This is a genomic window from Stenotrophomonas sp. STEN029, assembly GCF_056760015.1.
Genome location: NZ_JBRREC010000029.1, coordinates 1 through 45,208, shown reverse-complemented (window position 1 = coordinate 45,208; position 45,208 = coordinate 1). Strand labels below are relative to the sequence as shown.

The window sequence follows — 45,208 nt, the reverse complement described above, 5'->3', positions numbered from 1 at the left end:
GGGCAAAAACGGCGTGCACGGGGGGCTGACAGGTCACGTGCTTCGCTCCCTCCCTTGCGCAACGCGCAGGGGAGGGTTGGGGAGGGGTGCCCTTTGCTGGTAGCGAACCTTTGAAGCAAAGCCCACTTCCAGCTTTCACCATGCGCAAGGCGGCCCCTGCGCTTGCCTGCGCTGCGCAGTGGGTGCTAGAAGAGTTCACACAGGTTCGGCCCGTAGCAGCGTGGCAGACGAACACGGCGATCGCAGTGGCCCGCGGCGCTACGATTCATTTCGAGGGCATGCCACACCATGCTGGGACGCGAACACGACATAGCAGTGAACCCCGACGCCTGCCCTGTACAGGCCAAGCGAGGCCTGCTGCAGGCACTGGACCTGCATTCGCTGTGGCGCGCCTGCGTGGACCTGATCAACCAACACCTGCCCTGCCACTCGTGCACCTTGATGTACGACATCAACGGCAGCTACCAACCACAGCGCAGCCTGCATTTCCTCGGTGCCAGTGCGGCTGGCAGCGCACGCCCGCTGCGCAGCCTCGAGGTTGCCGCGCCTTATCTGCAGCGCAACCCGCGCGTCGACTGGTACACGCTGTCACAGATCGCTTCCACCGACGCGCAGGCCCGGCTGCGGCTACGCGCGCAGAATCCCGCGCCCGGCTGGAACGAATTCATCCACATGGCGTTCTGGCGCGGTGAAGGCCTGGAGGCGGTGTTGAGCATCCGCATGCAGGCCGGCCAGGAGCAGATCACCGACGCCCACCAGCAGTTCCTCGGCGAACTGCATCAGCTGATGGCCGCTGGCCTGCAGCGCGTGCGTTTGATGCGGCATGAACGTCGCAGCATCTACCAGGCGCTGCTCGACCGACAGAGCCAGGCCGACATCATCCTCGACCATGAGCTGCACCTGATCAGCCTGTCGCCTGCGGCCCAGCTGTTGTGCGCGGGCTGGCTGGACGAAGCCGGCAAGCGCCTGCGCTTCCCCGACAGCGTGGCTTCGGCATTGCGCGGCTGGCTGCGCCAGGCGAGCCAGGTCGGCGATGCTGAGCTTCCACGGGAAGCGTTGGACCTGCCGGCGGCACAGTTGCGGATCGGCCTGCAGGGTCGCTTGCAGGCGGACGGCCTCTATCCGATGTATCTGCTGCGGCTGACGCCATTGCAATCGTTGGCAACGGCGACGCCCGTGGTGACCCGGCCGATGTGGTCCAGGCTCTCGCCCACCGAAACCCGCGTCGCCGAGCTGGTCCTGGATGGCATGCGCAATGACGAGATCGCCAATCACCTGCGGCGCTCGCGCAAGACCATCGAAAGCCAGATCAGCGCCATCTACCGCAAGCTCGACGTTGGGCATCGTGCGCAGCTGGTACGCCTGCTCAGCGTCACCGGCTGAGCAGGCGCAACAACTCAAGGCACGAACAGGAAGTAGTCATGCGCGGCACGCGCCAGCTGCGCAATGGCTGCGTCGCGGTCCGCGCTGCTGGCGCGTGATTGCACGAATACGGTGACGATGGCGTGTCCGCCCCCACCCGGCAGCGTGATCACGCCAACATCGTTGATCACATCCCCAACCGTGCCAGTCTTGTGCGCCACCGGGGTTTCCTTCGGCAACATGCCTCGCAGGCGGGCGCTGCCGGTGCGGGTGTCGAGCATGATGTCCTGCAGCAGCTTGGTCGAACCTGGCTGCAGCACCTCGCCACGCCAGACCTTCTGCAACAGGGTGGCCATCGCGCGGGCAGTACTGGTGTCGCGCGGATCTTCGTTCCAGGCGTTGGTGTGGCCGCGACGCAGCTCCTCGCTGCGTTCACTGCGCGACAGCTCGGCATAGGCCGTCGGACCCAGCGGCTTCGCTTGCGAGGCAGCGTTGCCGCGATAGTTGGCCAGCAATTCCCAGATGTAGCGATCCACCCGCATGCCACTGATGCCCAGTGCCTGCATGCGTGCATTCACCGCCGTGGTGCCACCGCCAAGACGGATCAGGATGTCGGTGGCGTTGTTGTCGCTTACCGTGATCATCATATGCAGCAGATCACGCACGGTGATAGCCGAACCGGCGCTCAGGTGCAGGTCCATGGGCCCGCCCATTTCCGGATAGACATCATCTTCGTCCAGCGTCACCTGCTGCTGCAGCGTGAGCTTGCCTTCGTCCACCAGCTTGAGGATGTGCACGGCCACCGGCACCTTCATGGTGCTGGCCATGGGGAAGGCCCGGTCGGCATCGAGATAGACGCTGCGACCGCTTTCCAGATGGACGATGGCCGCGCCGAGCTGGCCGGGTAGTTGTGCGGCAAGCCGTTGCGCTTCGACCTGCAGGCCCTGGCTGGATGGAGGTTTGGTGGCGGCCATTGCCGGCAGCAGCATGCATGCCAACAGCGGCGCGACGAACAACGCACGCAGGCGTGGACGCGATGGGGAGCAACGACGGTGGTGCTGGTACATGTTCAAATCCTCTGCAAAAGAAGCAGCCGAAGCGTTACGGCGACCGTCACTATTCCTGTTGACCCGGATGGTGCGTCATCCAGTAGTTCCGGGGCCAAGCGCAATCAGCGTTCCGAGCGTAGCCCGGGTAAGCGCAGCGCACCCGGGGTCAGGGTTCTACGGTTGTTTCAGGCTGTCCATGAACGGCCCCGGGTGCGCTGCGCTCACCCGGGCTACGGTTGTCCCGAACCTTCCTGCCTGTCGGTTCATTCCTAGAAACGCATGCGCGCGCCAAGCGTGAAGTAACGGCCGACCACATCGTAATAGGGCGAGCCGACCGCGCCCAAGGGGGACTTCTTGTCGAACAGGTTGCTGATGTCGGCGTAGACCTCGACCTCGTTGTCGCCGGCCAGCGCGAAGCGCGCCTTGCCACCCAGGTCCCAGTACACATAGGACGCGATGTTGCCATTGGTCAGCACCAGCTGGTTGTTGTAGACGCCACTGGAAATGTAGCGTGCGCGCGCCTGCGCACCGTAGCGGTCGCCGCGCCAGCCGAAGGTCGCGTTCGCACGCCAGCGTGGCACACCGGAGCCGCCGGTCAGACCCTGCGAAGTCACGTACTCGAAGGTGTTCTTGCCGTCGTAGGTGGTGAGGTTGTCGGTCCAGGTCGCCAGTACGCGGGTGTGAAAATTGCCCGACATCGCCGGGAACAACTTCGCCGCCGGCAGGGTGTAGAGCAGGTCCAGGTCAACACCATTGGTACGGTACTCGGCCAGGTTGACGTAGTTGGAGTTGATACGCTCGATCTCGCCGTTGCCATCGCGCTGGATGCGCCCACACATGGCCTGGTTGCCGGCGATACAGCGCAGCACCGTTTCCTGCGCCGACACCTGGGTGATCACGTCCTTGATCTCGATGTCGAAGTAGTCCACCGACATGATCAGCCCCGGTACGCTGGCCGGTGCCCAGGTGAAGCCGGCGGTCAGGGTGTCGGCCTTCTCCGGGTCCAGCAGCGGATTGCCGCCGCCAATCACCAGCGCGCTGATCGAGGTGCCGGTCAGTGGATCGCTGATGGTCGACCAGCCGGTGGTGCTGGTGGTGTACATCTCCGACAGGTTGGCCGAGCGGATATCGCGCGAACGGGTGAAGCGACCACGGAAACCATCAAAGAATTCGTTGGTCATGCCGTACTTCCACGACCAGATCGCGCCGGAGCTGTTGTAGTCGCTGAAGCGCGCCGCCGCATTGACCTGCAGGTCCCGCAGCACCGTCATGTCCCGCAGCAGCGGTGCGGCCACTTCGGCGAAGGCCTCGCGGACCTGGAAGCTGCCGGCCATCGGCGAGGAGCTCCAGGTACTGAACGATTTGGTCAGGTCCTGCGCGCCCACCTTCTGGTCGATCTGTTCCTTGCGCGCTTCCAGCCCCATCGCCACCGAGACTTCGCCGGCCGGCAACGAGAACGGCTCGCCACGCAGGTCCAGGCCGGCTGCATCGAGCTTGGTATTGGTCATGCGCCTGGGCGTGCCGGTGACATAGGCCGCCGCTTCCGCCGATGGAGCGCCATGACCGATCAGGTTGATTGGTACACAACCGGAGTTGGGGTTGCTCAGGGTCACCCGGCACACCGGCTTTCCGCTGACCGGATCGATCACCGCATCCACCGCGTCGCGATAGTTGCTGGTCAGCAAGAAGCCGGGGGCGGCCAGGTCGGACTGGTTGTCGCCGTGGCTGTAGTAGCCGCTCCAGCGCCAGTTGTCGCCGACCACGCCATCCAGCGCCGCGGTGAACTGGGTGGTGCGGCGGTCGTAATCGATATCGGGAAAGGCAAAGTCACTGTTGAAGCGACCAAGCCCAAAGCTGGTTTCGCCTGCGGCCAGCAATGCATCACGCACGGCTGTGGGCAGGAAGGCGTTGTCCACACTGATCTTCAGGCCGGTGCCACGGTTGTGGTCGCCGAACCATGGGAAGCGGTTCCAGCTGCGCGAGTGGCGGACGTCCATGGTCAGGCTGGTGTTGTCGGTGAGGTTCCACGACAACCTGCCCAACACGTTGTAGCGGCGCTGCGGCGTCATCAGCGAACTGATGTCGTCATTGCTCGGGCTCTCGCCGCCTTGGATCAGCGACGCACCGGTATAGCCCGGGAACGGCCGCAGGCTGCCATCCGGATTGAAGGCCTGCCCGGCCAGCACACCGGTGGTGATCAAGCCTCCGATCGCGGCATTGCCGTAACCCACGTTGTCTTTCATCGTGAACGTGCCGTCGCCATTGGACAGCTGCGCGGTGCGGCCCAGCCATGACCGTGATGATTTGGGCAGAATGCCGTCGTTGTTCAAGGCCTCGCCGCCGATGACGATGTGACCGCGCCCCTGTGCGATCTCGAAGCCGGTAGCGGCCGAGATGTACTGCTTCTGGTTGTCCGAGCGCGAGGACACGCCGCCCTGCACATCGATCTTTGTGCCGACCAGCTGGCTGTCCAGCTGCACGTTGACAACGCCTGCAACCGCGCCCGAGCCCCAGGCGGCGGAGGCACCGCCGGTAACCACGTCCACGCCGCTGATCAGGATCGAGGGAATGCTGGCCAGGTCGTTGTCGCTGGAGAAGCGCCGCCCGTCCAGCAGCACCAGGGTGCGGCTGACGCCGAGGCCACGCAGGTCGACCGGCGCCCGTGCCGCGTCCACGCCGGTGGTATGGGTCTGCGGCGACACCGTGCCACGGAACTGCGGCAGGTCGTTGAGCGCGGCAGCGATATTGGTGTGGGTGGAGAGCTGCAGGTCCTCCGGCGTCACCTTCACCGTCGGCGTCGGCGCGTTGAAGCCCGGCCGATCGATGCGCGAGCCGGATGCGGTGACGTTGACGCTACCGATATCCACCACCTTGTCGGTGGTCTGCTCAGGTTTGGCATCGGTCGATTGGGCGAAGGCGCTGGGCAGGCTGCCGGCGATGATCAGGGCGATGCCCGTGGACAACGTGGTTCTGGCGATACGGCACGGCATACGGTTCCTCGCAGAAGGCTGGAAGTGGAACTGCTGACCTGGCAATGCGGACTCTCCCCTCTCCGCATCTTAGGAAGCCACCTTCCCGCCCCGCATCAGGGAAAACCCCGATACCAACCGCTCAAACGACAACGGCCAGCACAGGGCTGGCCGTTGTTTCAAACGTTACCAATGCTTAGTGCGACGAAGCCTTGCTCGCACCAATGCCGGTCTCGGCACGGACTTCCTGTGCCGGGTAGGCGGCACGCTCGGCCTGTGCGTTCTTGCTCTTGTCGGTGATCGAGAAGAACCAGATGCTGACGAAGGCAATCGTCATCGAGAACAGCGCCGGGCTGGTGTACGGGAACGGCGCACTGCCAGCCGCGTTGCCCAGCGTGTCCACCCATACCGACGGCGACAGCAGGGTCAGGATCAGCGACGAGGCTAGGCCCAGCGAACCACCAATCACCGCGCCGCGGGTGGTGCAGTCCTTCCACAGCAGCGACAGGATCAGCACCGGGAAGTTGGCCGAGGCGGCGATGGCGAAGGCCAGCGACACCATGAAGGCCACGTTCTGCTTCTCGAACACGATGCCCAGCAGCACCGCGATAACGCCCAATGCCAGGGTGGTGACGCGCGACACACGCAGCTCCGAGCCCGGTGCCGGGTTGCCCTTCTTGAACACGGTGGCATACAGGTCATGCGACACCGCCGATGCACCGGACAGCGTCAGGCCTGCGACCACGGCCAGGATGGTGGCGAACGCCACGGCCGAGATGAAGCCCATGAACATATTGCCGCCGACGGCCTTGCCGACCAGCACGGCTGCCATGTTCGGGCCGCCCTGGATGGTACCGGTGACCGGATCCGCATACTCCGGATTGGTCAGCACCAGCGCGATCGCACCGAAGCCGATGATGAAGATCAGGATGTAGAAGTAGCCGATCCAGGTGGTTGCCCACAGCACCGACTTGCGTGCCTGCTTTGCATCGGGAACGGTGAAGAAGCGCATCAGGATGTGCGGCAGGCCGGCGGTACCGAACATCAGTGCCATGCCGAACGAGATTGCCGAGATCGGATCCTTGACGAAGCCACCAGGCCCCATTATCGCCAAGCCGGTACTGGCCGCTTCCTCCGCACTCTTGCCGCCGTTGGCTGCGATCTGGGTCTTGACCCGCACCGCCTCGGTGAACAGCGCCTCGAAGCTGAAGTTGAAGTGCCACATCACCATCACGGCCATGAAGGTCACGCCCGACAGCAACAGGCAGGCCTTGATGATCTGCACCCAGGTGGTGGCAGTCATGCCGCCGAACAGCACGTAGACCATCATCAGCACGCCGACCAGCGCCACTGCGATCCAGTAGTCCAGGCCGAACAGCAGCTTGATCAGCGCACCGGCACCAACCATCTGTGCGATCAGGTAGAACAGCACCACGACCAGCGTGCCGGAGGCCGCGAACATGCGGATTGGCTTGGCCTGGAAGCGGTAGCCAGCGACGTCGGCAAAGGTGAAGCGGCCTAGGTTACGCAGGCGTTCTGCCATCAGGAAGGTCAGGATCGGCCAACCGACGAGGAAGCCCAGCGCGTAGATCAAACCGTCATAGCCGTTGGTCATCACCGCGGCGGTGATGCCGAGGAACGAGGCCGCCGACATGTAGTCACCGGCGATTGCCAGGCCGTTCTGGAAACCGGTGATGCCGCCACCGGCGGTGTAGAAGTCGGACGCCGACTTGGTGCGGCCTGCGGCCCACTTGGTGATGCCAAGCGTGAACACCACGAAGGTCGCGAACATGATGATCGCGGTCCAGTTGGTCGGCTGGCGCACGGTCTGGCCGATGTCGCCACCGGCGGCCATGGCCGCACCGCTGGCGATCAGCAGACCGAGCAGCGCGCCCGATCGGAGGACGGAGTGGTTCATTGTGCTTCCTCCACGATCTCTTCGGTCAACTTGTCGAATTCCTTGTTGGCACGACGCACGTAGAAGCCAGTGATGACGATGGTGAACACCATCAAACCCAAGGCGATCGGAATGCCGACCGTGGTGATCTTGCCGGCACCAATCGGCGTGGCCAGGAAGGCCTTGTCGAAGGCGATCAGGCCGATATAGCCGTAGTAGCCCAGCAACATCAGGATGGTCAGGAACCAACCCAGCTTGTTGCGCGAGCTGCGCAACCGTTGGTATTTCGGGTTGGAGGCGATCCGCTCTACACGGGGATCGACGGAAGCATTCATCGGAATTCTCCAGGCGTTGGGAATACGAACGCCATGGCATGCGGAGATGCCGTGACGGTCACATGAGTGCTCCCCGTGGGGGTAGGGAGATGGGGCGTACTACATTTTCAGACGCGGTACCGGCGGCACTGCACCGCCGGCACCGGATGGGTCAGAAGCTGTACTTGGTGGTGAACTGCAGGCGGCTGATATCGCCCTTCTTGCCGTTCTCGATCTCGCGCACGCCGTACATCAACTCGGCACCGACATCGACCTTGGGCATCGGCGTGTAGAAGATGTTGCCGCGGATCGACTGCACGCTCTTGGTGACCAGGTCACCGGTGATCGACGCGTTGTTGTCGTAGTCGCTGCGTGCGTAGATCAGGTTGGTGCGCAGCTTCGGGCTGAAGGCATGGCGCCAGCCGACATAGCCGGCAACCACGCCGGTCGGATCGATCTCGTCGCGGATCGCGTCATAGCCGCTGTCGGCGGTGATGCCCAGGCCGATGTAGCGCGAAATGCCTTCGCCACCGGTCAGCTGGTAATGCAGGGTATCGGCATCACCCATCAGCCACTTGCCGCCGAGGGTTATACCGCCGGCCACCTTGCTGGCATCGGCACCGGTGGTCTGGTTGTCGAGCTTGAGCTGACGCACCAGGCCGGCGACGCCGAAGGTGCCCCAGTCGCCCTTCCAACCGTAACGTACGGTCAGGTCAGGCATCGAGCCACGGTCGGAGTTGGCAACCGCCGGCACGTTCCACTTGTTGGTGACCGGGTTGAAGGTGCCGGTAAGCGTCGTGGTTTCCGGGTTTTCCAGGGCAACACTCAGGCCGCCGTTGGTGTAACGGATCTGCGCCTGGCGCACGAACACCACGCCATCGGTGGGACCAACGAAGTCAGCTGCTTCCGGAATCGAGGCCGCGTCCATGAAGTTGGACCAGGTCTGGCCGGCCAACCACTTGTTCCAGTACATGTAGGCGTGGCGCAGGGTGACGCCATAGGTGTTGGTCGCGGTCTGGTTGCCCAGCGAGTTGCCGAAGAAATCCATCTCCACCATCGCGCCGGCCTTGTCGCCGTTCTCGGCGACATGGTCCACGCCCAGGTTGAAACGCGAGAACTTGGCATGGGCGTTGTAGTCCACGTCCGAGGCCTTGCCCGAACCACCGGCGCCATGCACCGGCGTCTGGCCCGGCAGATACAGCGCGCGGCCGGTGGCATCGTCGGCCAGCTGGCCGTCGCCGGTACGGGTGGCGAGGAAATCGGCCTTGATGAAGCCACCGACCTTGAAGGTGGTGCCCGGCGCGGCGCCCGGGGTGATGCTGGTCAGCTGAATTGGCTGCTTGCCTGCCGGCACCGCCGGTGCAGCAGCACGCTCGGCCTGTGCAGTGCGCACCTGCACCACTTCACTCTGGGTCTGGGCAATCGCGCCCTGCTGTTGCTGCTGGGTGGACAACAGCAGCTGCACCTGCCGCTCAAGATCAGCAACGCGTGCTTCCAGCGCCTTCTCTTTTGCGGTCTCGGCGAAGGCCATGCCCGGCGCGACCAGCGCGACGAACAGGGCAGCGGCAAGTGGCCGGCGGGCCGTTTTCAGGATGTTTCGATTCATTGGGGCTGCCTCTCTCCAGGCTGGCGAACGGTCCGCGCCGGTTGCACGGTCGCAGCCAGCGTGCGCGGCGATGGCAGCGGCCGGCTATTCGCCATTAGTCGTAAGCAGACGTCTGTTCGACCATCGTCTAACAGAAGATGCAGCGCGAGGTGGGGTGGATGCGGCACACTTGGGGTGTCCCGGCCCTGTCCCACGACAGGGCTCATTCATTGGTTACAAGTGCAAAGGTGAGGGTTGCCATGACTGATGTATATCCCGTTGATTCCGCGTTTGCCGAGAAGGCACGGATCGACAAGAACACGTACCAGCAGCTGTACCGCGAATCGGTCGAAAACCCCGATGCGTTCTGGGCCAAGGCCGCCGAACGCCTGGACTGGTACAAGAAGCCGACCAAGATCAAGAACGTCAGCTACCAGCTCGACGATTTCCGCATCAAGTGGTTCGAGGACGGCGAACTCAACGTCAGCGTCAACTGCCTTGACCGGCAGCTGGCCACGCGCGGTGACAAGACCGCCATCCTGTTCGAGGCCGATGGCCCGGACAGCCCGGCGCAGAAGGTCACCTACCGCGAACTGCACCAGCGCGTCTGCCGCCTGGGCAATGCACTGCGCAACCTCGGCATCAAGAAGGGTGACCGAGTCACCATCTACCTGCCGATGATCGTCGATGCCGCGGTGGCGATGCTGGCCTGCGCCCGCGTCGGTGCGATCCACTCGGTGGTGTTCGGTGGCTTTGCCGCCAACTCCATCGCCGACCGCGTCGGCGACTGCGCCAGCAAGCTGATCATCACCGCCGACGAAGGCCTGCGTGGTGGCAAGAAGGTGCCGTTGAAGGCCAATGTCGATGCCGCGCTGAAGCTGCCCGGCACCAATACCGTGGAAACCGTGCTGGTCGTACGCCACACCGGTGGTGCGGTCGACATGCAGGCGCCGCGTGACCGCTGGTTCCACGATGTGGTGGACACCCAGCCGGCCGAGTGCGAACCCGAGCGCATGAACGCCGAAGATCCGCTGTTCATCCTCTACACCTCCGGCTCCACCGGCAAGCCCAAGGGCGTGCTGCACACCACCGGCGGTTATCTGCTGTACGCGGCCTACACCCATGAAGCGGTGTTCGACCTGCGCGAGGACGACATCTACTGGTGCACCGCCGACGTCGGCTGGGTCACCGGCCACAGCTACATCGTCTACGGCCCGCTGGCCAACGGCGCCACCTCGGTGATGTTCGAAGGCGTACCGAACTACCCGAACACTTCGCGTTTCTGGGAAGTGATCGACAAGCACCAGGTCACCATCTTCTACACCGCGCCCACCGCCATCCGTGCACTGATGCGCGACGGCGAGGAGCCGGTCAAGCGCACCTCGCGCAAGAGCCTGCGCCTGCTCGGCAGCGTCGGTGAGCCGATCAATCCGGAAGCCTGGCGCTGGTATTACGACGTGGTCGGCGATGCACGCTGCCCGATCGTGGATACCTGGTGGCAGACCGAAACCGGCGGCATCCTGATTTCGCCGCTGCCGGGTGCAACCGACCTCAAGCCTGGCTCGGCAACGCTGCCGTTCTTCGGCGTGCAGCCGGCGCTGGTCAGTGCCGACGGCGAGCCGCTGGAAGGCGCCACCGAGGGCAACCTGATCATCCGCGATTCCTGGCCGGGCCAGATGCGTACCGTCTACGGTGACCACCAGCGCTTCATCGACACCTATTTCCGCACCTACCCGGGCAGCTACTTCACCGGTGACGGCTGCCGGCGCGACGAAGACGGCTATTACTGGATCACCGGTCGCGTCGATGACGTGATGAATGTGTCCGGTCACCGCATCGGCACGGCCGAGGTGGAAAGCGCGCTGGTCTCGCACCCGAAGGTGGCCGAAGCGGCCGTGGTCGGCTTCCCGCACGACATCAAGGGCCAGGGCATCTATGCCTATGTCACCCTGATTGCCGGCGAAGCGCAGACCGACGAGCTGCTCAAGGAACTGGTGGCATGGGTGCGCAAGGAAATCGGCCCGATCGCGGCGCCGGATCACCTGCAGTGGGCACCGGGCCTGCCCAAGACCCGCTCGGGCAAGATCATGCGCCGCATCCTGCGCAAGATCGCCGAGAACGCCCCGGACCAGCTCGGCGATACCTCCACGCTGGCCGATCCGTCGGTGGTGGCGTCGCTGGTGGAAGAGCGCAAGGTTCGCTAAGCGGTAACTGCCCGGGGCACCGTGGTGCCCCGGCTGTCGGTCCATGTGGAGGGCGTGGATCAGCGTCGCAGCCGGTATCCTGTTTCACCGGAAGGGCGTCACGCCCCTTACTTCAGCATTGGATCGCATATGCCTACCCTCCTCATTGCCGATGACCATCCGCTGTTCCGCGAAGCCCTCAAGGGCGCGGTGCAACGCGTCATCCCCGGCGTGCAGCTGATGGAGGCCGACAGCGTCGAAGCACTGTACGCACTGGCCGAACAACACCCCGATGCCGACCTTGTGCTGATGGACCTCAACATGCCCGGCGCACAAGGCTTCAATGCGCTTGTGCACCTGCGTTCACTGCATCCGCAGCTGCCCATCGTGGTGGTGTCCGCACGCGAAGAAGCCACTGTGATGCGACGCGCACTGGACCATGGCGCATTCGGCTTCATTCCAAAATCCGCCGATTCGGACACCATCGGCCATGCGCTGGGCACCATCCTCGATGGCGAGCGCTGGGCACCGGCCGAGGCGCACAACGTGCCGCCGACCCCGAATGAAGAACGCGAAGTCGGCCAGCGCCTGCGCGAACTGACCCCGCAACAGTTCCGCGTGCTGCAGATGCTCGGCGTAGGCCGGCTGAACAAGCAGATCGCCTATGACCTGGGCGTTTCCGAGGCCACCATCAAGGCCCACGTCACCGCCATCCTGCGCAAGCTCGGCGTCACCAACCGCACCCAGGCGGTGCTGATGGCCGGCAAGCTGGCGATCGACGACGACGCCATCGTGCTGCCGCCGGAAGAAGATTGAGTTGCTGCCGGCGCTTGCCTGCGGCTGAGCGCTAAGAACTACCCCTCCCCGACCCTCCCCTGCGCGTTGCGCAAGGCAGGGAGCTCCAGCCCCTCCCCTTTGGCGCAGCCAAGGGGGAGGTTGGGAGGGGTAGCTTTGGTTGTTGCTTTTACGCGTTGTCTGGCTTGCCCGCGAACAGCAGCCCTCCCCTGCGCGTTGCGCAAGGGAGGGAGTCTGGCCCCTCCCCTTTGGTGCAGCCAAGGGGGAGGTTGGGAGGGGGTAGCTTTGGTTGTTGCTTCTGCGCGTTGTCTGGCTTGCCCGCGAACAGCCCCCCTCCCCAGCCCTCCCCTGCGCGTTGCGCAAGGGAGGGAGCTCTGGCCCCTCCCCTTTGGCGCAGCCAAGGGGGAGGCTGGGAGGGGGTAGCTTCGGTTGTTGCTTCTACGCGTTGTCTGGCTTGCCCGCGAACAGCACCCCTCCCCAACCCTCCCCTGCGCGTTGCGCAAGGGAGGGAGCTGGAGCTCATGCCGAACGCTGCAGCTCCGGATCCGCTGCCGCCGTCGCATCGACCACGAACACTTCCGCCGCTGCGGCCAGCTCCTGCGTCTGCTCGCGCATCGCCTGCGCGGCATGCGATGAGGCGCGTGCGACCTCGCCACTCTGGCGGGTGCCTTCACCGATGCGTCGCAGCAGGCGCTCCACATCATCCACCGCACTGACCTGCCGCGCCGAGCCTGCATCGATCCGCTCCAGCGCGCTGGCCACCTGCGCCACCCGACCACCAATGTCCTGCATCGCCGCTCCGCTGCTGTCAGCCAGCCGCGCGCCTTCCTCCACCTGCCGCAGCGATACGTCGATCAGGCCGCGGATCTGCTTGGACGCCTCCGCCGAGCGCTGCGCCAGCTGCCGCACCTCGTTGGCCACCACCGCGAAGCCACGCCCGTGGCTGCCGGCCCGCGCGGCCTCGACCGCAGCGTTCAGTGCCAGCAGATTGGTCTGGAACGACAGGCTGTCGACGGTGGCGACGATCTCGCGGATGTGTCGTGAAGACGCCCGCAGCTGGTCCATGCCAGTGATCGCGGCCGCCGTGGCCTGGCGCCCGCGCTCGGCCGCATCGCTGGCCTGCGCCGACACCAGCGCACTCTCGCGCGCACTGCCGGCATTCTCGCGCGCCTCACCGGCCACCGAGCGCACCCGCTGCAACGCCTCCTGCACGTCACCCACCTGCTGTTCCACGCGCCCGGACAGGTCGGCGGTACCACTGGCCATGTCGCCCACCGCTGCCTGCACGCTGCCCGCCGACTGCTGGATGCGGGCGACGATGCCGCCGACCTGCTGCATGGCCTCCTCCAGCCCTTGCCGCAGGCGTGCGTAGATGCCCTGGCCGTCGCCGCGCATGCGCGCACTCAGGTCACCATGGGCGAAGTGGCCGATCACCCGCGTCGCATCCCCCACCTGCGCCTGCACGCTGTCCAGCAGGGCATTGATGCGCTCGCCCAACTGCAACACGAAGCCCTGCTTGTCGGCCAGCACGATGCGTCCCTGCAGGTCGCCGGCGGTCGCCGCCGCGACCACCGCGGCCACTTCGTTGACGATCACCCGCTCAAGCCGTCGGTCCTGCCATTCCATCACCAGGCCAAGTACCCGATCAGCTTCCAGCACCGGGCTGGCCCGCAGCAGGAAGCCGCTGTTGCCCAGCTCCACCTCCGCATCCATCGCCACGCTCTGCTCGAAGGCGGCCCGCATGAGTGCGGCAACTGCCGGCCCGAGTTCGGCCGCCTCGCTGTCGACCTCGGCCGCGCCTTCGATCCCGGCCTGGGCGAAGGCCTGTTGCAATGCCGGATTGGCATAGACCACGCGGCCTGCGGCATCCGTCACCAGCACCGCGGCGCTGGCCACGTCCAATGCCTGCCGTACCCGCTGGTTGGCACCCGCCGCCAGGCGCTCGCCGGCAATGCGCTCGCGCAGGCTGGACTGCATCTGCATCAGCGCCGCCGCCAACCGACCAATCTCGTCATGCGCGTTGCGCACCACCAACCGGCCGTCCAGATCATCGTCGGCAATGGCGCGGGCGAACGCCGCCGCGTCAGCCAGCGGCCGTTCCACCGCTCGCAACAGCAACAACAGCAGACTGACCAGCAACAAGCCCACCACCAGCACGGTGGCAGCGAAGGCGGCATCCATCCAACGCCGCGCTGCGGCCTGTTCTTCGCGTTGCTTGGCCAGGCTGGCGCGCTGTGCCTGCTGCAAGCGGGTCAGCACCGGCAAGGCCTTGGCGGCAAGGTCGTCCATCGCCTGGGTCTCGCTGTCGGCCCCGTAGCGCGCCGCTGCATAGGACAGGAATGCCTCCTGGTAGCGCTGCATCGCATCGCGCACCTGCTGCTTGCTGCCGTCCGGCATGCGCGCTGCCTGCAGCAGCAGCTCGAAGGGCATCACCTGCGCACTCAGTTCATCCGCGTACTTCTGCTCACGGCGCAGGATGAAGTCCTTCTCGTAGCGGCGCATGGTCAGCATCGACACCTGCAAGGCCGCATCGGGATGTTCGCCGATCAGGTTCTCCACTTCGTGCACGGCGTTGCGCAGCTGGCCCTGCATGCCGCTGTCGGCATCGTGGCCAAGTTCGGTGATGCGCTGATCCAGTGCCTGACCGGACTGAACATAGTCAAGCAGGGGCGCGCGCAATGCCTGCTCCCAACCCACGCCCTTCCTGTCCGTGGACAGCAGCGCCTGCAGACGGCCATTGGCGGCCACAAACGCCTGCCCGGCGACGGCCGAGAACGACATGGCATACTCGGCCTGGGCGCGGCGCGCCTCGGCAAACGCAGCCACCAGCGCCTCCAGCTGCGCCGCATCCTGCTGGTAACTCTGCAGCCGCTGGTCGGCACCGCGCATGCCAACACTGAGCCAGGCATAGGCCGAGCCGATGACGAGCAGGCCGACCACCAGCGCCAGCAGGCTCAGACGCAGTTTCTGGGCTATACCAAGGGGGAACTTCATGCCGCACTCCGGGCGTAGAGATGCCTCGAAATCGGCCGCATATCAGGTTTCTTGAGTGCTGATTTGCAGGAAATTACCGCGCTGCGCCAGCCGTGCGCGCGTATCAGGCCATGCATCCATGACAGTGATATTTCAGTTCCGCCACCAAGCTGGCATCCCGGGGCTGTCCGTTCAGATTGGGGGGCCATGCTAGAATCCGCGCTCCCTTGGGGAGTAGCCTGCTTCCAGCATTGGAAGCGCCCACATCAACACACTCGGCCAGTGCGCCGTGGTGTGGGCAGCCAGACCCGGTTGGCGAGACCAGCGGCATGCGTGCGCAACTACGGTTGGGCGCGACGCATGCCGTTTGTGTCCGCCCGACCCGGTAATCCTGATGTCCCCCATCTCCATTCTTCTGATTGGCTTCGCCATGTCCACCGACGCCTTCGCCGCAGCGGTTGGCAAGGGTGCAGCGATGCGCAAGCCACGCCTGCTTGATGCACTACGCGCAGGCCTGATCTTCGGCGTCATCGAGGCAATCACGCCGATCATCGGCTGGCTGCTGGGCCGCGCCGCGTCGCAGTACGTGCAGGCCTTCGATCACTGGATCGCGTTCGGCCTGCTCGGGGTACTCGGAGCACACATGATCATCGCCGGCCTGAACCCTGATGATGAAAGTGAAGCCGACAACGACGACGAAGCAGGCGAGCAGCACAAGAGTTTCTGGACGCTTGCCGTAACCGGCTTCGCCACCAGCATCGATGCGATGGCGATCGGCGTCGGCCTGGCCTTCCTTGACGTGCATATCGGCGTGGTGGCGCTGGTGATCGGCCTGTGCACGATGATCATGGTGACCATCGGCATCATGCTCGGCCGCGCCCTGGGTGCGGTGGTTGGCAAGCGTGCGGAAATCGTTGGCGGCGTGATCCTGATCATCATCGGCTGCGCGATCCTGTACGAGCATCTGACGGCTGCGGCCGCAGCTGTGGGAGCGGCATGAGCAGCGAAGCCAGCGCACCACCTGTAGAGCGCAGCCATGCTGCGGCGGGGCATTGCCGGTAGAGCTTCTGCCGAGCATGGCTCGGCACTACAGAAATCTAGCCCCTCTCCCGATCACCGGAGAGGGGTTGGCGTGAGGGCAGCTTTTTCTGGTAAAGCCCCTTGCCGAGCATGGCTCGGCACTACAGTGCTGGTTGCTAGCGTCGGCGCGGGTCGTTCAATGCGGTCAGGAACGCGCGCAGCGAGGCCGGCTTCACCGGCTTGGTCAACACGCGGTAGCCGCGTTCGCGGGCCATGCGCTTCAACTCATCGCGGCCATCGGCGGTCAGCAATGCGCCGGGCAAAGGACGGCGCGCGGCTTCGCGCAGGGCGAGCAGGGTGTCCAGGCCATCGAGCCGATCGTGCAGGTGGTAGTCCACCAGCATCACATCGGGCTGTTCGCTCAATTTCTCCAGCGCCATGTCCACCGTGCTGGCGGCGATGACCTCCACCTTCCAGCGGCCGAGCAAGGCGCGCATGCCGTCAAGGATTTCCTGGTCGTTGTCCACGCACAGCACGCGCAGGCCGGCCAGCGAATCATCACCACCAAAAGCGGTCGGCTGACGTGGCGCCGGCAGCGGTACTGCCGGTGTTTCCACCCGCGGCAGGGTGATCGAGAACATGCTGCCGTGGCCGGGTTGGCTGCGCGCGTTCAAACCGTGATCAAGCAGGCGCGAGATGCGTTGGCAGATCGACAAGCCCAGGCCCAGGCCCTGCTCGCCCCAGTCGAACGGCTGCTGGTAGCGATGGAATTCATTGAAGATCTGCTGCATGTGATGCTCGGGAATGCCCGGGCCGGTATCCCATACCTGCAGTTCAACCTGGTCACCACGCACGCGCAGTGCCAGCACGATGCGGCCACTGCGGGTATAGCGCAGGGCGTTGGCCATGAAATTCTGCAGCACGCGACGCAGCAGGCGTCGATCACTGCGCACCCAGGCAGTGCGTGCAAAGACATGCAGGCGCAGTCCTCGCCCCGCCGCTACCGGCGTGTACTGTGCAGCGAGCTCGCGTACCAGCACGCTGGCATCGAACTCGCTGATGGTCGGGCGCAGCCCGCCCGCATCCAGTCGCGACACGTCCAACAGGCCATCCAGCAACTCTTCGGCCGCGCGCAGGGAAGCATCCACACGCTCGGCCAGATGCCGCTGCTCGTCGGTCTCGTGCAGGCTGTCGCGGAGGGCGGATGCAAAAAGCCGCGCTGCATTCAGTGGCTGCAACACGTCATGGCTGATCGCGGCGAGGAAGCGCGTCTTGGATTGCTGCGCTGTCTCGGCTGCCTGCGAACGCTCTGCTACGCGCTGCTCCAGGGTTTCGTTCGCTTCCAGCAGCGCCTGCTCGGCATTCTTGAAATCCGTGATGTCGTTGTAGCTGGTGACATAGCCGCCACCGGGCAAGGCCTGGCCACGCAGCTCGATCACTTTGCCATCGGCGCCGGTGCGTTCGAACACATGCGGTGAACCAGCACGCATATAGCCGATACGGCGATTGATCTGCACTTCGGTGTCACCCGAACCCAGCTCGCCGCGCTCGGCGTTGTAGCGGATCAGGTCGGCGACCGGGCGGCCGACGTAAAGCATGCCGTCCGGGTAACCAAACATCTGCTGGTAGCGCCGGTTCCATGCGGTCAAGCGCATTTCCGGATCGACCACACTGACGCCTGCGCTGATGTTCTCCAGCGTGGTGGAGAGAATTTCGCGGTTGAAGCGCAGCTCCTGCCCCGCCTCGTCCAGCACCGCCACCACTTCACCAAGATCCATGCCCGAGCCGCGCAGCAGGCTGGTCAGCAGCAGGCGCGCCGACGCCGCACCGATGGATGCGGCGAGCAGGCGCTCGGTGAACTGCACCCAGACACGGTCGGCGGCAGCGGCAGGTTGGAATTCGCGCTCCAGCAACTGCGCCTGTTCGCCGAACGAGCGCCGCGCACGGTTGTCACCGATGACGCGGGTGGCCAAGGCCAGCAGATCGCGGACCTTGACGTGCGCCGGCCAGTCGCCGGCCACCACCGGCCGCTTGGCATAAGGATCGAGGAACGGTGCCGCGCGCAGGCGCTCGGCGACATCCGGGCGCCAGCGCATCGACACCAGCAACATGGTCACGGTGTTGATCAGCAGCGACCAGAAGGTGCCATGGGTCAGTGGGTCCCAACCGGTCAGGCCGAACAACTGCTGTGGCCGCAACCAGTCGATGCCGAACGGTCCGTGCGTGAGCAGGCTCGCATCCAGCCAGCCGCCGTGGCTCAGCGCAGGCACCAGCAAGGTGTAGGCCCAGACCACAAAACCGGCCAGCATGCCGGTTTCTACGCCGCGGCGGCTGGCGCCACGCCAGTACAGGCCACCGAGCAGGCCCGGTGCGAACTGCGCGACCGCGGCGAAGGCCATCAATCCGTAGGCGGCCAGCATGGTGTCGTCGTTGCTGCCGCGGTAGTAGCCATACGCGACCAGCGCCAGCAGCACGATCGCCATGCGCCGGATCCACAGCACGCGCGAGGCGACATTGGCAGCCTCGCGGTGGTCGCCACTGCGCCGCAGCAGCAGCGGCATGACGAGATCGTTGCTGATCATCGTCGCCAGCGCGATCGAGGACACGATGACCATGCCGGTGGCCGCGGAGAAGCCACCGATGTAAGCAATCAAAGCGAGCGTTGTATTGCCGGCAAGCATCGGCAAGGCCAGTACCAGGGTGTCGTCCGAGGCCAGGCCGGTACCGAACATCGCCGCGCCAGCGGTGGCAATGGGCACAATCATCAAGGAAATCAGCACCAGATAAGCGCCGAACATCCAGCGTGCGCTGCGCACATCACCGGCATTGCCGCACTCCACCACCGCGACGTGGAACTGCCGAGGCAGGCAAATCAGGGCCAGGAAACTGAGCAGCGTCTGCGAGACGAAGCCCACCGGCGGCATGCCTTCAAACAAGGTGCGTGCCGACTGCACCACCGACTCACCGCGGTCGGTCAGCCACACATAGGCGAAGACGCCGATCGCGACCATGGCCAGCAGCTTGATCAGCGATTCGACGGCGATGGCCAGCATCATGCCGTAATGGTGCTCGGTGGCATCGACCTGGCGGGTGCCGAACAGGATGGCGAACAAAGCCATCAGCAGCGAGACATACAGCGCCGGATCGGTCAGGAAACCCTTGCCGGCGGCATCCCCGGTCAGCACCTGCAGGCTCATCGCCACGGCCTTGTACTGCAGTGCCAGGTACGGCACCACGCCGATCAGGGCGATCAATGCGACCAACGCCGCCAACCGCCGCGAGCGGCCAAAGCGCGAGGAAATGAAGTCGGCGATGGAGACCACGTTTTCGCTGCGGGCGATCAGCGCCAGTCGTTCGATGATCCGCCAGCCGAACATCAGCATCAGCAGCGGACCAAGATAAATAGGCAGGTAGCCGATGCCATAACGCACCGCCGAGCCGACCGCACCGTAGAAGGTCCAGGACGAGCAATAGACCGCCAGCGCAAGGCTGTAGACCACCGGCCGCAGCCACGGGCGGTCCGGATACAGCGGGCGACGATCACCCCACCACGCCACCCCGAACAGCAGCGCGGCATAGCAGAGTGAGACCAGGAGCAGGATCCAGCTGGAGACCAAGGGTAGTTCCCGTGCGACTTAGCCGGGCCAGTGTAGCCATTCCGCCCGGTTGGGGCTTTTGCCCCTCCCTTGTGCGAAGCACAGGGGAGGCTTGGGGAGGGGTGCTTTTGGCGGTGGCAATAGGATGCGCTTTCCACTTGGCGCGTTCGTACGTTCTGAAGCGCAGAGCGTCGAGCTGCGCTCGCCTACCCCTCCCCAGCCCTCCCCTGCGCCTGCGGCGCAAGGGAGGGGGTAGATCGCCAGGGCATGGAAAATCCGTCGACTGCTGCTTGCCCCCCTCCCTTGTGCGAAGCACAGGGGAGGCTTGGGGAGGGGTGCTTTTGGCGGTGGCAATCGGATGCGCTTTCCGCTTGGCGCGTTCGTACGTTCTGAAGCGCAGAGCGTCGCGCTGCGCTCGCCTACCCCTCCCCAGCCCTCCCCTGCGCCTGTGGCGCAAGGGAGGGAGCAGATCGCCAGCACGCAGAGAATGCCTCGGCTGCTGCTTTCCCCCCTCCCTTGTGCGCAGCACAGGGGAGGGTTGGGGAGGGGTGCTTTTGGCGGTGGCAATCGGATGCGCTTTCCACTTGGCGCGTTCGTACGTTCTGAAGCGCAGAGTGTCGAGCTGCGCTCGCCTACCCCTCCCCAGCCCTCCCCTGCGCCTGCGGCGCAAGGGAGGGAGCAGATCGCCTGCGCACGGAGAATGCGCCGGCTGCTGCTTGGCCCCCTCCCTTGTGCGAAGCACAGGGGAGGCTTGGGGAGGGGTGCTTTTGGCGATGGCAATCGGATGCGCTTTCCGCTTGGCGCGTTCGTACGTTCTGAAGCGCAGAGCGTCGAGCTGCGCTCGCCTACCCCTCCCCAGCCCTCCCCTGTGCCTGCGGCGCAAGGGAGGGCTGGGGAGGGGTGCTTTTGGCGATGGCAGTCGGATGCGCTTTCCACTTGGCGCGCTCGTACGTTCTGAAGCTCAGAGCGTCGAGCTGCGCTCGCCTATCCCTCCCCAGCCCTCCCCTGCGCCTGCGGCGCAAGGGAGGGAGCAGATCGCCAGCACACGGAGAATGCGTCGACTACTGCTTGGCCCCCTCCCTTGTGCGAAGCACAGGGGAGGGTTGGGGAGGGGTGCTTTTGGCGGCGGCAATCGGATGCGCTTTCCACTAGGCGCGTTCGTACGTTCTGAAGCGCAGAGCGTCGAGCTGCGCTCGCCTACCCCTCCCCAGCCCTCCCCTGCGCCTGCGGCGCAAGGGAGGGGGCAGATTGCCTGCGCACGGAGACTACGTGGAACCAGACTTGGCTCCCAAAACGAACAACGCCCCGGCATTACCGGGGCGTTGTCGATCAACTCATCGCGCTGAACTTACTGCGCCAGCTCGAACCGCACTTCCACGCGGCGGTTCGGCAACAGGCATTCAAGCAACGCGGCACGCGGCTTGACGCCGTCGCACTGCTGCACCTGCTGGGTATCGCCGCGGTACTCGTAGCGGATCTTGTCCGCCGGCACACCACGGCCGACCAGCAGCTCACGCACGGTCTTGGCACGACGCTCGGACAGGGCCTGGTTGTAGTCGAAGCCGTTGCCCTGCATGCGGTCGGCATGGCCAACCAGGGTCACGCCAGCCAGCTCGCGCTTCTCGCTGCCGATGGTGGCCAGGGCACGGTCCACGCTCTCCAGCGAGTAGGTACGGATGTCCTTGTAGCCGTCGCGGTCGAACTCGAACAGCACGTTGGCGATCAGCGGGCCAGCCGCCACCGGAACAACCACCGGGCCAGCCGGATCGACGCCGCACAGGCGCGCTGCGGTTTCGGCTTCGTTGACCAGGTCTTCGGCGATCTGGATGTAGGGCTTGGAGTGGCGCCACTGCTGCTGGTTGAACTCATTGCCGGCGTGCACCAGCTCCACTTCACCGCAGGCCACCTTCTGCGAGGCGCAGGCGAAGCCCGGCGTGCCGTGGATGACCTTCAGGCGCTGCCACAGATCGGCACGCAGGTACTTGGCGTCGTTGACCAGGGCGGTGTCGGTGGGGATCGGCGAGACGCCGTTCTCCATGTCCACGATCAGCTTCTCCGACTCGGTCAGTGCTTCCTGCGGGAAGGCGCTGCGGTCGTTGCGGGTGTACTCGTGGAACGACACGTCCAGCCAGCACTGTGCCTTGGACAGGTGGTAGTCGCGGATCGGGCGACCACCATCGTTCAATGCCTGGATACGGCCCTGGGTCGCTTCGTAGGACTGCAGGTCGGCATGGATGGCTTCATCGCTGATGCGCTTGGCCTGCGGGTTGAGCTGGGTCTGCTGGGCGCCGGCGGTGCCGGCGACAGCGAAGACGGCAACAGCCAGCAAGCTGCGCAGCGGACGGTACTTGGTTTGCATAACGGTCATGGTGTCGTCCTCAGCGGGCCGGGTCGCGGTAGCGGACCGGGTCCCGACGGAAAAGGTCTTCGTCGAACTTGAAGCGCAGGCGCAGGAAGAAGCCCTGCTGCGTGTACTCGTAGCCATTGAGATCACTGTCGCCTTCGAAGCCGGTCCAGTTGTAGCCGGCCGACAGCCACAGGTTCTGCCGCAGCAGGCGGCCAACTTCCATGCCGTAGGCAAACTGGTTGGCGCCGTACTGGCCACGGAAAGTGGAGCCGAGCACGCCGATGTCCCAGTTCTCGGTGATGTCGTACACGACACGACCGGAGACCAGCACCGCGTTGAAGCTGCTGTTGACGCGGCTGCCATCGCCATAGGCGAACTGGTCGCGCTGCCACTTGCCGGCAATGCGACCGGTCAGCCACCACGGCCGCGACGGATGCCAGTCGGCGTGGGTGGAGACGATGTGCGCACGCGTGCGTACATCCTGGCTGGTGCCACTCACCACGTCACCGTTGAGCAGGGTCAGACCGCTTTCGTCACGCTCGAGCTTGTACTCATAGCGCATCAAGGCGTTGACCCGGTTGCGGTCGGTGTCGCGGTAGGCCAGGCCGATCTGGAAGCGGTCCTGCAGCACGTCACCGCGCTCTTCGTAGTTGGTGGCCAGCAGGTAGTTGCGGCCCAGCAACGTCCAGTCACGGCTCAGCTTGCGTGCGACCATGAACTGCAGCAGCGTGGTCTTGAAGGCCTCGTTGCTGTCGGTGGTGCCCGGCACGTCCTCGGAGATGCGGTGCTCGGCACGGATCGCGCCGCGCCACAGCGGGTTGGCACTGTAATCCAGGGCCAGCGCCAGGCCGGTGCTGTCGCCGGTATCGCCGGCGACCACGTTGACGCGTTCGATCGAGCTGCTCAGGCGCAGGCCCTTGGCGATATCCCAGTTGTTGCGGATACCCGAGGCGGCCTGCACATCACGGCCACTGATCGCATCACGCAGGCGGTACTCGGAGAACGCCTGGGTGTCGCGGATGTAGCTGCTGTCGATACCGAACACCAGTGCATCGGCCTCGCGGTCGGTGGTGGTGATGCCGTACGCACTGGTCAGGCCGGTCTGCTTCTCGTAACGGCCATACAGGCGACTGCGCTCGAAGACCTGGTAGTCCACGCCGGCGGCAACGCGGTTGCGGTCTTCGCCGCTGACGCTTTGTTCGTACTCGGCACCACCGCTGAACTTGTCGTTGAAGCGGTAGCCGATACCGACGCGGGCGCTGTCCGATTCCAGCTTGGTGCCTACCGGCAGGTCGCTGGTCATGGATTCGCCGTTGCTGCCGCTGTTGATCACCATCAGCCCGGTGGCCGGATCCAGCGCCTGCTGGCCGTAGCCCAGTGCGCCGCCGCCCGAACCGGTGGCGAAGCCGCCGGTCAAGCCGGACAACTGGCCATAGCCGGTGCTCGACCACGGCGAGGTGATGCCGATGGTTTCGCGGATGCTGCGCAGGCCGAAGTCCAGCGTCAGGCGTTCGGTGGCAGCCACGCGCACGCCTGCACCGCCGGCATCGCGCTTGCCACCATCCGGGTTGCGGTCTTCGCTGCGCAGGGCTTCAACGTACAGCTCCAGGCGCGGGCCAACGGCATAGGACATGCGGCCGCTGTACTCGCCACGGCCGCCGTACAGCGGCGAAGCCTGGTTGTTGAACTCCGGATCGGTGCGCGCGCCGAACAGGCGTGCATCGAACTTGTCACCGTCGTGGGCGAACTCGACGCGCCATGCGTCACCTTCGACCTGGCCGCTGACATCCTTCAGGCCCTGCGACGTCACCTGGTTGAGCGAGTTGGTGTTGACCTCGCTCTGGGTGCGGGCGAACTCGGCCACCAGCATGGTGTTCTGGCCGAAGCGATAGCCAGCATTGACGCTGCCCATCTTGAACTCGGCATACGGGTTCTGGTCTTCGACCGCCGATGCACCAACTTCCAGCTTGTCGGTCAGCTTGTACTGGCCGTCGGCACCGACCACCCAGAACTTCTCGGTCTGCTGATCGAGTTCATAGGTGATGCGCAGCGAGACCGGATTCAGGTCGCTGTCGAACGAAGGCAGGAACTGGTTGAGCAGGATGCGCCCGGAGAACGGCTCGAAACTGTAATCCACCAGCCGTGCCAATGCCTTCACCGAAACGATGCGCGAAGGCTGGTTGCGATCACGCACGATCATCTCGACACGCTCGCTGCCTTCCAGCACCGCGTTGTTGCGCAGCGCGTACGGGCCGCTGCCCTGGCTGCGGAACTCCTCGATGATCTGCCGCAGCGAATCCTCGATGGCGAACACATTGGTACGCACGCGCTCACTTTCAAAGTGCCAGCCCAGGCCGGTCGCGGTGCGGTTATAGGTGCTCAGGCTGCGCTGCGGGATCGGGCCACTGCCGCCAACGCCAGTGCTGGTTGCCAGGTTGTCGCCGGTCTGGAAATCACCGTACAGCAGGTAGCTGCGCTTGTTGTCCACGCGCACGTACAGGCGCTCGGCCGAGCGTGCATCGAAGCCACGCAGCGAGGAATCACCGTAGACCGGGTAGAACTCTTCCGGCTGGATGTCACGCAGCAGGCGACCACGCACATCCTTGTCCGAGTCATAGGCGGCGGTGAGCAGATACTCACCCTTGATCCGGCCCTTGACGAAGAACGCGGTGCGCGCCGAGGCGCTGGCCTTGCCGTTGTTGAACTGCTTCTCCCAGCGACGGATGTCGCGGTCGAAGGCATCGTGGTGCTGCACCGGCGAGATCAGGCTGGCGTTGGACTTGTTGCGGAAGTTCAACACGCCTTCGATCAGACCGGTGGCGAGCAACTCACGCATTTCCGGCAGGAAGCCGATCGTGCCTTCGGCGGTTTCGCCACCGGCCGTGATACGCAGCACTACATCCTGTGGGTCATGCGGGGCGACCAGGTCGAACTCGGCAACGCCGTTTTCGACTTCCAGCTGGACGCCAGGCATCACCTTGTCGGCGTCGCTGGCACCGGGGCCGAACTCATCGGTACGCGAGCCCGGCAGGCGGATGCGACCGCCACTGTTCTCGATGGTGACGAAGGACTTGCCGGCCAGCGGCTTGCCGTCGGCGCCGAGCAGATGCACGGTGATGTGCACCGGCGTCTGGCCGTCGGCGGGCACGCCGTCGCGGTCCACTTCCACCGAGACGCGGTCCACACCAGCGTTGCGGCTGTAGTCGACTTCACCCGAACGCGCCGCCACCACTTCCGGCGGCGTATCGGTGGTGGTCAGCGAACGCGGATACAGCGTGCTGCTGTCGCCGATCACCGGGGTGAAACGGGTGCTGCTGCCCACGTTCTGGGCCATCAGCGGTAGTGAAGCGGTGGCCAGCGCACAGGCCAGCAGGCTCACGCGCGGCATCTTGCGCAGGGCGGCGCGGCTCATGGCTGCACCTCCTGCTGGGCCGCCGCAGACGGCGGATTGGGTCGCGGTTGCACGATCGGTCCCTGGTTGGACGAGTCCGTGGCCTGCTGCGGCGCACGGACCGGCTTGCTGTCAAAGCGCAGCTGCGACTGCCCGGTTTCGGTTTCCGGTGCACGCACCTCACCCTGGGTACGACGCGCCTTCACCTGCTCCAGCAGCGGGTTGGAGCAGCTGCCCTCGACGAAGTCGGCACGGTGCAGCTCGCCGTTCTTCAGGTCCAGGAACAGGCTGTCGGCATCACCGAGGTTGCGGTTGCTGCTGGTGGTCAGGCGTGCACCCACCGGCAAGGTGGACGGGTCCACCTTCAAGGTGTGGCTCTGCGGCGGCAGGCCGCAGTAGCTGTACTTGCCCTCGGAATCGGAAATCATCCAGGTACCGTTGGAGAAGTACATGCGTACGCCCGGGATACCCAGCTCTTCCTCGTCCTGCACGTGGTTGTTGTTGCAGTCCACGAAGATCTTGCCCAGCACACAGGCTTCCTCGGTGAACACACCACCGGTGACGCGCACGCGGTACTCGGCACGGTTGGACGGCACCGAGCCCGGCACCGGCGTCAGCGTGCCCGGATCGATACAGCCACCGGTGATCGAGCAGCCATGTGCCTGTGCACGGTTGATGCCATCGCCCTGCTGCGCACCCACGCCGACACGCACGCGGTAGGTGAGCACCAACTGCTGGCCGACGTTGATCGGGCCAAGGTTGAAGCCCAGACGCGGGCCCGGCTTGCCGATCGGATCGTCGACGGCGCGACCACCCACACGGCCGGTGCCATCGATGTAGGTGAAACCACGCGGCAGCGTGTCGACCACGTTCAGCGTGGCCATCGCACTGCCGGCGGTCTGCCGCACGGTGATGGTGTACTGCACGGTGTCACCGATTTCAGCAGTCTGGCGATCACCGGTCTTGGTGATCACCAGGCCGGTGGCCTGCGCGGTATCCAGCGGGATGTGGTTGTGCACCACACCAGCAACAGCGGAACCAGCGAACAGGTTCAACCAGTACTGGGTCGGCGTGCCCACTGCACCGGTCGGTGCACCCGTCTGCGGCTGTACAAGATGGCTGCTGCCCGCCGCACCCAGCGGCGACAGCGAACCCGTCTCCGCCGGGATCAGCGACGACGCGAACTGGTAACCACCCGGCGGCGTGACCGTCAGCTGGAACTCGCAACGTGCCGGCGCAGCCGGACCAAACATGAACTGGTAGTAGCCGTTGTTGCCAACCGTCATCGACACCGCATTGCCTTCCACGCGGTAACCACCGGCGCCGGCATTGAGGATGGCGGTCTTCGGGTCATAGCCGGTGCACACGCCAACCGGTGCGATGGTGACGATGGAACCCGGCACCGGATCGCGGGTGACGGCATCGTAGACGACACCCGACGGATCCACCGGCAGGCTCTGCTGCGGCAGATGCTGGCCGGCTTCGAGCACGACCTGCAGCTGGCTGGTGCCGTTCTCACTGACACGGCAGGCGCTGACGCCGTTGTTGTTGATGGCGCGCGGACTGTCACAGGCCACGCCCATGCCGCCGACGGTCTCCTGGTTCACCGGCCATGCCCACAACACGCCCGAGCTTGGATCGCGGAACTGGATGTTCCACTTCACGCCCGGAATCACGTCGGCAAAGCGATAGCTGCCGTCCACTGCGGTAACGGTGGACTGCGACACGGCGCCAGTGACCGAGTCCAGCAATTCCACGATCCACGACTGCAGGCGTTCGTCGCCGCCGTCCAGGAAGGTGTCCTCGCTGCCGACATCGAACCACACGGTGCCGCCAACCGAGGACGACAGCTGCACCTGGTTGGGCACGCGGCAGACGTTCTGGGTGATGGCGGTATCGCACACCGGCAGGTCGCCGACGTTGCCTTCAAAGGTGTTGCGCTCGGCCACGGTCGGGGTACGGAACTCGTTCTCGCCGCCGCCTTCGATCAGCACGGCATTGTTGACGGTACCGGCGTTGGCAGCCTCGATGCCGACGTTCACCTTGACGGTGATGTCAGACAACGAGGTGGTGCCGACGTTGACGACTTCCGAGCTGCGGCATTCAAAGCGGGCATCGCCCACCGCACCGGAGCAGGTCCAGTTGTTGCCGGCCGGCACTTCAGCCAGGGTCAGGCCCACCGGCAGGCGATCCTTGACGATGTACTCGCCGAAGGAAGGCTTCTGCCCGCCGTTGCGCACGCGGATGGTGTAGCTGCCCACGTTGTTGACGGTGAACTTCACCGTGTTGGACGACTTGCTCACCAGCATGTCCGGCGAATCGCCGATCTCGCCGAAGTTGTTGTCCACCGAGTTGTTGCCCGGCTTCAACACGATGCCGTCGATCTGCGAAGGCACGGTGTCCTTACCGGTGACCTTGGCGCCGGACTTCACACCGTCGATGCTGCCGGCGGTGGTCAGGCCATTGAGGGTTTCGGCAGGCTGGGTCGGCTCGGTCACGATGTAGGTGCCCGGACGCAGGTTCTGGAACACATAGTGGCCCTGCGCATCGGTGACGCCCTGCACGTTGACCGGGTTGCCCAGGTCGTCGGTGCCGGTCAGCACCACGTCGATCATGGCGTAGCCACCTTCGTCGTTCTGCTTGATGCCGTCATCGTTGCTGTCGTTGTAGACGAAGCCGGCAATGCTGCCCACCGGCACTTCACCGAAGTTGTTGTCCTTCGAGGTTTCGTTGACGCCGACCACGATCGTCGAGATCTTCGACGGCGTGGTGCCCGGCGCGGTCGCCGTACCACCGGTGCTGCCCGGCACGGTCTTGCCGTCCAGGGTGCCCGGCGGCTGGTTCGGCTCGGTCACGGTGTAGGTGCCCGGCGGCAGCTCGTCGAAGCTGTAGTTGCCGTCGGCATCGGTGGTCACGGTGAGCTTGATCGGGGTGCCATCGATCGCAGTGCCTTCCAGCTCCACGGTCACGCCGCCGATGCCCTTCTCGCCCGGGTCCACCACGCCATCATTGTTGGTGTCTTCCCACACCTTGCCGCTGATGGCGCTGCTGCGCGGGATTTCACCGAACAGGTTGTCCACCGAGGCCGTGCCCGGCACCGACAGGTCGATGTCGGTGATCTTGCTCGGCACCGTGGTGACCGGCGTCGCCGTGCCACCGGCACTGCCGGCGGTGGTGATGCCGTTGGCGGTACCCGTCGGCTGGGTCGGCTCGGTCAAGGTGTACTTGCCCGGACGCAGGCCTTCGAAGCTGAACTTGCCATCCTTGTCGGTGGTGGTGCTCAGGCTGACGGTAGCGCCGGCATCGTCGACGCCGTTCAACTCGATGACCACGCCTTCCAGACCGGTCTCACCGGCGCCAAGCATCGCACCATCGTTGTTGACGTCGAGGAACACTGCACCAGAGATCGACACCTGCAGCACTTCGCCGAAGTTGTTCTTCTCGGAGCTACCGCCCGCGCTCAGGGCGATGCCGCTGATCGCGCTGGGTACGGTTGCCACCGGCGTCGCCGTACCGCCGGTGGTGCCGGCGGTGGTGATGCCGTTGATGGTCGGCGCACCGTTGTAACTCGGCTGCGCCGCCTGCTGGGTCACCGTATAGGTGCCGGCCAGCAGGTCCTGGAACACGTAGTTGCCGTTGGCGTCGGTAGTCGCGGTCAGTGCGCCCTGGCCCAGCACGTTCTGCACGCTGGCCGGCAGGCTCACTTCGACGTTGGCCAGGCCCGGCTCACCGGCGTCCTGGATACCGTTGTTGTTGCTGTCCAGATAGACCACACCTGACAGCACTGCGGCGATCTCGCCGAAGTTGTTGCCACTGGAGCCTGTCGACGGCAGGTTGGTTATGGTGATGACGTTCGGCGTACCGGTGTTGACGGTACCGTTTTCCTTGCCATCGCCAAGATCAACCGGCTGCGTCTCGGTGACGCGGTAGTTCTTGCCGGTGACGGCTTCCGGGTACGTGTAGTGACCGTTGCTGTCGGTGACGATGGCCGGACCCGGCACCTTCACCCAGTTGCCCGGGCCGTCTTCAACTTCCACGGTGAGGCTGATGTTGGGGATGCCCGGCTCACCGGGATCCTGCGTGCCATCGTTGTTGCGGTCGATGTAGACCGTGCCGCTGATCGGTGCATTGGCCAGCTCGCCGAACAGGTAGCCGCTGGCGCTCTGGCCGGCATCCAGGCCGATGCCGCTGATGACGTTGGCTACCGCATTGCTGCCCGCCGTGGTCGCATTGCCCACGGTGTGCTTGCCGTCGATGTAGGCGGCCGGCTGGGTCTCAGTGATGGTGTAGCTGCCCTGCAACAGGTCGCCGAAGCTGTACTCGCCAGCGGCATTGGTGACGACGGTGCGCGGGGTGATCACCTTGCCGGTGCTGTCGGTGCCGGTCAGGGTCAGGGTGACCCCGGCGATGGCTTTTTCGCCAGCATCCTTGTTGCCGTTGTTGTTGTTGGCCGCAGTGCCCGAGAAATCCTCGTACACGTAGCCAGCCAGGGCGCCAAGCTTTTCACCGTAGTTGTTGCCACTGGAACCGCTCGGCGACAACGCGGTGATGGTGATCTCATTGGTCGGATGTTCCTTGCCCGCGGCATAGCCGTTGGGCTGGGTTTCCTTGACCACATAGTTCACGCCGCTGGGCAGGTCGGCAAACGCATAGTTACCCTGCGCATCGGTCACGGTGCGGTCGATCTCGGTGACGCCATCGGCTGCATACAGCACGATCTCGACGCCAACGATGCCACCGTTGGCAGCGGAGTTGTCGCTGCCCGCATCGGCGGCATCAAAGCTGCCGTTGTCGTTGCGATCCACGTACACCGTGCCAGTGATGGCTGCGACCAGGATCTCGCCGAAGTTGTTGAGCAGCGAGTTCTTGCCTGCCGGCAGCACGATGCTGGAAATCTTCGACGGTGCTTCGGTAACAGTACCTACGGCGACAGAATCGATGTTGCCAGCCGTGGTCTTGCCGTTGTGCGTGGTCACGCCGTTGTACGCCGGCTGCGCCAGCTGCTCGGTGACTGCATAGGTATCGGCCAGCAGGTCCGCGAAGTGGTAACGGCCGTCGGCGTCGGTGGTAGCCACCGTCACCAGCGGCTGGCCCAGTGCATTGGTGGTAGCCGTTGCAGCCGACAATGTCACCTGCACGCCCGGCAAGCCCGGCTCGCCGGCATCCTGCACACCGTTGTTGTTGCTGTCCAGATAAACAACACCGGAGACCCCCGCCGCAACTTCACCGAAGTTGTTGTTGGGCGAGCCGGTTGCCGGAATCACACCGGTTTCGATGACGCTGTTGCTGGTGGTACCCGCCGGGCCATTTTCCTTGCCATTGGCAACGCCGATCGGCTGGGTCTCGGTCAGACGGTATTCCTTGCCGATCAGTGCATCGGCATAGCTGTAGGCACCCTGGCTGTCGGTGGTGAGCGTCGTAACCGACACCCAGTTGCCGAGGTCATCCTTGACTTCAAGGGTGACGACAACGTTCGCGATGCCCGGTTCGGTAGCGGCCTTTGCACCATCATCATTACGGTCCAGATAGACCACGCCAGCGATGGTGGTTTTCAGGTTCTCGCCGAAATTGAACTCGGTACCGTTGCCGGCCACCAGCTTGATGCCGGCGATCTCGTCCTGGTCCGTCACACCACCCGCATTGGCGGTGATGGTGCAGGTGCCCGGCGGGCACGGCACGTTGTTGATGCGTCCAAGGTTGACCGCGTCGTGCAGGTTGACCAAGCCAACCGGCGTGGTCGGCAGCGGTTCGCGCAGGCGGTAGGTCTTGCCAGCGCTCAGGCCAACGAACTCGTAGAAGCCCTGCGCATTGGTGGTAGCGGTCAGGGTGCGGTTGGTCTCTACTTCAAACAGCTCAACCTTCGCACTCGAGATAGCAACATCGGATGGGGTGCGGGTCTTGCTGTTGTCCTGGTCAACATAGACGTAGCCGGACAGCTTGCGCTCCGCAGGTTCCGGGAAATCGAACTGCACGCCATTGGCACCCGTGCCAAGCACCACGCCACTGATCACGCTGGAGCTCGCGGTGTTGGCAACGATGTAGGTGCCGCTCACACCGGTGCTGGCGCCGTTACGCACCGCACGCGACGTGTTCGGCTGTGGAACGCCATTGGTCGGATATCCCGCAGGCTGGGTCTGGGTGATCGTGTAGCCAGTGGCATCGGACGGTGCCAGATTGTCGAACACGTAGTCACCGCTGTTGGCGGTGGTGAACTCGCGGTTCACCACGTTGCCGTACAGATCGGTACCACTCAGGGTGAGCCTGACACCGCCGATGCCGTTGTCGCCCGCATCCACGTCGCCGTTATCGTTGGCGTCCTGGAACACGCGGCCGCCAATGCGGGCATTGGTCACCTGCGTGGTGGAGCTCTTTTCGTTGTTGCCCGGGACCAGATCGATCGAGGTCGGCTCGTCATTCTCGTCACGACCCGGTTCGATGTTGGCTTTGTTGGTGTGGTTGACCGGCGCATAGTCACCGGTGAACACGCCCGGCACGGTGCGCGCCCACAAGGTCAGCGTCAAGGTATTGGCCGCACCCACCGGGAAGCTTCCGCCCAGGTCGCAGGTGATCTTCTGCTGCTGGCCGAGCGCGGTGATCGCGGTCGGGCCGGCGGACAGATAGCAGACGTTGTCGGTGCCAACGGCGGGCTTGCTGGTTGCAACCGTCACCGGCTGCGAAAGCGTGGCGGCGCTACCTGCATCCACTACGAAGGTCAGCGGATGGCTGGCGTCGCGCACCCACTCAAAGCCCTGCGGCAGCGTGTCGGTGACGCGCATTTTCTCGACGCGACTGCCCGCGGCGTTGCGAACGACGATCGAGTACTGGATCGGCTGGCCGACGTTCACCGGCCCGGCTGTTACGGTGGTCTTGCTCACAACCTCCAGGTCGGCCGCCGGGAACACGACATCGTTGACCTGTTCAAGGTTGTTGCCTGCATCACCTGCATCTGCACTGCACTTGCCCTGACTCTCATAGTTGGCGGTTTCATCGCCGCATACATAGGCAAGATTGGTGAACAACACCGGCTTGCTGGAGTCACCGACGACATTGAACACCACGTCGAAGGCGACCATCTGCATCTTGTCCAGCGTGTTCAGCGCCGGGTTCGGGTTCAACTTGCAGACCAGCTCGGCGCCCTGCTGCGCGCAGCTGACGTCAGCGTTGGCCTTGTAGGCGTAGCCACTTACCGGGGCACCGGAGTTGATGTGCTCCACCGCTTCAAAACTGGCAGTGAAGCCCGCCGGAACCGTGAACTGATCGCGGATCTCGACATTCTCCGCCTGCGACGGTCCCAGGTTGAAGGTGCTCATGCGGTAACGCAGCTTGTCGCCGGTCACGAAGTTGGAACGGCCAGCCGGATAGATCTGGGTCTTCTTCTGCTGCAGATCGATGGTCGGAACCTTGACCTCGAACGTCACCTTCCCGCTGTTGTTGCTCTCCGACGCAGTGTCATTGCAGCTGGTCGACGACCCTGGCAACCACTGGCAGATGTTGCCGTTGGAGCTGACCACTGCTTCATTGGTGACCTGCGCATAGACCACGCCACCAGCGGCAACCGACAGGTTGGCCGGCTTCTTGACGCGGGCATTGATGGTGACCGTCTCGGTGGTCTGCGAGGCGATGGTGCCGACACTGTTGATGCAGGAGATCACACCCGTCGTGTAATTGCTGGCGGCACAGTTGAGCTTGCTGCCCGAAGGCACGGTCACGCTGATGATTTCGTAGGCGATATCGGTCGACGTCGCAGTGCCGGTTGGCAGCGTGTCAGTGATGACGAAGTCATTCAGCGGTGCCACGTCCGGGCCGTGATTGCGTGCGGTCAAGGTGAAGCTGATCGGTTCGCCGATCAGCACCGAGCCACTCGGGGTGACCGTCTTGCTGGTCATCCGGTAATCGGTACGCGGCAGCACTTTCACCGCAGCCGAGTCGGAGAGGTTGTTGTCGGCACGCAACGACGTCAGCACCGCATTGGGCGAGGTCAAGCTGGCGGTATTGGTCAACACGGCAACGCCTGCCGTGGAGGTAAGTTCACGCTTCACCGCCAGCACTACTTCAATCTGGGTGCCCGGCGCGACATTGGTGAACACACAGGTCTGGCCGCTGCTGCCCACTGCAAGCGCAGGGCAGTTGGTCCCGGCGAGACCGGTGACTACGGTGTTTGAAGGGACCGAAACCTGGCCTTTGAAGACGCTTGTATTGAGCACCCCCGGCACATTGTCGGTCAGGTTCAACGTCGGGATGGTTTTCTGGTTGGACTTGACCGCCGTTGTCGGCGTCGACACCACGATCTTCCAGTACACCGTCTCGGCATTGGCTTGCAGGGTCGGTGCGCTGGCAACGTCATCCACCCAATTGACGTTGTCCACCGAGGAGAACTTCTCGATGTTGACCCAGGCGGTATCGTTGATCACATCGGTGAGGTTGAGGCCTGCACCAGCATTGGCACAGTCGTTGGTTGTGTTGCGGTCCGCAGGCAGCGCGGCATTGGCCGGATTGATGCCCAGCTGGGTCAAGGCGGTGCTACCAGCACAGGCACGATTGGACAGGATCAGCTGGCCGACCACGGCGGTGGCCTTGGTTTCGAACTTCAACACCGTACTGGTGCCACGCACCAGGGTTCCGGTGCCAGTGGTTTTGCAGCTCACCTGCGTGGTGAGCGCGGCACTGACGCCTGCCGGCGGCGTGACGCCGCGCGCTACCGTGCATTCCCATCCGGGACTGACATTGGCCAAGCCATTGAGGCCATGGCTTGCGTCCATCTCTTCGGGCCGCATGTAGTCAACCGCCCACAGCGGGTTGCTTGGCGTGTACTGCGCGTCGCTGGTGCTGTCCGTGCCGTTGCTGATGGTCAACGTAGTGGTGATCGGGGCACCCGGGCTGATCGGGCCAGAACCAGGGCTCTTCGTTTTGCCCAAGCGGATATCGGTGTAAGGCTCGTTGATCTGGTACGGCGCAAGAACGCTGTTGTTACCTTCGTTCCAGTCCTTCAAAGCAGCCGGCGGGGTAACCACGACCGGGAAGCGGCCATCGCTGCCGGTCGCGGGTGTGGTCAGCGGAATGGTGAAGTCCGCCTTGTTGCCGGACGCAACCACGCCCGCATCGCAGGTCACCAGGGTGCCCGGATACGTCACTCCATTCACGACCAGCTGTTCAGCCGGCTCCGCCGCACAACCAGCGGGCAAGTTGCCGATGATGAAACCGTCGGGGACGATGGTGCTGACCTTGCCGCCGATGGTGCTGGTCTGCGGGCCGTTGTTCTGGTACGTCAGTACCAGGTTCTGCGCGGTATTTACTTCAATCGGTGAGCTCGGAAAGCTGACCTTGGCTTCGATATCGGTACCCAACACGATGTTGTAACTGGCACTGCCCGAATTGTCGTTCGGGTCGGCATCGAAGTAATTTTCGTTCTGGGTAGCGATGGTGGCGTTGTTGGTATGCGTACCCAAGCCATTGGTGCGCATCTGCACACGGATCTTGGCGGCATTGAACTGCGCTGCCGTCATCGGCCCACTGTAGGTACATTTGAAACTGCGGGTGCTGTTGGCGGTGGCAACCGTGTCGCAGACCGGGTTGCCGCCAGCAGGCGTCGGCGTGATCGCCGTCACCACGTTGGCCACGTCGCTGGGCAGCTGATCAGTCACCACGATCGAAGCGCCAGCCGGCAGGTCGCTGCCACCTGCGGCGATGCGCGGATCCAGCTCGAACACGGCGGTGCCGCCGGTTGCGCCCTGGCCGTTGTCCGGCGAAACCAAGGTCTTGGCGACCTGCAAGTTGCCGGTCTCACGGACGGTGGTGGTACCGGTGGCCGGCGTTGGGCTGTTGCTGGAACGCGCGGTGAGGTTGAAGCTGCCCAGCTCGTTGCCACGGATGGTGAAGCCGACCGAGCCAGAGGGAGCACTGGTCGTGTTGCCCGGCGCAACCGGGCAGGTCACCGTGCGCGTGGCTGCGACGTAGGTGCAGTCGTTGGGGCCTGGTACTGCCGGCGGCACGAAGCTCACCGATGGAGGAAGCACCACGGTGATGTTGGTGACCGCTGCATCGGTGGCGGTACGCATCCAACTGATGGTCAATGGGGTGTCGATCGACTGCCCCATATTGGTCGGCAGGTTCACGTTCTGCGGAATCACCGTCGCCAGCGCTGTCGCCGGCAACAAGCAGGTCAATGCCAAGCAGGCCGCAATGCGGGCCAGGCGTGTACGCCAGCTGCCCGCACCCGCCTTGGTGGTGGGTGCAACGGAACCATCGACGGCCATGTCTTGCTCAATTTGGTTGTTCACCGGCAAACCTCTTGCAAACGGCGCACGCACAGCCCGCCCGTCCAGCTGGCGGCCTGGAAATGCTCGTTTTTGTGAAAAGCAGTCCGCCCCAAAACGGACTGCCGAGTCAGCACCTACAGGTGCTTGGAATGGCGGCGATTCTTACGGCGCATACGCGGCTATTCAGTTCCGTTCTCTGACGGAAACTCTCACTTGATTACATTGCGGAACTGCGCGATTGCGCCTCACGGCGCTATCACATTGATTTCACGAAGTATTTACTTCAGCAAGCGCTCACAAATGTGAAACACGGGCATTCACTTAAGTGAACTCGCGATAAACGCAAAAGTGTGACCTACACCGTCAAACGGTAGCCAGCGCCCCGAACTGCGCGAACTGGAAGGGTACAGCCGGTGGCCGACTGCACACGGTTACGCAAACGGTGGACCAGCACTTCAATCCGGTGCGGATCAAAGCTCCAGGGCTGGTCGGTGAGGGCGGCAATCAGGCGTTCGCGGGCAACCGTCTCGCCCGGAGATGAGAAAATCAAAGTGAGAAATGCGCGTTCGGCCTCGGTCAGCGCCAAAACCTGCCCATTGGGCCCGCGCAGGTCCCAGCCATCGGATTCCAGTGCCCAGCAGGGGCTGTTGGCGGCCCCGCCGGCCTCCATCAGCTGCGCCGCCTCGCCGGGCAAGCGCCGGCGCAGGCTATACAGCTTGGCAGCGAGGAATTCCGGCTCCGGGCGGTGCGGCAGGCAGGCGTCGGCGCCAGCCCAGAGGCCTTCGGCGATCAGATGTGGGGTGAGCGGATCGACCAACAGGACAACTCCCAGATCATCACGACGGCGCAGGTGCTCGACCGTCTCGACCATGCCGGCGCGGACCCGGGTGGTATCGATGACCACGATGTCGCAGGGCACGATCACCAGTTCGCGATACAGCGCCTCGACGCTGTCCAGGGCCTGGATCTGCGCGCCGTACGGCAACAGCGGTTGCAACAGCTCCAGGTTGCCGACAATCCAGATACGCAGTGGCGCCAAGGCCGTGGGATTGGCTGCGCCCACAGGCGCATAGTTCAGATCCGATGCCACACACTCTCCCTGTCGGGCGTCAGTAGACAGCCCACCTATTCTCGGGATTTTAGCCTAGCGTAATGTCCGTTATCGCCGAAACGGGGTACACACCGTTTTATGAATGGAATGGGCGGCACTTTCGCGCCGCCCATTCAGTCACCCTTATTCGGCAGGTACGCCCATTTCCTGCAGCAGAGCAGGTGCCGGGTACACCTTGGCCAACAGCCAACGCAGGTAACGCATGTCCACGTGCACTGCGCGCTTGTAGCGCGGATCGAACCACCAGCTGGCGCTGACCGATTCCCAGTTGGAATCGAAGTTCAGACCAATCAGTTCTCCCTTGGCATTGAGCACCGGCGAACCGGAGTTGCCACCGGTCGTGTCCAGGTTGGTCAGGAAGTTCACCGTCTGCGTCTTCAACGCAGGATCAGCGGTGCTGCCGAAATCACCCTTGGCAATTGCCGCCAGCAGCGGCTTGGGCGCGTCGAACGGCACCGTGTTGGTGTTCTTCTCGACGATGCCCGCAACCGTGGTCACCGGCGAGTAGCTGACCGCATCACGCGGATGCAGTGCCTCGACCTTGCCATAGCTGATGCGCAGGGTGCTGTTGGCGTCCGGGTATACCGCCCGGCCCTGGCTTGCGCGCCAGGCGAACAAGGCCTGCATGTAGGACGGACGCAGGCGCAACTGCTCACCCGCGCGTTCCTTGCTGTCGCGCTCGGCGTTGAGCTGTGCCATCACCAGTGCAGAGGCCACCGACACCAGCGGATCGGCTTCGATGAAACCACCCTTGCGTGCGGCTTCGAAGCGCGACAGACGCTGCGCTTCATCGCCGAGCTTTGTCTGTGCGTACAGGTCATCCAGATGCCTGGCCAGCTCGGCCGGGGTGCGACCGAACAGGTTGTCGTAATGCGAGTCGCGCTGTGCATCGGGCAGCTGCTGGTAGCGGGTCAGCAATGCGGTGAGCAAGGCCTTCTCAACGGCCGGGTCGTAGCGACGCTGTACCTGCTTGAGCACACCTTCGATCAAGGCCTGGTCGCGCTGCTGATAGCCGGCTTCACGCTCGGCATCGGGCTTGAGCGACTCCACCCGCAGCCGCTCCAACAGCAACGCCGAACGGAGCAGCTGGGTCTGGCTGGACATCAGGGTGATCAGGAACTCGCTGCCGCCAACCGCGCTGTCCGCGGCCAGCGACGCAAACAGTGCATCGATATCGGCCTTGTACCTGCCATCGGCGCTGGCCAGCATGGCCTGTTCGTCCTGTGCGCGCTGGGTCTTGGCATCGCTGCGCAGCAGGCCTTCCAGTTCACCGGCTGCGCGCTTGCGGTTGTTCTTCAGCGACTGCAGCTGCGAGGCGTAGCGCGTGCGTGCATCGGCATTGCCCTTGCCCTGCGCTTCGATCACGTCGATCAGCTGCTGGAACACTTCCACGCGACGTGGCAGCACGGTATCGATCTGGTTGGCGAACTCGGCGGCGGTGCGCAGGCGATAGGTGGTGCCCGGGTAACCGGCCAGCATCGCGTAATCGCCTTCCTTCGGGCCATCCAGCGACATCTTCAGGTGCGCCGGCGGATGGTAAGGCACGTTGTCCTTGCTGTACGGCGCCGGCTTGCCATCCTTGCCGACGTAGGCACGCAGCAGGGTGAAATCGCCGGTGTGGCGCGGCCACATGAAGTTGTCGATTTCATCGCCGTAGTTGCCGATCGCACGCGGCGGTGCATAGACCAGACGGATGTCGGTCAGCTCCAGCTGGCGGATGCGGTAGAAGTCGCTGCCGTAGTACATGTTGGCCACCGAGCAACGCACGCCGCCTTCGGCCTCGCAGTCGGCGACGATGCGCTTGCGCGCGCTTTCCACCGCGTCGTAATAGCCGCGACCGGTCTTGCCACGCGCGTCCTTGAGCACCTCGTCGGTGACCTTGTCGAAGCCAACCGTCACCAGCACCCGGTAGTCGGGATTGGCAGCGCGCTCGTCATCGCGGCCCTGGGCGATGAAGCCGTCATCGATGAAGTTGTGCTCCTTGCTGGCGTTGTACTGGATGACGCCATAGGCCACGTGGTGATTGGTCAGCAACAGACCCTCGTCGGAGACGAACGAACCTGTACCGCCACCGACACGCACCACCGCACTCAACGGCGGCGCGGTGACATCGGCCAACTGCTTGGGGTCGCCCTTGAAGCCGGCGTCCTTGAGCGTCCTGGCCAGCTCCGGCAGCTGCGTGGGCATCCACATGCCTTCGTTGGCGTGGGCGGCAGCGGCGGTCAGGCTCATGCCCAGCGCCAGCGCGGCGGTAAGCGGTTTACGCGTCATTGGAACTCCAGCGGATTACAGAACAGCGGTGGACAGTAGCGGCCCCCGCTTGGAGCGGCAACCGCCAGCAGTCACGCCGTACCGCCAACGCCTGTTGGGGCGGTGTCAGCCGCGAAGCCGGTGCGGATTGGTTCCCCGGCAGAGCAACGGCTTCGGTGTTGGCAATGCGTCAATGACTTCGGCGGGAGCGCTGGCTTCGCGGCTGACGCCGCTCCCACAACACTCCGCCTCCTGCTCAGCGCTCCTTGCGCCAGTTCACCGAGCCGCGGTTTTCAACCGTGGACGATTCCACTTCGATATCGAAACCGCGCCGCAGCAGGTACTTCAGGGTCAGCACCGAGCCGCTGCCGATCAGTGACACGCCGTAGCCGATGTAGAGCTTGGGCGTTATGTACTTGCCCACGCCGATCACCGAACCGCCCAGCGCGCGTGACTGGCTGACGCCAGCATCATCGAGACCGATCTTGGCACCTACCTGTGCAGCTAGCAGGCCGGTGCCGGCCGACAATGCCGCCGATGCCGCGTTGACCTGCTGTGCCTGGTCGCTGCTGGCCATGCTCAGGCTGCGCCCCAGCACCAGATAGGCCAGTGATTCGGATTGCGACATCGCCGGATCCGACCACACGTCGACCTTGGGCTGCTGGGCACGGCCGGTGACATGGATGCCGGCGGTGATGTCACCAATCGAGCGCTGCGCCTTGATGTTGATGCGCGGGTCGGAGACCACGCCGTAGTTCCACAACAGCTGGCCGTCGGTGATGGTCAGGTCCTGGCCGTAGGCCTTGTAGCGGCCACTGACTTCCAGGCCGCCGTTGGCGGTCATCTCGCGGCCCGGGCGTGCACGCACCTGCATCCTGCCGGTCAGCGCGCCCTTCAGGCCGAAGCCGCTCATCTTGACCTTGTCGCCGAGGCTGACGGTCAGGTCCATGTCCAGCGGCGAGGACGGGCCTTCTTCCGGGTCGACGGGATCCAGCACCACGATGTCTTCCGACGCCGAGGTACCGCGATCCAGGCGTTCAAGATCCAGATCCGCCTCGGGTACATGCACGCTGCCACGCAGTTCCATCGCGGTGCCAGCCAGGGTGAAGTCCAGATCCGGATTGGCCACCACCCGCAGTTCGCTGGTGTTGGCCATCAGCACCTTGTCGCCGTGGATATGCAGCTGCAGGGGCTGTGCATCGCCGAACCAGGACAGGCCGCCATCCACCTGCAGCGTGCCTTCGCCACCGGTCTTGGTGGAGGCGCTGATACGCGCCGAGCCGTCGGGCTGGGCGATGAAGCTGCCCTTGCCTTCGCTCAGGGTCAGTCCCAACGCCGGGAATTCACCGGTGAAGTTGCTGAGCTTGGCCTCGCCACCCAGGGTTGGCTGCGAGCGCGTGCCACGCAGGCTGACGTGGCCTTCGATCAGCCCTTGCGGGCGCACCAGGTCAGGCGAGAACAACTCCAGCCAGTACAGCCGCGCGATGTTCATGTACAGCTCGCCGGTGAGTGCCGCATTGGGCTCCCAGCCGGTCTGCACCTTGGCATCGATGAAGCCGTCGCCCTTGAAGCCGACGCCGAGGTAGCCCTTGATGCTATTGGGCAGCATGTCGACGTTGAGCGAGAAATTGTCGTAACGCACCAGCTCGCCACGGGCATTGTCGCCCAGGCGGATGCCGCCTTCGGCCGAGGCTACCTTGAAGCCACCTTCCCAGGCATTGCCACGCGGACGGATGTTGCCATCCAGGGTGAGCTCGCCACGCAGGTACATGCGGCGGCCTTCATTGGGCGGCAGCCATGGCTGCACCAGGGCAAGCGGCAAGGCATCGCCGCGCAACTGCAGGCCTTCGCGCGGCCAGTTGGCGGCGATACACAGGGCACCACCGGTCTCCGAGCCCAGGCAGGCATCGGACAGGGTGAAGTTGCTGCCCTGCGCACTGAACGTGGCCGCTTGCCGCAGCTGCCATGGCGCGCCCTTGACCGGTGCGATCCGCAGCGAGGCCAGCTCGCCGCGCCAGGCCTGGCCCTGCTGGCGCACGCTGCCACTCAACGCCACCGCGCCCAGCTCATTGCGGGTATCGGCGTCCAGCTGCAGGTTCTGCACGCTGCCACGTGCGTTGATGTTGACCTGGTCGAGCAGCATGCCGACCTCGATCGCACTGCCATGGATCGCCAGCGCGCCGTTGTTGCCCTGCCATGGCAGACGGCCGTTGATGCTGATCTGCTGGGCCTTCCAATCGTCCCATTGCAGGCCATTGCCGCGCAGGTCGGCGGTGATGTCCGGCTGACTCGGCGTGCCGCGCAGCTGCAGCGTGCCGGCCAGGCTGCCGGTGCCGGTGCCGCCGGGCAGCAGATCAGACAGATGCAACGGCTCCAGCCGCGCATCCACATCCAGACGGTCACCGACCTTGCCCTTGGCCTCGATCTGGCTGTCACCCATCACCAGCCGCACATTGCCCTCGCCCTGCGTACCCTGCAATGCGAGCTTGGCGCGTGCATCGACGCGACGGCCGCGCAGCATGCCGTTGATCTGCGGCACGTCCAGCGTGGCCTCGAAACGCATGTCGTTGCTGCCGGCCACGGCAGGCAGCTGCTTGCCCTTGGAGGCCAGCGAACCAGACAGGTTGCCTTCCCAGCCCGGCGCGAAATAACCGGGATCAAACTTGGACAGGCTTGCATCCACATCCCAGGCCAGCGTCGGTGCCCAGGCCGCCGAACCCTTCAGTTCCAGCGAACCACCAGGCGTGCTCGCCTGCAGCCGTTCGATATGCGCCTGCTGGTCGTTGCCACGCACATCGAAATCAAGATTGGCGTCCTGCGCTTCGCGCGCCACTTCAGCCTTGCCAACGGCGGCCCAGTTCTTCAGGTTGCCGGCCACACCCAGCCGCGCCTCTTTCAGATGCAAGGGCACAGGTGTGCTATCCGGCGAACTCGGGTCCGGCTCGGGGGTGTAGGTCAGCTGGTTGGCCACAACCGCGAAGCGGAAGCCCGGGTTCTGCGCATCGCTGAAATCGGCGGTGCCCTGCAGCCGCACGCTGCCGCCGAAGGCTTCGGCAACCAGCGGCGCAACCGTCAGCACCTGCTTGTCGATGGCGACATTGGACGGCGCCAGCACCAGTTCGTTCTCGCCCTGGCGCACCCGTCCCTGCAACCGCGCCTGGCCACCGCGGCCACGCGCGGTGAAATCCAGCGCCAACGGTGCCGGCGCTTCGGCCAGGAACTGCGCCGGCACCAGCTGGCCGATATCCAGCTGCTCGCTGCGCGCGGCCACGTTCCACACCGGATCGCTGCGGCCATCGAGAATGAAACTGACATGCAGCGGCTTGGGCGCGTAGCCGGCCACTGCAACTTCCATATGGGCAAGGTTGCCACGCGCGACCAGTCCCAGCCGCGCGGCAGGCTGGCCCGGACGTGGCGGCATCAGTGCGCGCACGGTCAGGTCGGTGGCGTAGTCCTCGCGCGGCAGGTAATGGCCGTCGATACGGAAATCGCCGAGGTTGCTGTTGACCTTGATCTGGGTGGCGGTGAACTCGCCATCGGCGGCTTCAAGCCCGCCACGGACCTTGCTGATGTCGATGATCGGCTGCTGCAGCTGGGTGATGCGCAGGCCATCGATGACGATGGTGTCGGCCTGCAGGGCCAGCGGCAACTCGATGGCCGGCAATACATCCGGCCAGTTGGGCAGCTCGAACGGCGTGTCTTCCGACGGCCCCAGCTCCAGCGTGGCATCACTGATGCGCAGCGCGTCCAGGCGCAACTTGCGGCCCAGCAGCGGGCGGATGTCCGGATCCAGGTAGGCCTGGCCAGCAGTGAAGTGCAGCTCGTTGTAGCGGAAATCCAGGTCGTGCAGGATCAGCGGCCCAGCCAGCGGGCCTTCGGCCTTGCTCCAGGTCAGCGATGAGCCAGCTGGCAGGCGCGCGACCACCTGCGCCAGCAGCACCTCGCGGCCGGCTACGGTCTGCAGCAACCAGTACAGGGCGAACAGGCCCAGCAGCACCAGCACGGTGATGGTGATGCCGCTGCGCACCGCCAGCGTCCGCAGCCGCGCCTTGCGCTTGGCACGCAGCTCGGCGATGCGCGCTTCGCGCTCTTCCGCGGTCACTTCATCGGGGCGTGTACTCACAGGTCAGCTCCGATGTTCAGATACAGCTGGAACTGCGAATCCGGGTTGTTCAGACCATGCGCGATATCGATGCGCACCGGGCCTACCGGCGATTTCCAGCGCACGCCGAAGCCGACGCCGGTATGCAGGTCGATGGTGTTGTCGAAGGCGCTGCCGGTATCGACAAACACCGCGCCGCCCCAGGGACCGCCGCCGAAGTAGTGCTCGTACTCGACCGAACCCACGGCAAGATTCTTCGCGCCCAGCGCGAACTTGTCCGGTGCCGGCGTACGCGGGCCGACTTCACGGAACGCATAGCCGCGGATGGAGCGGTCACCGCCGGCGAAGTAACGCAGGCTGGCCGGCATCGCGACCAGATCGCTGGTCCAGGTGGTGCCGGCCTGTCCGCGCAGGATCAGCCGGTCGGCCTCGCCAACCGGGATGTACCAGCGCACGGTGGCATCGGCCTGGATGAAACTGGTATCCGAACCGGCCCCCTCGATGCCGCCACGCAGGGTGGCATTGCCGCTCAGGCCACGGCGCGGGAAGCTCTTGTCGTCGACATCGACGTAGTCGGCGGTGAGCTGCGGGTAGACCAGCGTCGAATAGTTGTAGACCGCGGCATTGAACTGGTCGCCGGAGCTGTAGCGCCACCGCTCGCGCAAGGCATTCATCGAGACGATGGCGGTCCAGTGCTCGTTGATCTCGCCGCTGCGGCTGGCGATCAGCTTGACGTTGCGCAGGTCGATGTAATCGGTCTGCTCGTCATAGGCACTGATCGCATAGCTGTACCACCCATCCAGCCAGCGGAAGCCCGGCACGCGGTAGCTGGTGATGAAGCTCTTGCGCTTCTGTGCGTAGTCCAGCTGGGTGCTGAGCTTGTGCCCACGGCGGTTGACGTAGCGACGCTCGACGCCACCGCGCACACCGGGCCCGCTCTCGCTGCCATAGCTCAGACCAGCGGTATAGATGGTGCGCTTGGCGCGGGTCAGCTTTACGTTGACCGGGACCTCGCCGTTGTCATCGGCCTGTTCCGGATGCGGCTGGATGTCGATGACGCTGAAATAATCGAGCTTGGTCAGCGACTCGCGCAGGCGATCAAGCTTGCCTTCATGCCAATAACTTCCCTGTTCCCAGTACACCAGTGGCTCGAACAGCCCCGGACGGAAATAGTCCTGCTCGAAGGTGATCGGCCCCATGTTGTAGCGGCGGCCGCTGTCCCAGGTGAGGAAGATGTCGGCGGCATTCTCGGCGCGTGTCACCTCCACCTTGCGCTGGGTGAAGTCGGCATCGAAGTAACCACGCTCGGCCAGGCGCCGGGTGATGGTGATCTTGCTGGCCTCGTAGTTCACCGAGTCGAAGGCTTCGCCGGTCTTGGGGTGGAAGGCCTCGATATCGTCCTGCAGGTACTGGTCGCGCGAAGCCGGGCCGGTGATGGCCAGTTCCTGGGTACGGACCTTGACCTGCTCGCCCTTGTCGACCTGGATCAGTACCTGCAGGGTCTCGCCGGTACGCGGCGCTTCCACGGTGATCTTCGGGTTGTAGAAGCCGAACGGCTCCAGCGCGGTGCGGGTCTGCCGCTCGGCCTGCGACAGCAGGTATTCCAGCCGGGATTCGCCCTGCACCTTGCCGATCGCGTCGTAGAGCGACAGCGACACCTCGATGTTTTCAATCATCTCGGCGTCATCACCCTTGTCCAGACCCTTGATCTGGACTTTTTCGATGGTGCCGCGGGCATGGGCAAGGGGTGCTGCTGCCAGCGACGCCAGGAACAGAAGGAGCGGGGTGATTCGAGATAGCTGCATGCGCGCCAGCATACCGGTCCGAACATGACCGGCAAAATCACATGGCCGGCAGGGCCCAGCCTTGCTCGGCCGGGGTGGCCCCTGTAGTGGGGGGGGGGGGGGGGGGGGGGGGGGGGGGGGGGGGGGGGGGGGGGGGGGGGGGGGGGGGGGGGGGCGGCGGGGGCGGGGGGCGGCGCCGCCGCCCCGCCGGCCCCCCCGGGGCG

The 45,208-nt window shown here is 64.7% G+C and carries 18 protein-coding genes and 1 riboswitch; of the genes, 4 read left to right on the top strand and 14 right to left on the bottom strand.

Features of this window, described 5'->3' with window-relative positions:
- Positions 1-288: 288 nt before the first annotated feature.
- Positions 289-1,383: a helix-turn-helix transcriptional regulator gene (locus tag ACVOLI_RS08720; protein ID WP_481534298.1), complete on the top strand. Its 1,095-nt coding sequence runs from the start codon at positions 289-291 to the stop codon at positions 1,381-1,383.
- A gap of 14 nt (positions 1,384-1,397) precedes the next feature.
- On the opposite strand, the gene bla is transcribed toward ACVOLI_RS08720, so the two are convergent.
- From bla to ACVOLI_RS08695, 5 genes are all read right to left on the bottom strand, one after another.
- A complete protein-coding gene (bla, locus tag ACVOLI_RS08715) occupies positions 1,398-2,429 on the bottom strand; it encodes a class A beta-lactamase (RefSeq protein ID WP_481534297.1) in 1,032 nt (343 codons plus the stop codon).
- Between the two features lie 251 nt (positions 2,430-2,680).
- Positions 2,681-5,401, bottom strand: a complete 2,721-nt coding sequence (locus ACVOLI_RS08710) for a TonB-dependent receptor plug domain-containing protein (protein ID WP_481534296.1) — start codon at positions 5,399-5,401, stop codon at positions 2,681-2,683.
- Positions 5,402-5,576: 175 nt separating this feature from the next.
- Complete coding sequence (locus ACVOLI_RS08705) at positions 5,577-7,298, bottom strand: cation acetate symporter (protein ID WP_282267494.1); 1,722 nt, start codon at positions 7,296-7,298, stop codon at positions 5,577-5,579.
- Positions 7,295-7,612, bottom strand: coding sequence for a DUF485 domain-containing protein (locus ACVOLI_RS08700; RefSeq protein WP_282267496.1), 318 nt, complete (start codon positions 7,610-7,612; stop codon positions 7,295-7,297). Before ACVOLI_RS08700 ends, ACVOLI_RS08705 begins: the two co-directional genes overlap by 4 nt.
- A gap of 151 nt (positions 7,613-7,763) precedes the next feature.
- Positions 7,764-9,197 (bottom strand): DcaP family trimeric outer membrane transporter, encoded by a 1,434-nt coding sequence (locus ACVOLI_RS08695; RefSeq protein WP_481534295.1) that lies wholly within the window; start codon positions 9,195-9,197, stop codon positions 7,764-7,766.
- A 239-nt stretch (positions 9,198-9,436) separates the two neighbouring features.
- On the opposite strand from ACVOLI_RS08695, the gene acs reads away from it, so the two are divergent.
- Together acs and ACVOLI_RS08685 are read left to right on the top strand one after the other, a co-directional pair.
- Positions 9,437-11,380 carry an acetate--CoA ligase gene (gene acs / locus ACVOLI_RS08690; RefSeq protein ID WP_282267499.1) on the top strand — a complete coding sequence of 648 codons (1,944 nt, stop codon included), beginning with the start codon at positions 9,437-9,439 and terminating at the stop codon, positions 11,378-11,380.
- 129 nt (positions 11,381-11,509) lie between these two features.
- Positions 11,510-12,175, top strand: coding sequence for a response regulator transcription factor (locus tag ACVOLI_RS08685; RefSeq protein WP_057629262.1), 666 nt, complete (start codon positions 11,510-11,512; stop codon positions 12,173-12,175).
- A 498-nt stretch (positions 12,176-12,673) separates the two neighbouring features.
- Here the strand turns inward: ACVOLI_RS08685 and ACVOLI_RS08680 are convergent, their stop codons facing one another.
- A complete protein-coding gene (locus tag ACVOLI_RS08680; protein ID WP_481534294.1) occupies positions 12,674-15,148 on the bottom strand; it encodes a methyl-accepting chemotaxis protein in 2,475 nt (824 codons plus the stop codon).
- A gap of 201 nt (positions 15,149-15,349) precedes the next feature.
- A riboswitch (yybP-ykoY riboswitch) is annotated at positions 15,350-15,512 on the top strand.
- Positions 15,513-15,521: 9 nt separating this feature from the next.
- Here ACVOLI_RS08680 and ACVOLI_RS08675 point away from each other — a divergent pair.
- A complete protein-coding gene (locus tag ACVOLI_RS08675; RefSeq protein WP_481534293.1) occupies positions 15,522-16,127 on the top strand; it encodes a manganese efflux pump MntP in 606 nt (201 codons plus the stop codon).
- Between the two features lie 196 nt (positions 16,128-16,323).
- Here ACVOLI_RS08675 and ACVOLI_RS08670 read toward each other — a convergent pair whose 3' ends face one another.
- The 8 genes from ACVOLI_RS08670 to ACVOLI_RS08635 form a co-directional block, all read right to left on the bottom strand.
- Positions 16,324-19,764 carry a hybrid sensor histidine kinase/response regulator gene (locus tag ACVOLI_RS08670; RefSeq protein ID WP_481534292.1) on the bottom strand — a complete coding sequence of 1,147 codons (3,441 nt, stop codon included), beginning with the start codon at positions 19,762-19,764 and terminating at the stop codon, positions 16,324-16,326.
- A gap of 1,327 nt (positions 19,765-21,091) precedes the next feature.
- Entirely contained in the window at positions 21,092-22,111 is a 1,020-nt protein-coding gene (locus tag ACVOLI_RS08665; protein ID WP_481534291.1) for an OmpA family protein, read from the bottom strand.
- Between the two features lie 10 nt (positions 22,112-22,121).
- Complete coding sequence (locus ACVOLI_RS08660) at positions 22,122-25,502, bottom strand: Ig-like domain-containing protein (protein WP_481534290.1); 3,381 nt, start codon at positions 25,500-25,502, stop codon at positions 22,122-22,124.
- Positions 25,499-35,758: an SdrD B-like domain-containing protein gene (locus ACVOLI_RS08655; RefSeq protein WP_481534289.1), complete on the bottom strand. Its 10,260-nt coding sequence runs from the start codon at positions 35,756-35,758 to the stop codon at positions 25,499-25,501. Before ACVOLI_RS08655 ends, ACVOLI_RS08660 begins: the two co-directional genes overlap by 4 nt.
- 334 nt (positions 35,759-36,092) lie before the next feature.
- Positions 36,093-36,827: a winged helix-turn-helix domain-containing protein gene (locus tag ACVOLI_RS08650; RefSeq protein WP_481534288.1), complete on the bottom strand. Its 735-nt coding sequence runs from the start codon at positions 36,825-36,827 to the stop codon at positions 36,093-36,095.
- Positions 36,828-36,971: 144 nt separating this feature from the next.
- Complete coding sequence (locus ACVOLI_RS08645; RefSeq protein ID WP_481534287.1) at positions 36,972-39,119, bottom strand: S46 family peptidase; 2,148 nt, start codon at positions 39,117-39,119, stop codon at positions 36,972-36,974.
- Positions 39,120-39,354: 235 nt separating this feature from the next.
- Entirely contained in the window at positions 39,355-43,173 is a 3,819-nt protein-coding gene (locus ACVOLI_RS08640) for a translocation/assembly module TamB domain-containing protein (protein WP_481534299.1), read from the bottom strand.
- A 44-nt stretch (positions 43,174-43,217) separates the two neighbouring features.
- On the bottom strand, positions 43,218-45,017 hold the full coding sequence (locus ACVOLI_RS08635; protein WP_481534286.1) for an autotransporter assembly complex protein TamA: 1,800 nt from the start codon (positions 45,015-45,017) through the stop codon (positions 43,218-43,220).
- Positions 45,018-45,208 lie beyond the last annotated feature (191 nt).

What these genes read in the sequence shown, in the direction of transcription:
- ACVOLI_RS08720 (WP_481534298.1), top strand. Translation starts at nt 289, where the DNA reads ATGCTGGGACGCGAACACGACATAGCAGTGAACCCCGACGCCTGCCCT.
- bla (WP_481534297.1), bottom strand. Translation starts at nt 2,429, where the DNA reads ATGTACCAGCACCACCGTCGTTGCTCCCCATCGCGTCCACGCCTGCGT.
- ACVOLI_RS08710 (WP_481534296.1), bottom strand. Translation starts at nt 5,401, where the DNA reads ATGCCGTGCCGTATCGCCAGAACCACGTTGTCCACGGGCATCGCCCTG.
- ACVOLI_RS08705 (WP_282267494.1), bottom strand. Translation starts at nt 7,298, where the DNA reads ATGAACCACTCCGTCCTCCGATCGGGCGCGCTGCTCGGTCTGCTGATC.
- ACVOLI_RS08700 (WP_282267496.1), bottom strand. Translation starts at nt 7,612, where the DNA reads ATGAATGCTTCCGTCGATCCCCGTGTAGAGCGGATCGCCTCCAACCCG.
- ACVOLI_RS08695 (WP_481534295.1), bottom strand. Translation starts at nt 9,197, where the DNA reads ATGAATCGAAACATCCTGAAAACGGCCCGCCGGCCACTTGCCGCTGCC.
- acs (WP_282267499.1), top strand. Translation starts at nt 9,437, where the DNA reads ATGACTGATGTATATCCCGTTGATTCCGCGTTTGCCGAGAAGGCACGG.
- ACVOLI_RS08685 (WP_057629262.1), top strand. Translation starts at nt 11,510, where the DNA reads ATGCCTACCCTCCTCATTGCCGATGACCATCCGCTGTTCCGCGAAGCC.
- ACVOLI_RS08680 (WP_481534294.1), bottom strand. Translation starts at nt 15,148, where the DNA reads ATGAAGTTCCCCCTTGGTATAGCCCAGAAACTGCGTCTGAGCCTGCTG.
- ACVOLI_RS08675 (WP_481534293.1), top strand. Translation starts at nt 15,522, where the DNA reads ATGTCCCCCATCTCCATTCTTCTGATTGGCTTCGCCATGTCCACCGAC.
- ACVOLI_RS08665 (WP_481534291.1), bottom strand. Translation starts at nt 22,111, where the DNA reads ATGACCGTTATGCAAACCAAGTACCGTCCGCTGCGCAGCTTGCTGGCT.
- ACVOLI_RS08660 (WP_481534290.1), bottom strand. Translation starts at nt 25,502, where the DNA reads ATGAGCCGCGCCGCCCTGCGCAAGATGCCGCGCGTGAGCCTGCTGGCC.
- ACVOLI_RS08645 (WP_481534287.1), bottom strand. Translation starts at nt 39,119, where the DNA reads ATGACGCGTAAACCGCTTACCGCCGCGCTGGCGCTGGGCATGAGCCTG.
- ACVOLI_RS08635 (WP_481534286.1), bottom strand. Translation starts at nt 45,017, where the DNA reads ATGCTGGCGCGCATGCAGCTATCTCGAATCACCCCGCTCCTTCTGTTC.